Source organism: Cellulomonas uda (assembly GCF_006538705.1).
Lineage (GTDB): Bacteria > Actinomycetota > Actinomycetes > Actinomycetales > Cellulomonadaceae > Cellulomonas > Cellulomonas uda.
Genome location: NZ_BJLP01000008.1, coordinates 1 through 57273 on the forward strand (window position 1 = coordinate 1; position 57273 = coordinate 57273).

General features: G+C 75.4%; 50 protein-coding genes (1 of these 50 only partly in view). 21 read left to right on the plus strand and 29 right to left on the minus strand.

What is annotated here, in order from left to right:
• Positions 1 to 425 precede the first annotated feature (425 nt).
• Positions 426 to 2936, plus strand: coding sequence for a circularly permuted type 2 ATP-grasp protein (locus CUD01_RS03550; RefSeq protein WP_244937640.1), 2511 nt, complete (start codon positions 426 to 428; stop codon positions 2934 to 2936).
• On the plus strand, positions 2933 to 3853 hold the full coding sequence (locus CUD01_RS03555; RefSeq protein ID WP_094181347.1) for a transglutaminase family protein: 921 nt from the start codon (positions 2933 to 2935) through the stop codon (positions 3851 to 3853). Before CUD01_RS03550 ends, CUD01_RS03555 begins: the two co-directional genes overlap by 4 nt.
• Here the strand turns inward: CUD01_RS03555 and CUD01_RS03560 are convergent, their stop codons facing one another.
• The 3 genes from CUD01_RS03560 to CUD01_RS03570 form a co-directional block, all read right to left on the minus strand.
• Positions 3854 to 4732, minus strand: coding sequence for a hypothetical protein (locus CUD01_RS03560; protein ID WP_141318781.1), 879 nt, complete (start codon positions 4730 to 4732; stop codon positions 3854 to 3856).
• A gap of 210 nt (positions 4733 to 4942) precedes the next feature.
• Positions 4943 to 5473, minus strand: a complete 531-nt coding sequence (locus CUD01_RS03565; protein WP_094181349.1) for a DinB family protein — start codon at positions 5471 to 5473, stop codon at positions 4943 to 4945.
• A gap of 106 nt (positions 5474 to 5579) precedes the next feature.
• Entirely contained in the window at positions 5580 to 6341 is a 762-nt protein-coding gene (locus tag CUD01_RS03570) for a deoxyribonuclease IV (RefSeq protein ID WP_141318784.1), read from the minus strand.
• Positions 6342 to 6510: 169 nt separating this feature from the next.
• On the opposite strand from CUD01_RS03570, the gene CUD01_RS03575 reads away from it, so the two are divergent.
• Both CUD01_RS03575 and CUD01_RS03580 read left to right on the plus strand, forming a co-directional pair.
• Entirely contained in the window at positions 6511 to 7200 is a 690-nt protein-coding gene (locus CUD01_RS03575) for a TetR/AcrR family transcriptional regulator (RefSeq protein WP_232514491.1), read from the plus strand.
• Positions 7201 to 7205: 5 nt separating this feature from the next.
• On the plus strand, positions 7206 to 8366 hold the full coding sequence (locus tag CUD01_RS03580) for an RsmD family RNA methyltransferase (RefSeq protein ID WP_141318786.1): 1161 nt from the start codon (positions 7206 to 7208) through the stop codon (positions 8364 to 8366).
• Between the two features lie 4 nt (positions 8367 to 8370).
• On the opposite strand, the gene CUD01_RS03585 is transcribed toward CUD01_RS03580, so the two are convergent.
• Both CUD01_RS03585 and CUD01_RS03590 read right to left on the minus strand, forming a co-directional pair.
• On the minus strand, positions 8371 to 9417 hold the full coding sequence (locus CUD01_RS03585) for a 1-acyl-sn-glycerol-3-phosphate acyltransferase (RefSeq protein ID WP_141318788.1): 1047 nt from the start codon (positions 9415 to 9417) through the stop codon (positions 8371 to 8373).
• Positions 9414 to 10232, minus strand: a complete 819-nt coding sequence (locus CUD01_RS03590; RefSeq protein WP_094181352.1) for a patatin-like phospholipase family protein — start codon at positions 10230 to 10232, stop codon at positions 9414 to 9416. Before CUD01_RS03590 ends, CUD01_RS03585 begins: the two co-directional genes overlap by 4 nt.
• Before the next feature lie 156 nt (positions 10233 to 10388).
• On the opposite strand from CUD01_RS03590, the gene CUD01_RS03595 reads away from it, so the two are divergent.
• Entirely contained in the window at positions 10389 to 12389 is a 2001-nt protein-coding gene (locus CUD01_RS03595; protein ID WP_141318790.1) for an NHL domain-containing thioredoxin family protein, read from the plus strand.
• A 21-nt stretch (positions 12390 to 12410) separates the two neighbouring features.
• On the opposite strand, the gene CUD01_RS03600 is transcribed toward CUD01_RS03595, so the two are convergent.
• From CUD01_RS03600 to CUD01_RS03615, 4 genes are all read right to left on the minus strand, one after another.
• Positions 12411 to 13820, minus strand: coding sequence for a GGDEF domain-containing protein (locus CUD01_RS03600; protein WP_244937642.1), 1410 nt, complete (start codon positions 13818 to 13820; stop codon positions 12411 to 12413).
• Between the two features lie 110 nt (positions 13821 to 13930).
• Positions 13931 to 14611 (minus strand): biliverdin-producing heme oxygenase, encoded by a 681-nt coding sequence (locus CUD01_RS03605; protein ID WP_141318792.1) that lies wholly within the window; start codon positions 14609 to 14611, stop codon positions 13931 to 13933.
• Between the two features lie 186 nt (positions 14612 to 14797).
• The gene (locus CUD01_RS03610; RefSeq protein WP_094181354.1) at positions 14798 to 15019 is read right to left on the minus strand and encodes a DUF6458 family protein; all 222 of its coding nucleotides are present in this window, start codon (positions 15017 to 15019) and stop codon (positions 14798 to 14800) included.
• A 102-nt stretch (positions 15020 to 15121) separates the two neighbouring features.
• Positions 15122 to 17212: a S9 family peptidase gene (locus CUD01_RS03615; protein ID WP_141318794.1), complete on the minus strand. Its 2091-nt coding sequence runs from the start codon at positions 17210 to 17212 to the stop codon at positions 15122 to 15124.
• Positions 17213 to 17595: 383 nt separating this feature from the next.
• Here CUD01_RS03615 and CUD01_RS03620 point away from each other — a divergent pair, with 383 nt between their 5' ends.
• The gene (locus CUD01_RS03620) at positions 17596 to 18522 is read left to right on the plus strand and encodes a type IV toxin-antitoxin system AbiEi family antitoxin domain-containing protein (protein ID WP_141318796.1); all 927 of its coding nucleotides are present in this window, start codon (positions 17596 to 17598) and stop codon (positions 18520 to 18522) included.
• Between the two features lie 712 nt (positions 18523 to 19234).
• Here the strand turns inward: CUD01_RS03620 and CUD01_RS03625 are convergent.
• Positions 19235 to 21304, minus strand: coding sequence for a bifunctional copper resistance protein CopD/cytochrome c oxidase assembly protein (locus CUD01_RS03625; protein ID WP_141318798.1), 2070 nt, complete (start codon positions 21302 to 21304; stop codon positions 19235 to 19237).
• 389 nt (positions 21305 to 21693) lie between these two features.
• On the opposite strand from CUD01_RS03625, the gene CUD01_RS03630 reads away from it, so the two are divergent.
• The 3 genes from CUD01_RS03630 to CUD01_RS03640 all read left to right on the plus strand — a co-directional run bounded on the left by CUD01_RS03630 (position 21694) and on the right by CUD01_RS03640 (position 23651).
• On the plus strand, positions 21694 to 22239 hold the full coding sequence (locus CUD01_RS03630; protein ID WP_141318800.1) for a QcrA and Rieske domain-containing protein: 546 nt from the start codon (positions 21694 to 21696) through the stop codon (positions 22237 to 22239).
• A gap of 16 nt (positions 22240 to 22255) precedes the next feature.
• Positions 22256 to 22654, plus strand: coding sequence for a hypothetical protein (locus CUD01_RS03635; RefSeq protein WP_141318802.1), 399 nt, complete (start codon positions 22256 to 22258; stop codon positions 22652 to 22654).
• 97 nt (positions 22655 to 22751) lie between these two features.
• Positions 22752 to 23651: a hypothetical protein gene (locus CUD01_RS03640; RefSeq protein WP_141318804.1), complete on the plus strand. Its 900-nt coding sequence runs from the start codon at positions 22752 to 22754 to the stop codon at positions 23649 to 23651.
• Positions 23652 to 23657: 6 nt separating this feature from the next.
• Here CUD01_RS03640 and CUD01_RS03645 read toward each other — a convergent pair whose 3' ends face one another.
• The 5 genes from CUD01_RS03645 to CUD01_RS03665 all read right to left on the minus strand — a co-directional run bounded on the left by CUD01_RS03645 (position 23658) and on the right by CUD01_RS03665 (position 30185).
• Positions 23658 to 25229: a dihydrolipoamide acetyltransferase family protein gene (locus tag CUD01_RS03645; RefSeq protein ID WP_141318806.1), complete on the minus strand. Its 1572-nt coding sequence runs from the start codon at positions 25227 to 25229 to the stop codon at positions 23658 to 23660.
• A 17-nt stretch (positions 25230 to 25246) separates the two neighbouring features.
• Positions 25247 to 26395 (minus strand): alpha-ketoacid dehydrogenase subunit beta, encoded by a 1149-nt coding sequence (locus CUD01_RS03650; RefSeq protein WP_243861007.1) that lies wholly within the window; start codon positions 26393 to 26395, stop codon positions 25247 to 25249.
• Positions 26392 to 27534: a pyruvate dehydrogenase (acetyl-transferring) E1 component subunit alpha gene (pdhA, locus tag CUD01_RS03655; RefSeq protein ID WP_208405358.1), complete on the minus strand. Its 1143-nt coding sequence runs from the start codon at positions 27532 to 27534 to the stop codon at positions 26392 to 26394. Before pdhA ends, CUD01_RS03650 begins: the two co-directional genes overlap by 4 nt.
• Positions 27535 to 27913: 379 nt before the next feature.
• Positions 27914 to 28981: a histidinol-phosphate transaminase gene (gene hisC, locus CUD01_RS03660; protein ID WP_141318809.1), complete on the minus strand. Its 1068-nt coding sequence runs from the start codon at positions 28979 to 28981 to the stop codon at positions 27914 to 27916.
• Between the two features lie 67 nt (positions 28982 to 29048).
• Positions 29049 to 30185 carry an endo-1,4-beta-xylanase gene (locus tag CUD01_RS03665; RefSeq protein ID WP_141318811.1) on the minus strand — a complete coding sequence of 379 codons (1137 nt, stop codon included), beginning with the start codon at positions 30183 to 30185 and terminating at the stop codon, positions 29049 to 29051.
• Between the two features lie 112 nt (positions 30186 to 30297).
• Here CUD01_RS03665 and CUD01_RS03670 point away from each other — a divergent pair, with 112 nt between their 5' ends.
• On the plus strand, positions 30298 to 30681 hold the full coding sequence (locus CUD01_RS03670) for a phage holin family protein (RefSeq protein ID WP_094181363.1): 384 nt from the start codon (positions 30298 to 30300) through the stop codon (positions 30679 to 30681).
• 21 nt (positions 30682 to 30702) lie between these two features.
• Here the strand turns inward: CUD01_RS03670 and CUD01_RS03675 are convergent, their stop codons facing one another.
• The 5 genes from CUD01_RS03675 to CUD01_RS16730 are packed head-to-tail and all read right to left on the minus strand — an operon-like array spanning position 30703 to position 35048.
• Entirely contained in the window at positions 30703 to 31281 is a 579-nt protein-coding gene (locus tag CUD01_RS03675; protein WP_141318813.1) for a hypothetical protein, read from the minus strand.
• Positions 31278 to 32624 carry a DUF58 domain-containing protein gene (locus CUD01_RS03680; RefSeq protein WP_141318815.1) on the minus strand — a complete coding sequence of 449 codons (1347 nt, stop codon included), beginning with the start codon at positions 32622 to 32624 and terminating at the stop codon, positions 31278 to 31280. Before CUD01_RS03680 ends, CUD01_RS03675 begins: the two co-directional genes overlap by 4 nt.
• The gene (locus CUD01_RS03685) at positions 32621 to 33607 is read right to left on the minus strand and encodes an AAA family ATPase (RefSeq protein ID WP_141318817.1); all 987 of its coding nucleotides are present in this window, start codon (positions 33605 to 33607) and stop codon (positions 32621 to 32623) included. Before CUD01_RS03685 ends, CUD01_RS03680 begins: the two co-directional genes overlap by 4 nt.
• Positions 33604 to 34245 (minus strand): hypothetical protein, encoded by a 642-nt coding sequence (locus CUD01_RS03690; RefSeq protein WP_141318819.1) that lies wholly within the window; start codon positions 34243 to 34245, stop codon positions 33604 to 33606. Before CUD01_RS03690 ends, CUD01_RS03685 begins: the two co-directional genes overlap by 4 nt.
• Positions 34242 to 35048 carry a DUF4129 domain-containing protein gene (locus CUD01_RS16730; protein ID WP_141318821.1) on the minus strand — a complete coding sequence of 269 codons (807 nt, stop codon included), beginning with the start codon at positions 35046 to 35048 and terminating at the stop codon, positions 34242 to 34244. Before CUD01_RS16730 ends, CUD01_RS03690 begins: the two co-directional genes overlap by 4 nt.
• A 240-nt stretch (positions 35049 to 35288) precedes the next feature.
• On the opposite strand from CUD01_RS16730, the gene purB reads away from it, so the two are divergent.
• On the plus strand, positions 35289 to 36737 hold the full coding sequence (gene purB / locus CUD01_RS03700) for an adenylosuccinate lyase (protein ID WP_141318823.1): 1449 nt from the start codon (positions 35289 to 35291) through the stop codon (positions 36735 to 36737).
• Positions 36738 to 36991: 254 nt separating this feature from the next.
• Complete coding sequence (locus tag CUD01_RS03705; RefSeq protein WP_094181369.1) at positions 36992 to 37861, plus strand: UCP033725 family protein; 870 nt, start codon at positions 36992 to 36994, stop codon at positions 37859 to 37861.
• 359 nt (positions 37862 to 38220) lie between these two features.
• Here CUD01_RS03705 and CUD01_RS03710 read toward each other — a convergent pair whose 3' ends face one another.
• Positions 38221 to 39477, minus strand: coding sequence for a glutamyl-tRNA reductase (locus tag CUD01_RS03710; protein WP_141318825.1), 1257 nt, complete (start codon positions 39475 to 39477; stop codon positions 38221 to 38223).
• 57 nt (positions 39478 to 39534) lie between these two features.
• On the opposite strand from CUD01_RS03710, the gene hemE reads away from it, so the two are divergent.
• From hemE to hemL, 6 genes are all read left to right on the plus strand, one after another.
• Positions 39535 to 40593, plus strand: coding sequence for a uroporphyrinogen decarboxylase (hemE, locus tag CUD01_RS03715; protein ID WP_094181371.1), 1059 nt, complete (start codon positions 39535 to 39537; stop codon positions 40591 to 40593).
• Positions 40590 to 42065 (plus strand): protoporphyrinogen/coproporphyrinogen oxidase, encoded by a 1476-nt coding sequence (locus tag CUD01_RS03720; protein ID WP_141318827.1) that lies wholly within the window; start codon positions 40590 to 40592, stop codon positions 42063 to 42065. The genes hemE and CUD01_RS03720 overlap by 4 nt, the downstream gene beginning before the upstream one ends.
• Before the next feature lie 234 nt (positions 42066 to 42299).
• Positions 42300 to 43400 carry a hydroxymethylbilane synthase gene (hemC, locus tag CUD01_RS03725; protein WP_141318829.1) on the plus strand — a complete coding sequence of 367 codons (1101 nt, stop codon included), beginning with the start codon at positions 42300 to 42302 and terminating at the stop codon, positions 43398 to 43400.
• On the plus strand, positions 43397 to 44419 hold the full coding sequence (locus tag CUD01_RS03730) for a uroporphyrinogen-III synthase (protein WP_141318831.1): 1023 nt from the start codon (positions 43397 to 43399) through the stop codon (positions 44417 to 44419). Before hemC ends, CUD01_RS03730 begins: the two co-directional genes overlap by 4 nt.
• Positions 44420 to 44559: 140 nt before the next feature.
• Complete coding sequence (gene hemB, locus CUD01_RS03735; RefSeq protein ID WP_243861072.1) at positions 44560 to 45516, plus strand: porphobilinogen synthase; 957 nt, start codon at positions 44560 to 44562, stop codon at positions 45514 to 45516.
• On the plus strand, positions 45513 to 46835 hold the full coding sequence (gene hemL / locus CUD01_RS03740) for a glutamate-1-semialdehyde 2,1-aminomutase (RefSeq protein ID WP_141318835.1): 1323 nt from the start codon (positions 45513 to 45515) through the stop codon (positions 46833 to 46835). The genes hemB and hemL overlap by 4 nt, the downstream gene beginning before the upstream one ends.
• 95 nt (positions 46836 to 46930) lie before the next feature.
• Here hemL and CUD01_RS03745 read toward each other — a convergent pair whose 3' ends face one another.
• The 8 genes from CUD01_RS03745 to CUD01_RS03780 form a co-directional block, all read right to left on the minus strand.
• Positions 46931 to 48094: a hypothetical protein gene (locus CUD01_RS03745; protein WP_141318837.1), complete on the minus strand. Its 1164-nt coding sequence runs from the start codon at positions 48092 to 48094 to the stop codon at positions 46931 to 46933.
• Between the two features lie 191 nt (positions 48095 to 48285).
• A complete protein-coding gene (locus CUD01_RS03750) occupies positions 48286 to 49212 on the minus strand; it encodes a sulfite exporter TauE/SafE family protein (protein ID WP_141318839.1) in 927 nt (308 codons plus the stop codon).
• 149 nt (positions 49213 to 49361) lie between these two features.
• Positions 49362 to 49820, minus strand: coding sequence for an RrF2 family transcriptional regulator (locus CUD01_RS03755; RefSeq protein ID WP_094181378.1), 459 nt, complete (start codon positions 49818 to 49820; stop codon positions 49362 to 49364).
• 65 nt (positions 49821 to 49885) lie between these two features.
• On the minus strand, positions 49886 to 50317 hold the full coding sequence (locus CUD01_RS03760; RefSeq protein ID WP_141318879.1) for an RrF2 family transcriptional regulator: 432 nt from the start codon (positions 50315 to 50317) through the stop codon (positions 49886 to 49888).
• A gap of 10 nt (positions 50318 to 50327) precedes the next feature.
• Positions 50328 to 51410 carry a sulfate/molybdate ABC transporter ATP-binding protein gene (locus tag CUD01_RS03765; RefSeq protein WP_141318841.1) on the minus strand — a complete coding sequence of 361 codons (1083 nt, stop codon included), beginning with the start codon at positions 51408 to 51410 and terminating at the stop codon, positions 50328 to 50330.
• On the minus strand, positions 51407 to 52315 hold the full coding sequence (locus CUD01_RS03770) for a sulfate ABC transporter permease (protein ID WP_307722663.1): 909 nt from the start codon (positions 52313 to 52315) through the stop codon (positions 51407 to 51409). The genes CUD01_RS03765 and CUD01_RS03770 overlap by 4 nt, the downstream gene beginning before the upstream one ends.
• Positions 52308 to 53156, minus strand: a complete 849-nt coding sequence (cysT, locus tag CUD01_RS03775) for a sulfate ABC transporter permease subunit CysT (protein ID WP_141318843.1) — start codon at positions 53154 to 53156, stop codon at positions 52308 to 52310. The genes CUD01_RS03770 and cysT overlap by 8 nt, the downstream gene beginning before the upstream one ends.
• Complete coding sequence (locus CUD01_RS03780) at positions 53156 to 54226, minus strand: sulfate ABC transporter substrate-binding protein (RefSeq protein WP_141318845.1); 1071 nt, start codon at positions 54224 to 54226, stop codon at positions 53156 to 53158. Before CUD01_RS03780 ends, cysT begins: the two co-directional genes overlap by 1 nt.
• A 194-nt stretch (positions 54227 to 54420) precedes the next feature.
• Between CUD01_RS03780 and CUD01_RS03785 the strand changes: the two genes are divergently transcribed.
• The 3 genes from CUD01_RS03785 to CUD01_RS03795 form a co-directional block, all read left to right on the plus strand.
• Positions 54421 to 54702, plus strand: a complete 282-nt coding sequence (locus CUD01_RS03785; RefSeq protein ID WP_094181379.1) for a metal-sensitive transcriptional regulator — start codon at positions 54421 to 54423, stop codon at positions 54700 to 54702.
• 62 nt (positions 54703 to 54764) lie between these two features.
• Positions 54765 to 54995, plus strand: coding sequence for a heavy-metal-associated domain-containing protein (locus CUD01_RS03790; protein ID WP_094181380.1), 231 nt, complete (start codon positions 54765 to 54767; stop codon positions 54993 to 54995).
• 114 nt (positions 54996 to 55109) lie between these two features.
• Positions 55110 to 57273, plus strand: partial view of a heavy metal translocating P-type ATPase gene (locus CUD01_RS03795; RefSeq protein WP_141318847.1) — the 5' portion only. The gene runs 494 nt beyond the window's last position; 2164 of the gene's 2658 nt are visible here — the first part of the coding sequence; its start codon is at positions 55110 to 55112; the stop codon falls past the right edge of the window.

Sequence of the window (57273 nt, forward strand, 5' to 3'; positions counted from 1 at the left end):
CCGGTCGGTGCGGGTCGGTCGGTGCGGGCCGGTCGGCCGGTGGGGCCGGCGCAACCCGCCCCGCCCTCGCGAGACCGTCGTTACTCCGGGTAGGCCCGTTCATAGCCGGAGCAACCACGGGCTCGGCAGACCCCACCCCCGCGAGACCGTCGTTGCTCCGGGTCAGGTCGCTCATACCCGGAGCAACCGCGGGGTCGGCGGGTGGGGGTCGGCGGGTGGGGGTTGGCCGGGGGGTGGGTGGGGTGCTGCGGTGGCGTCGGGGCTGTGGCGGGGCCGGATGTGATGAGGGGCCGGCCCGTCCCCCGACGGCCGGCCCCACGGGGCAACCCTGCGTAATCCAGACTGAAACAGTCAAGCAATCAGCCCGCGGCGTTCACGATGCGAGACGACGGCCGGTCTGCCTGGGCGTACGTCAGACTCGACGGGTGATCGACGCGCTCTCCTCCGCCGGTCCCCCCGGCGCGCCGGCGTGGCACTGGCTGCCCGAGCAGGCCGACGCGCCCTCGACGGCGGACCTGGAGCGGGCGCGCACCGAGGCCGAGGCGCTGCTCGCAGACCACGGCGTCACGTACGGCGCGGCCGACGAGCACGAGCCGTGGCGTCTCGACCCGGCACCCGTCGTGCTCGACGAGGACGACTGGGCCGGCCTCGAGGCCGGCATCACGCAGCGCGCCGAGCTGCTCGACGCCGTGCTGCAGGACCTGTACGGCGCACGGCGCCTGCTGACGGACACGGTCCTGCCGCCCACGGCCGTCGTCGCGCACCCCGGGTTCCTGCGCGCGGTCGACGGCCTGCGCCTGCCGGGCGGTCGCGAGCTCGTGCTCGCCTCGACGGACCTCGCACGCGACGACGACGGCACGTGGCTGTCGCTGGCCGACCGCACGCAGGCGCCCTCCGGCGCGGGGTACACGATGGAGGGACGGCGCGTCGTCGCGCAGGTGCTCGCCGGCGTCTACCGCGCGACCCCGATCGCCCGGCTCGGACCGTTCTTCCGCGCGCTGCGTCAGACGCTCCACGACGTCGCGCCGCCGTCCGCGAGCGCGCCACGCATCGCGCTGCTCACGCCCGGACCGGGCTCGCAGACGGCGTTCGACCAGGCCTACCTCGCCTCGATGCTCGGCCTGCCGCTGGTCGAGGCGTCCGACCTGGTGGTTCGCGACGGGCGGCTGTGGGTGCGCGCGCTGGGCGGCACGGAGCCCGTGGACGTGCTGCTGCGCCGCGTCGACGCCGCGTGGTGCGACCCGCTCGACCTGCGCTCCGGCTCGCGGCTCGGCGTCCCCGGCCTGGTCCGCGCGGTGCGCGGCGGTGCGTTGTCGGTGGTGAACCCGCTGGGCTCGGGCGTGCTGGAGAACCCCGCGGTGCTGGCGGCGCTGCCGCGGCTCGCGCGCACGGTGCTCGACCAGGACCTGCTGCTGCCGTCCGCGCCCACGTGGTGGTGCGGCGAGGCGTCGTCGTTGTCGCACGTGCTCGCGCACCTCGACGAGCTCGTCGTGCTGCCGCTGTCCCGCGAGCAGGACGCGGTGCTCGGCTGGACGCTCGACGCCGCGGCGCGTGAGCAGCTCGCGGCGCGGATCGCCGCGGAGCCGTGGCAGTGGGCGGGGCAGGCGCGCGTGGGCGGCGGCGCGGTCGTCGAGCCCGTGGCGTCCGACGAGGTCGCGCGGCCGGACGGTCCGGGCGTCGGGGTGCTGCGCACGTTCGCGGTCGCGCACCGCGGCTCGTACACGGTCATGGCGGGCGGGCTCGCGCGGGTGGCCCACGGACCGGTGGTGTCCTCACGCACGGGCGCGGTCGCGAAGGACGTGTGGGTGCTCTCCGGCTCGGTGGGCGATGCGGCACCGGACGCGGCCGAGGGCGTCACCGAGGTCGACGCCGCGCGGCGCACGCGACTGGGCGTGTCCTCCCGCACCGCCGAGAACCTGTTCTGGCTGGGCCGCTACGCCGAGCGCGCCGAGGACCAGGCGCGCGACCTGCGGGTCGTCGTCGACCGGTGGGACGACTTCCACGGCCGGCCGCGCTCGGCGGGCGGCCGCGCGCTCGCCGTGCTCGTCGCCGCGCTGCGCGACCCGGACGCGCCCGCCGACGGCCCCGCACCGACCCTGCGGGAGCTCACGCTCGAGCGCGGCCTCGACGGCTCGATCGCCGCGTCGGTGCGCGGCCTGGGCCAGGCGGCTGCCGCGGTGCGCGACCAGCTCTCCACGGACACGTTCGGCCCGCTCGCGCGCATCGAGCGCGCGCTGCGCGCGGAACGCGCGCGCCAGCGGGTGCCCGAGGGTGGGCTCGACCTGGGTGTCGACGACGCGCGCGCCGCCACCGCGGGCCTGCGCCCGGTGCTCGACCGGACGCTCGAGGGGCTGCTCGCGGTCGCGGGCACGGTCGCCGAGGGCCTCGTGCGCGACGTCGGCTGGCACCTGCTCGACGCGGGCCGTCGGCTCGAGCGCGCGCAGCACGTGGTCGCATCGCTGCGCCGCACGCTCGTCGGGCCCCTCACCCGCACCGTGGAGGCGCACCTGGTCGACTCGGTGGTGCTCGCGCACGACTCCTCGATCACGTTCCGCCGCCGCTACGGGGACCACACGGGCGTCCCCGCGGTGCTCGACCTGCTGCTGCTCGACGAGAGCAACCCGCGCTCGTTGGCGTTCCAGCTCGACCGCCTCGAGCGCGACCTCGCGGGCATCCCGATGCGCGCGCGGCCGACCGACGAGCGCGACCGGCTCCTCGCGCAGGTGCGGGACCTGGTCGCCGAGCTCGACCCGGCGGCCGCTGCCACGACCGACGACGACGGGCGCCGCACGCGTCTCGCCGAGCTCCTCGACTCGATGCACTGGCGCCTGCTCGCGCTCGCCGACGAGATCGAGGCGGTGCACTTCGCGCGGCCCGTCGCGGCGCGCGCCCTCGACGACCCGTGGGACGCGGGCGACGAGGAGGAGGTGCCGTGAGCCGCACGTACGACCTCGTGCACCGCACGACCTACACCTACCCGCAGGAGGTCACGGACTCCTACGGCCGGACCGTCATGACGCCCCGGGACCTGCCCGGTCAGACCGTCCTGACCAGCCACGTCGAGGTGGACCCCGCCCCCGCGGACACGGCGGTCCAGCACGACTACTTCGGCAACCGCACCACGTTCTACGCGGTCACGCAGCCGCACACGACGCTCGTCGTGACCGCCCGTTCGACCATCGAGATCACGCGCGGCCGCCCCGACGCCGGCGCGCTCCCGCAGGTCGCGTGGGACGACGCGGCCGAGGCCGTGGCGACCGGCTCGGCCGCCGCCGCGTTCTCCTCCGACGTGCTCGTGCAGGTCCGTGAGATGGTGCTCCCGTCGACGCACGTCACGTTCGTCGACGAGGTGCGGGCGTGGGCCGAGCCGTCGTTCGTGCCCGGTCGGCCGCTCGCGCACGTCCTCGTCGACCTGTGCCACCGGATCCGCCACGAGCTCACGTACCGCACCGGGTCGACGACCGTGCACACGACGCAGCGGCAGCTCCTCGCGCAGGGTGCGGGCGTGTGCCAGGACTTCGCGCACCTGATGATCGCGGCGCTGCGGCTGCACGGGGTGCCCGCGCGGTACGTCAGCGGGTACATCGAGACGCTCCCGCCGCCGGGGCGCGAGAAGCTGCGCGGCGCGGACGCGTCGCACGCGTGGGTCTCGGTGTGGGTCCCGGGGGCCGGGTGGGTCGACGCGGACCCGACGAACGACCAGCTCGTCGACGACCGCTACGTGGTGCTGGGCTGGGGCCGCGACTATCACGACGTCCCGCCGCTGCGGGGCGTGATCTTCACCGAGGGTCGCGGCTCGAAGCTGTCCGTGCAGGTCGACCTGGTGCCGGCGGGGTCGCCCGCGTTCGAGTGATCAGCGCGGGGGGACCGCGCGGCGGGTGACCTCGTCGGACCGCACGACGAAGCCCCCCTCGTCGACGACCGTCCCGCCCGCGGCACGCCACAGCGCCGCCGTGACGCGCGCGATCGTCGGTGCGACGCGCCGGCGTGCGATCGCGGACAGCGACGAGTCGGGGTCCTCGCCGTCCGCGGGCTGCCAGCGCACGTGGTACGCCCACGGCCCGTACTCGCGCCAGTCGAGGGTCGCGAGCACCGCGGGCACGTCGTCGGACCGCGCCGAGCGCAGCGTCACCGTGCCGTCGTAGTCGAAGACGGCCGTGACCGCGCACTCCTGCGGTCCGCCGCCCACCTGCGTCGGGACCTCCGTGGGCGAGACGCGCGCCCCGACCATCGCCGGACGCACGAGCGGCAGGACGTCGCGCGGCGCGAGCGGGACCGGCGACCACAGGGTCAGCCCGGGGGCGCCCTGCGGGTCGGGGACGACGACGTCGGTGCGCGACGCGGGCACGAGCAGACCGCCGGCGTGCCGCGCGGCGGCCGTGCACCACGCGCTCAGCTGGGGCGAGGCGGGCCCCTCGACGCCGTAGAGGTCGAGCGCCTCGCCGGCGCGCAGACCGGTCGCACGCACCTCGTCGGACGTGAGGGGACGCGGCCCGACGAGCACCGCGCCGCCCACGGCGAGCCGGCCGGGCACCGCGCTCGGGGCGTCCTGCACGACGATCCCGCGGAACCGCGCACCCGTCATCGGCCGGGCGACGGGGGCGGCGGTCGCGGGCTCGCGCTCCCATGCGGCGTCCGCGAACCACGCGCGCGCGAGCGCGAGGAGGTCGGTGCCCTGGGGCAGGGCGAGAACGTGCTGGTCGGAGAGCTCGACGGGCAGCGTGACGTTCATGGGAGCGGACGCTAGGGCACGGATGCTGCGCTTGTGTTTCGTCCGTGTCACTTGGTGCGAGTGACACGTTTCGCCCGGTCGTCCACCGGCCGTCCACCCTCCGGAGCGTCTCGTCCACCGGTCGGCGCGCGCTCGTCCACAGCCCGTACGCGCGGATACCCACGGGTGTGGGTAAGCCTGTGGATAACGCGCGCCCGGCGACGACGCGCGTCAGGCGCGGACGTCGTGCAGGTGGTGCACCACGTCGTGCAGGAAGTACTGCCCGAGCGTCCCGACCGTGAAGAACGAGCCGTTCGACCGGCGGCCCGTCCGCTCCCAGGCGTCGTGCGGCACCTCGTCGAACGCCGCCGCCGTCGCCTCGCCCGCCTCGACCAGCTCGTCGGCCACGACCGACGGGTCCTGCAGGTCGTACCGGTCCGCGAGGGCCGTGGCGTCCTGGTCCCAGTTCTCGAACAGCGGGTCGTCGTGCTCGAGCATGAGCGCGAGGCGCTCACCGAAGATGCGGAACACGTCCCGCACGTGCGCGCCGTACTCGAGCACCGACCACACCGCAGGCGCCGGGCGCTCCCGCGCGTCCGTGCGGCTGAGCGCGGAGACGTAGCGCGGCAGCAGGTCCCGCACGGTCGGCCCGATGTGCCGCGGGTCGACGTCCGCGGCGGTGAACCCGCACTCGCCGCACCGCTCGTACAGCACCCAGGTCCAGTCCTTCTCGTCGGGCACGATCGTGTCGGGTTCGCTCATGCCCCCGCACGCTAGCAATGCGACCTCTCGACGACGAGAGGGTCGACCGCCGTTCTCGCACCCTTCTCTGCCACGGTGCCGGTCCGCCCCCGGTCGGTCGCGCGGGTCAGCCGGCGAGGGCGGCCTTGAGGAACGCGATGTCCTCGGCCTGGCCCTCGGCCGGGGTCTCGACGACGGCGTCGCAGCCCGCCTCGCGCACCACGTGCGCGATGAGCTCCGGCGGGATGGTGCCGTGCGCGAAGCTCGCGTGCCGGTCCCGGTTGGACCCCGCCTCGTCGCGCGAGCTGTTCGCGTGCACCAGGTCGATCCGGCCGGTGATCGCGGTGACCTGCTCGACCACGGTCTCCAGGTCCAGGCCAGAGGCCCACGCGTGGCACGTGTCGAGGCAGAAGCCCACGTCGTACTGCCCGATCGCGTCCCACAGCCGCGCGATGGCGTCGAGCGTGCGCGCGCACGCGTTCTCGCCGCCCGCGGTGTTCTCGACGAGCACGCGCACCGGGAACGTGGCGCGCTCGAACGTCTTGCGCCAGTTCTCGACGCCCACGGCGAGGTCGTCCCCCGCGCCGACGTGCCCGCCGTGCACGATCAGCCCGCGCGCGCCCAGCGTCGCGGCCGCAGCGCTGTGCTGCGCGATCATGGTGCGGCTCGGGATGCGGATGCGGTTGTTGGTCGACGCGACGTTGACCAGGTACGGCGCGTGCACGTACACCCCGAGACCGCTCGCGACGATCGCGTCGGCGTCCTCGCGCGGGACGGGCTTCTTCCAGCCCTGCGGGTCCGCGAGGAACACCTGCACCGCCTGCGCGCCGGTCTCGGTGGCGGCCGCCACCGGGTCGTCACCGCGCGTGTGCGCACCGATCAGCACCACGTCGTCACCCTCGTCCTCGTCTCGTCGTGCCGGCCCGTGCCGCGCCACGTCGCTCGACCCCCGACGCTAGACGCGACCCCCGACACGCATCCACCCCAGGACGCCGTGGCTACGCGCTCGCGCACAGGGCGCGTGAAGCGGATCTGACATGTTGTGTCATGCTGTCAGCATGCCCAAGATCATCGGCGGGTCCCTGCACGAGCACCGCGAGCAGACCCGGCAGAAGCTGTTCGCAGCGCTGTCGACCCTGATGGCCGAGCGTGGCTTCGACGCCATCACCCTCGCCGAGATCGCCCAGGCCGCCGGCGTCGGCCGCACCGCCGTCTACAACCACTTCCCCGACAAGGAGGCACTGCTCGTCGGGTTCATCACGAACGAGACCGAGGAGTACGCCGCGACGCTGCAGCGCGCGCTCGACGACCTGGACGACCCGGTCGAGCGGCTGCGCACCTACGTCAGCCAGCAGATCCAGCTCAAGCGCATCTACCACCTGGCGCCCGGACCCGAGCTGCGCAGCGTCCTGTCCCGCCAGACGCAGGCGCGCGTGCGCGAGCACGTCGTCGTCGTCGAGCGGATCCTGCGCGAGATCCTCTCCGACGGCATCGCGTCCGGCGTCTTCCCGGACCAGGACCTCGACACCACGGTCCCGCTGGTCAACGCGTGCCTGTCCGGCCGGGGCGTGCCCGACGACGGGCCCGAGCGCGAGCGCGCGATCGTGCAGACCGAGTCGTTCGTGCTGCGGGCGGTCGGCGTGCAGGTCCTGCCGGGCACCCCCGTGGCCGACGAGGCCGCGACCGCCTCCGACGACGACGTCACCACCTCGTCCGACGAGCGCGTGCCCGCCGCGCTCACGGCCTGACCCGCGTGCCGCAGCAGGGCCGCCGCCCGCACGCCTCCGCAGGCCGCGCGGGCTCGTCGGGCCGCCGCCGTCCCGCGCCCGCGCGCGTCGCGAGCCCTCCGTCGCCGCGCCGCACGCGCGTCGAGCTGACGTTCCTCGGCGGGCTGGGCGACGTCTTGGCCGACGAGGTGCGCGAGGTCCTCGCCGTCGACCCGCGCCCCGTGCCGGGGCGGGACGACGCCCTCGTCGTCGACCTCCCCGGGGACCGGCTCGCCCAGGTGCGCCGCCTGCGCACCGCCGTCGCGGCGTTCGTCGTCCTGCACCACGACGTGCCGCGCCCCAAGTCCCTGCTGTCGGGCGAGCACCTGCAGAGGATCGTCGACGCGGCGTACGCGTCGCTGCGCGTCGCGGGGTCGTCGACGTTCCGGTTCGAGGCCGCGGGCGCGGACTCGGCGGTGTTCGCGCGGCTCGGTGACGAGCTCGCGCGCGCGACGGGCCTCAAGCACGACGCGACCGACGGCGAGCTCGTCGTCAAGGTCCGGCGCGGTGCGCGGCGCGACGAGCGGACCGACCCGGGCTGGGACGTGCTCGTGCGCGTCGGCCCGCGCCCGCTGTCCGCCCGGTCCTGGCGCGTGGCGGACTTCCCGGGCGCCGCGAACGCGACCATCGCCGCCGCGATGGTGCGGCTCGCGGGCGTGCGGGACGAGGACCGCGTGCTCAACCTCATGTGCGGCTCGGGGACGCTCCTCGTCGAGCGCCTGCTCGCGGGGGGAGCCGCGGGGGCCGTCGGCATCGACCTCGACGAGCACGCGCTGGCCGCCTCGCGTGAGAACCTCGAGGCCGCGGGGCTGACCCGCCAGGTCACGCTCGTGCGGGCCGACGCGCTCGACCCGTCGGTGTGGCCCACCGGCCCCGCGACCGAGCCCGCCGACCTGGTGCTCGCCGACCCGCCGTGGGGCACGCTGCACGGCTCGCACGCCGACGCACGGGCGGTGCACGCGGGCCTGCTGCGCGCCGCGCACGCCGCCTCCGCACCCGGCGCGCGGCTCGTCGTGCTCACGCACGAGGTCAAGGTCATGGAGGCCGCCGTGCGCGAGGCGGCGGCCCTGTGGCGCGCGCACCCCCCGGTGCGCGTCTACGCCAAGGGCCACCACCCCCGCATCTGGCTCCTCGACCGCGCGGGCTGACGCCTCAGGACTGGCGGTCGGCGATCCACTCGTCGATGCGGCGCCAGTGGTCGAACAGCCAGGCCTCCTGGTCGGTGGTCGTGCGCGGGATTTCGTCCGGCTGCACCGACCAGCCCTTCATGACGATCTCCTTGTCCATCGGCAGCTCGCGCCAGATGTCCGCGACGGTGACGAGCCGGTCGAGGCCGGTGTGCGCGACGAACACGACGCCCGCCTGCGGGGCCGCGTCGAGCGCCGACAGCAGGCCGCCGGCGTGCGGGGCCATGACGTGCGCCATCTGCTCGGCCTGCGCGGCGAGCTCGGTGCGGCCCGCGCGGCGCAGCGCCTCGATGCGGCCGAGCCTTCGACGGGGGGTCACGTTGCCGCCCTCGGGGAAGATCAGCAGCGCGTCGTCGTGGTCCAGCCCGCGCGCGAGGTCCCCGACGAGGTCGGACATGCCCGGTCCGGCCGCGGGGCGCGCGCTGCGGGGCGTGACGAACTGCGTGGGCAGGCGGTTGAGCAGCACGTCGATCGCGGGGTCCCACTGCAAGGTGTCCTTCAGGACGATGCGGGGCTCGCGGTCGAACCGGGTGAGCAGGGCGTGCACGAGGATGAACGAGTCCCCCGGCCCGGCGTGGCGGCTCGCGACGACGACCGGCCGCCCCTCGAGCAGGTGCCCGAGGTCCGCGTCCTCGACGACGATGCGCAGCCGCAACGTCCAGCGCACCTGCCAGAACAGCACGTCGAGCATCCGCGCGGCGAACACGTAGTGCGCGCGCTGGAACGCGGGCGCCCGCAGCTGCCACCCGAACCCGCTGCCCACCCAGAGGGCGAACGCGACGACAAGCGCCACCGCGTCCCAGTACAGGTAGAACACCGCCATCCACACGGCCCGCACGATGCGCAGCCGGCCGGGCAGGAGCCACGTCATCACCGCTCCGACGAACGCCGCGAGCAGGACGCCCACGGGCAGGACGACGAGCGCGAGCAGCACGACGAGCGGGGCGAGCACCACGCGGCGCACCCAGCGGGGCGGGAGCCGCCAGATCGGCGCACCGCCCTGGTCGCTCATCGCCCGTCCAGGTAGGCGCCGCTCGCCGCGTAGGCCGCGTCCATCCGCGCACGGACCGTGTCCATCCGCTTGTACGACGAGAGCTTGTCGTCGCCCTTCGTCGGACCGCCGCTCGGCAGCACGTGCACCGTGACGCCCTCCGGGGCCTCGTCGACCTCGCGGGAGAACCGGTGCCGCCGCGCGATCTCGAAGCTGACGCGCGCGACGTCCGACGGTCGGTCCGGGTTGGTCAGGGGCTCCTCGATCCGCCCGACCTGCAGCACGTACACCGCGGTCGCACCCCGCCGCCACGCCTCCGACAGGGGGATCGAGTTCACGAGCCCGCCGTCGACGTAATGCTCGCCGTCGATCTCGGTGGCCGGCAGGATCCCCGGCACCGACGCGGACGCCATCACGGCGGGCAGCACCGGGCCCGAGTCGAACCACTTCTCGGCCGCCCGCTCGATGCACGCCGCCGCGACCGCGAGCGGCACCGTGAGGTCCTCGAACCGCGTGTCCGCGCCGATCATGCCCGCGACCAGCTCACGCAGCGGGCTCGGGTCGTTCAGGTGCGTGCGGGAGCGCGCGAGGCGCGCGAGCTGCTTGGGCCACGAGTCCCCGTAGACCGCCGCGGCCGCGGGTGACGCCCACGCCTCCGCGAGCCGCTCGACCACCGCCGGCGTCGGGTCCGCCGCCACCGCGGAGCCGTTGATCGCGCCGATCGACGTCCCGACGACGACCTGGGGCACGATCCCGCGCTCGAACAGCGCCCGCAGCATCCCGACCTGCACCGCGCCGCGCACGCCACCGCCGCCGAGCACGAACCCCACGCTCATGCAGCCGATCGTGGCAGACCACCCCCGCCCCCGCGATCCCTCCCCACGGGTGGTCCGCGACCCCGCGCTTCCTCCGGGTATGCGACTGCTGAGCCGGAGCAACCGCGGGGTCGGGGCGGGGACGGACGACGAGACCGTGGTCGCTCCGGGATCGACATGTCAGAGCCGGAGGAACGACGGGGTCGGCGGGGTCGGCGGGGGGGCAGCCGTGGGAGCGGTGAGAATGGGGGGGTGACTGAGGTGAAGGCGGGGCGGCTGCCCCGGGTGCGTGCGTCGGAGCTCGTCGGCCGCGGGTGGCTCAACACCGGTGGGCGGGACGTGACGCTCGCGGACCTGCGCGGCAAGGTGGTCGTCCTCGACTTCTGGACGTTCTGCTGCATCAACTGCCTGCACGTTCTCGACGAGATGCGCGAGCTCGAGGCCGAGTTCTCCGACGTGCTCGTCGTGATCGGCGTGCACTCGCCGAAGTTCGTGCACGAGGCGGACCCGGTCGCGCTCGCGGCGGCGGTCGAGCGGTACGAGGTGCACCACCCCGTCCTGGACGACCCGCAGCTGCACACCTGGCAGGCGTACGCCGCGCGGGCCTGGCCGACGCTCGTCGTGATCGACCCGGAGGGGTACGTCGTCGCGCAGATGGCGGGCGAGGGGCACCGGCACAACCTCGAGGTGCTGGTCCGCGAGCTCGTCGCGGAGCACAACGCGAAGGGCACGCTGCACCGCGGGTCCGGACCGTACGTCCCGCCCCAGGCCACGCCGGGGACGCTGCGGTTCCCCGCGAAGGCGGTCGCGCTGCCGAACGGGCACCTGCTCGTGGCCGACGCGGGCCACCACTCGCTGGCCGAGCTCGAGGCCGACGGCGAGACGCTCGTGCGGCGCATCGGCGCGGGCGAGCGCGGGCTCGTCGACGGCGGCCCCGACGAGGCGCGGTTCAGCGAGCCGAACGGCCTGTGCCTCGTGCCCGACGAGCTGCGGCCGTGGCTCGGGTACGACGTGCTGGTCGCGGACACCGTCAACCATGCGCTGCGCGGCGTGCGGCTCGACGACGGCACGGTGACGACCGTCGCGGGGACCGGTGAGCAGCTGATGGTCGGTGCGTCGGACAACGTGTCGGCGGAGCTCGGCGGCGGCACCGGGGCGGGCTTCGCCGGGCCCGCGCGAGCCGTGCGGCTCTCGTCGCCGTGGGACGTCGCGTGGTCGCAGGAGTGGGGCGCGTTCGTCGTCGCGATGGCCGGCAACCACACGCTGTGGGCGTTCGACGACAAGGAGGGCTCGATCGCGCACGTCGGCGGCACCATGAACGAGGGCCTGCTCGACGGCCCGCTGCCGGAGGCGTGGTTCGCGCAGCCGTCGGGCCTCGCCGTAGGCCCGGACCGGCGGATCTGGCTCGCGGACTCCGAGACCTCCGCGCTGCGCGTCGTCACGCCCACGCACGCGACGATCGGCGACGGCACCGTGCGCACGGTCGTCGGCGAAGGCCTGTTCGACTTCGGCCACCGCGACGGGCGGGCCGACGAGGCACGGCTCCAGCACCCGCTCGGCGTCGCCGTGCTGCCCGACGGGTCGGTGGCCGTGGCCGACACGTACAACGGCGCGGTCCGCCGCTACGTCCCGTCGCGCACCGACGACGAGCCGGGCGAGGTCACGACGATCGCCACGGGCCTGGCCGAGCCGAGCGGCCTCGTCGTGCTGGGCGAGGGTGCCGACGCGGTGCTGCTCGTCGTCGAGTCCGCGGCCCACCGGGTCACGCGGGTCCCGCTGACCGGCGTGGTCGACGCGACCGTCGACGGCGGCTCGCACCGCACGCAGCGGCCCGTCACGGACCTCGCGCCGCGGGTGCGCCTCGACGTGGTCTTCACGCCCGCGACGGGGCAGAAGTACGACGACCGGTTCGGCCCCTCGACGCGCCTGCAGGTCTCGTCGACCCCACCGACGCTGCTGCTCGAAGGTGCGGGCGACGACGTGCCGTTCGAGCGCACCCTGGTGCTCGACCCGGCGGTCGGTGAGGGGGTCCTGCACGTCACGGCCCACGCCGCGTCGTGCGACGACGACCCCGCGGTGGAGTACCCGGCGTGCCACCTCAACGCGCAGGACTGGGGCGTCCCGGTCCGTGTCACGGCCGACGGCGACGCGGCCCTGACGCTCCCGCTGCACGGCTGACGCACGGGACCGGCCCGTCCGTCAGGAGGCGCCCTCGATGGCGACCGCCGTCAGGGCGTGCAGCGCGGTCGTGACCACCGGACCCTGCGCGGCGTTGGGGGACGAGCCGATCTCGACGAGCCACGACCCGTGCACCACCTGCGTGACGAGCTGCTCGCTCTCCCCGTCGGCGGGGCTCCCACCCCGCGCGATCGCGGACGCGGCCCCGTCCCGCTGCATGAGCACGGCCCACGCCGACCCGCCGAGCGTCTCGGTGGTCGCCGCGGCCATCGCGCACAGGCGCGGCACCACACCGGACTGCGCCGCGGTGATCGCGGCGGCACCCGCGACGACGACCCGCTCGGCCGTGACCGACGGGTCCGCGATCGGCACCGCCGACGCACGTGCCCGGGCCCGCGCGCGCTTCACGCGGTACTGCGCGATGTCCGCCCGCCGGAACAGGTTGCGCGCCGAGATCTCCCCCGTGATCGCGGTCGACGCGAGGCCGTAGGAGATCGCGGCGCCGTGCGGCAGCGGGAAGTCCGACGTGGTGCTGGACATGACCTCCGCGACCTCGGCCCGGTGGTGGCCCACCGTGACCAGGCAGAACTCGTCGCCGCCGAGGCGGGCGGCCGTCGAGCCCGGCAGACGGTCCGCGGCGCGGCGCAGCACGTCCGCGACCGAGCGCAGCAGGTCGTCACCCGTGTCGTGTCCCAGCTCGTCGTTCACGCGCTTGAGGCCGTCCACGTCGCACATGACGATGCAGACCTCCTCGCCCGACTCGAGCGCGGCCTCCGCGGCCGTGTCGGCGACGCGGCGGTTCGACAGCCCGGTCAGCGGGTCGTCGGCGACGAGGTGGCGGATCTGCTCCTCGAGGTCGACACGCGCGATCGCACCCGCCGCCAGCGCCGCGACGACCTCGGCACGGGCGAGGTCGTCGATCGTGAACAGCCCGTTCTCCGGCCCGCGCATCGCGAACAGCTCGCCCCACACGGCACCGTTCACGACGATCGGCGCGGCCAGCGAGCTCGCGGCGCCGACCTGCTGCAGCATCTCGATCTCGACCGGGTCACCCGCGTCCGGGTCGCCCGGCTGCGTGGGTGCCCCGGTGACGTCCTGCGCGTGCGCGATCCACGACTCCCGCTCCCGGATGAGCCGGCGCAGCGCGGGACGGTCCTCCGCGCGGTACGAGCCGCGCAGCCGCCAGACCTGGCGCGGGTCCGTGGCCGGCTCGGTGTGCAGGACGTGCAGCGTCTCCTGCTCGATGCGGCACGTGGCCGCCAGCCGGGCCTGGAGCACCTCGGCCGCGACGGCCGCCGCGGTCTGCACGACCTCGTCGAGCGAGCGCGCGTGCTCGAGCCTGCGGGCGGCCATGGCGAAGCCGCGGACACCGCTGAGAGCCGCCGCGGCTCGTCGGTCCGCGCGCGCTCCGGCCGTCACCCGTGGCGTCACGGGGACATCATCGCGTGCCGGGACGCCTCGCGGACACCTCGCGGCACCCGAATCACTCGTTCCGCACAAATCGCCCGCGTCGGACCGCCCGACGAGGCCGCGGCAGAGGGTCAGGCGGCGACGAACCTCTCGCCGAGACCCGCGAAGACCGCCTGGTTCAGCCGGAAGGCCACCCGCGCCTCCGCGACGGTCGCGGCGCGCCGCTCGTCGTCGAGGGGCAGCGCGTCGAGGCGCTCGCGGTACACGTCCTTGAACGGCTTGAGCCGGTGGATCGCGGGGAAGTCGTAGAACGAGACGCCCTGGTCCGGCACGCCGTAGTGGCGTTGCACCATGCGCTTGACCACCTGGCCGCCCGAGAGGTCGCCGAGGTAGCGCGTGTAGGCGTGCGCCGCGTACAGCGTGAGGTCCGACGAGCACGCGGTGAGCCGCTGAGCGTAGGCCTGGGTCGCGGGCAGCAGCTCGACCCGCGCCGCCCAGTCCGGGCCGATCAGGTGCGCGAGGTCCGACTCGATCGCGGGCAGTCGCGTCAGCTCGTCGAACACGAGGCCGTGGTCGCCGCCCGCCGCGCGCAGCGTGGCGCCCGCGTTCTCGAGCGCCGCGTAGATCGCGAACTGCTGGACCGCGAGCGCGGTGTACGCGTCCTGCCCGAGCCGGCCGCCCATGAGCGCCTCGATGAACGCCATGCCCTCGGCCTTGCCGTGCACCTCGCGGGTGCCCTCACGGAGCGCGTGGGACAGCGGCTGGTAGAGCGGGAGGTCGGTGCTGCCGGCGGGTACGGAGGTCGTCGTCACGGGCGTCTCTCTCGGTCGTGGTCGCACGGTGATGACGTGCTGTCAGGAACAGTACGGCACGAAGTAAGGATTGCCTATGCTCACTCGACGACCGTCCAGATGCCGGGACGTGAGCCGCGCCCCGGGACGACGAAGGCGCCGCGCAGCCCGTCGGCCACGCGGCGCCCGTCGTCGGACCAGCACTGGTCACACCGTCGGCGGCGGCACCTCCCGGTGCTCCACCACGGCCGTGTGCGACGTCCTGGTGCGCTGCGAGTTCAGCACCAGCGCGAGGATGAGCATGAGCGCGCCCGCACCCATGCAGATGTACCCGATCACCGTCAGGTTGACGCCGTCGATCGCGTCCCTCACCCCGAAGGCCAGGATCGCGCCGATCACGAGCAGCCCGATGCCGCCACCGATACCCATGCGTGACTCCCTTCGTCGACGGCCGTCAGGCCGCGCCCAGATCTCGGAGTCTCGCCCGCGCCGGCACGAACCGCTCGCCGAACGTCCCTTTCGTCCCGGTTCTCAGCCCAGGACGTCCGGGTACGCCACCGCGTCGTCACCCGTCCGAGCGAGCACGTGCTCGGCCAGGAAGGCCTCGACCGTCGCGTACCAGACCACCGCGTGCTGCGGCTGCAGCACCCAGTGGTTCTCGTCCGGGAAGTACAGGAACCGGTGCGGCGAGCGCCCCTCGTCGTCGGCCGGCAGACCCGACTTCGCGAGCAGCTCGTACCACAGCCGCAGCCCCTCGCCGATGGGCACCCGGTAGTCCCGGTCCCCGTGGATGACGAGCATCGGCGTGCGGATGCGCTCGACGAACCGGTGCGGCGACGCCTCCGACGCCATCTGCTCCGTCATCTCCCGCTGCCAGTAGAACGCCGCGTCCGTCGTCGGGCCGAACTGGTCCAGCGCCCACAGGCTCGCGTGCGTCACGATCGCCCGGAACCGGTCCGTGTGCCCCGCGACCCAGTTCGCCATGTACCCGCCGAACGAGCCGCCCATCGCCGCCGTGCGCGTCTCGTCGACCGCCTCGTGCTGCTCCGCGACGTCCGTGACCGCCATGAGGTCGGTGAACGGCGCCTCGCCCCACGCACCCCATCCCGCCTGCACGAAGTCCTGCCCGTACCCCGTCGACAGCGCCGGGTCCGGCAGCAGCACCGCGTACCCCCGGGCGACCAGCAGCCACGGGTTCCAGCGCCACGACCACGCGTTCCACGAGCCGAGCGGCCCGCCGTGGATCCACAGCAGCAGCGGCGCCGGGCTCGCGGCGTCCGCACCCTCGGGCAGCGCGAGCCACGCCCGCACCCGACGCCCGTCCGCGACCGTGGCCGTGACCTCCTCGAGACGCCCCGGCAGCTCGGGCGTCGGCGCCGGCGACCGCAGCGCCACGGCCTGCGTCGGGACGCTCGTCAGGTCGATCCGCACCGGGTGCGCGGGCGCGAGGTACGACGAGCGCAGCGCGTACGCCGTGCGCCCGTCGGGAGCCACCCGCACGTCCGTGAACGCCGCGTCGTCGCTGGTCACGCGCGTGACCGTGTCCGGCGCACCGGCGTCGCCCAGGTCCACCCGGAACACCGGCGCGCGGCCCTCGTCGTCCGCGACGACCAGCAGCCCCGACGAGTCCGGGAGCCACACCGGGCTCCCCGGCCACCGGTCCCAGTCCGCCGCGACCACCCGCGACTCGCCACCCGCGAGCGGCACCAGCCGCAGCCCGACGCGCGGCGCCAGGTGCGGCGTCGAGATCGTCTCGTACCCGAACACGACCCACCGGCCGTCGGGCGACACCACCGGCGAGAACGCGTCGAACGCGTCGTCCTCGACGAGCGTGCGGCGCTCACCGGACGCCACGTCGACCACGACGAGCACGCTGCGTTGGTCACCGCGCGCCCGCGGCCGGTTCCAGCCCGTGACGAGCGTCGTGCCGTCCGGGGAGATCGCCGCGTGCTGCTCGACCAGCGCCGCACCCGCCTGCGGGGTGCGGTCGGCGAGCGTCAGGCGGGGCTCGTCCTGACCCGCCAGCGGCGCGTCGTCGGCGCCCGTGACCAGCGCGGAGACGTCCGCGGTGAACAGGTGCGGGAAGCCGGGGCCCAGGTCGTGGTCCCAGAACCGCACGGGGTACCCGTCGTGCAGGATCGCGCCGACCTTCTTCTCCTTGCGGTCCTTGCGCAGCCTCTCGTCCTGCTCCTCGTCGGCGGCGCGCGTCAGCACGTCACCCGTGAGCAGCACGACGTCAGCCGCATCCGCCGTCGTCGGGCCGCCGAGCCCGCCCTTGCGCGCCGCGACCACCCGCGCCTCCGCACCGTCCCGCGGCAGCAGCCACAGCGCCGGCGGGTTCTCGTCGTCCCCGTCCTTCGCCGCCGGGTCCGGGCGGGCGCTCGTGAACAGCAGGTCACCGGCGGCCGTGAACGCCGCCCCGCCCTCCGACTTCGCCGACCGGGTCAGCCTGCGCGCGGGCCTCTCGCCCGCCGGGTCGACCTCCCACAGCGCGGTCACGTACGCGGTCTTCTTCGCGTCGAGCGTCGAGACGCCGACGACGAGCCGCTCCCCGTCGGGTGACAGCGCGAGCCCACCGACCCGCGGGATCCCGACGTACTCCTCCAGCTCAGCGATCCTCATCCCCCCGTCCTACCACCCCACCCCCACACCACCCCCCACCCCATCCCGCCCCCGACGCCTCGGCCGACCCCACCGCGCCGGATCCGGGAACTACCCCGGTCTCGACGGCCCGCTCCCCGCGACCCCGCGCTTACTCCGCCCCAGCCCCGCCACACCCGGAACAACCCCGGGCTCGGCCGGACCGTCCTCCGCGACCCCGCGGTTGCGCAGGGTCTGGGCGGCGCGAGCCGGAGGGATGGCGGGATCGGCCGCACGATCGGCCGGTGTCGCGGCCGTGACGCCTTCGTCGCCACCCGACCCCAGCCCCCTCAACGGTGCAGGTCCGTCCACAGGTCGCGCGCAGCGCCGACCGTCCCGGCCGCGCGACGCGGTGTCCTGTGACCGTGCGGACCATCACACTCCCCGACGACGCCCGGGCGCTCGCGCTCCGGCAGGAGGGGCTGCTCAGCAGCCGCCAGTGCGACGACCTCGGGCTGCGCCGGGACACCCGGAGCCGCCTCGTCGCGGACGGGCGGTGGGCCCGGGTGACACGCGGCGTCTACGACGTGAGCCCGGCGAGCCCGACCACACCCGACGGACGCCGACGACGAGCCGCATGGCTGGCGATGCTCGCCTACGGTCCGGACGCGGTGGCGGTCGGCGCGAGTGCGCTCGCGCTGCACGGCGTGCGGGGTCTGCCCGCGACGATCCGCCCGGAGGCGGCGCTGCCGGAGGGGTCCGCCCGACGCGCACGCGACGGCGCCCGTGCCCGGTGCTTCGACCCGGTCGCCACGGTCCCCGTCGGCGACCGACGGATCGCCGGCCTGGCCGACGCCCTCGTCAGGACGCTCCCGGAGCTCCCGCGCCGGAACGGGCTCGCGGTGGTGGACGACGTCCTGCACCGCCGCCTGCTCGAGCCCGACGAGGTCGCGTCGCTGCTCGGCCGGATGGGGCGCCGCCGCGGTGTGCAGCGGGTGCGGACCTGGTGGCCGTACGTCGACGGACGGGCCGAGTCGCCGTTCGAGAGCTTTGCACGTCTCGAGTGCATCGACGAGGGTCTTGCGCCCGACGAGCTGCAGCTCGAGATCCGCCCACCCGACGACGCGGGAGTGGTGCGCGGCGACCTGGCGTGGCGGCTGCGTGGGGGGCGGTGGCTCGTCGTCGAGCTCGACGGGGAGGAGTTCCACACGTCACCGGACGCCGTGCTCGCCGACCGCACGCGCCAGAACCGCATCGCGTCGGTCGGGTGGGTGGACCTGCTGCGCTTCGCGTGGCCGGACCTCGGCACGCTGCGCATCCCGAACCACGTCCGCCGCGCCCTCACCCGCTGACCATCCGGACGAGCAGACCTCGCTGACCCGGACCGCCCCGACCACCCCGAGGCCTGCGCCCCACGTCCGACCGACGAGACCGTCGTAGCTCCGGGTATGGCGCAGCAGAGCCGGCGCAAGCACGGGGTCGGCAGACCGGTCGACGACGAGACCGTCGTTGCTCCGGCTACCGCGAGCCAGAGCCGGAGCAACCGCAGGGTCGACAGGAGCGGGGTCGACGGGAGCATGGGGGTCGGCAGACGCGCGGGCGACGAGACCGTCGTTGCGCCAGGTATGGCGCAGCACAGCCGGGGCAAGCACGGGGTCGGCAGTCCGGTCGACGCCGAGACCGTCGTTGCTCCGGCTACCGCGGGCCAGAGCCGGAGCAACCGCGGGGTCGGCGGGAGCGCGAAGTCGATGGGAGCGCGAGGTCGACGGGAGAACGGGGTCGACGGGAGGACGGGGTCGACGGGAGAACGGGGTCGACGGGAGAACGGGGTCGACGGGAGGACGGGGTCGACGGGAGGACGGTCGGCAGACGCGCGGGCGACGAGACCGTCGTTGCGCCAGGTATGGGGCAGCAGAGCCGGAGCAACGACGGGGTCGGCAGTCCGGTCGACGACGAGACCGTCGTTGCTCCGGGTATGGCGCGGCAGAGCCGGAGCAACCGCGGGGTCGGGGGTGGGGTGGGTCGGGGCGGGGGTCAGGGGGTGGTGGGTCAGGGGGTGGTGGGTCAGGGGGTGGTGGGGTTGCGGGCCTCGAGGGACTGGAGCATCGCGTTGTACGCGTCGAGCTCGGGGTCCTCGTCGCGCGTGCGGCGGTCGCGCCGGCGTGCGCGGCGGTCGTCGTCCCGGGACCAGGCCAGAGCCACGCCGATGGCGAGCGCGAGCGTGGGGAGCTCACCGATGCCCCAGGTGATCGCACCGCCGGTCTGCTGGTCGGCGATCGCGGACGCGCCCCAGGGGCGGCCGAGCAGGCCGAACCAGTCCGCGACGAGCAGCGACTCGCTCGAGACGAGCGAGACGCCGAAGAAGGCGTGGAACGCCATGGTGGCGAACAGCGTGAGCAGCCGCTGCGGGTAGCCCAGGCGCCGGGGGCCGGGGTCGATCCCGACGAGCGAGTTGACGAACAGGTACCCGGCGAGAGAGAAGTGCACGACCATGAACAGGTGCCCGACGCTGCTGCGCAGCGACCACTCGAACAGCCCGGTGTAGTAGAAGAGCAGCATCGACACGACGAAGTTCACCGCGGCGACGACGGGGTGCGCGAAGAACGAGCCGAGGCGGCTGTGCACCAGCACGAGCAGCCACTCGCGGGGTCCGCGGGACACGTCGCCGGCGAGGGCCGCGGAGCGTACGGGTAGGGCGCGCAGCGCGAGCGTGACGGGTGCGGAGAGCGCGATGAACACGGGCACGACCATCGCGAGCACCATGTGCTGGATCATGTGGGCGCTGAACAGCACGTGCCCGTAGGTCGCGGGTCCGCTGTTCGTCGTCCAGCCGAACAGCAGCAGGCCGACGGTCCACGAGGCGGTGCGCGCCCACGGCCACGCGTCGCCGCGTCGCCGCAGCCGCCGGACCCAGCGCAGGTACACGACGATCCCTGCGACGGTCGCGAACGCGAGCAGCAGGTCCCAGCGCCACTCGGTGAACCACCGCGCGAACGTGGGCTCGGGCGGGAGCGGGTGCCCGGTGACCTGGTAGGCGGGCGTGGGCGCGGCGGGGGGCTCCTCGGGCACGGGCGGCGGGCTCGACGCGAGCGCGACCGCGACACCGGACACGGCGCCCATGACGACGAGCTCGACGAGCACGAGCCGCCAGAACAGGCCCGTCGCACCGAGCCGGGAGGCAGATGCGCCGGCCGACGAGGCCGCGGTGCGGTCGGCGAGCGCGCTCACGGTCCGACGACGGTGCAGCAGCCCCAGCCCGGCGAGCGCGGCGAGCAGGGCGACCTTCACCACGAGCAGCACGCCGTACCGGCTGTCGAGCCCGGCGAGCGACCCGATGCGCAGCCACGCGCTCACGAGCCCGGACACGGCCACGGCGGCCACGCACCACCCGGCGATCACGGAGTACCGGGCGACGGCCGGGGCGAGGTCGCGCCCGACGACACGCACGAGCACGGCCAGCGCGGCGAGCGCCCCGATCCACACGGCGGCGCCGACGAGGTGCACGAACAGCGCGGAGGTCGCGAGGTCGTGCCCCGCGGCGCCGGCGGCGTGCCCGAGCTGCGCGAGCTGCCAGAGCGCGACGACGCCGAGCAGCAGGGTCCAGGCGGCGCCCGTGGGGGTGCGCACGACCATGGCGAGCGCGGTGGTGACGGCGGCCAGCACGACGACGGTGCCGAGCGTGCGGCCCAGCTCGATCTGCGTGGCGAACAGCCACAGCTCGTCGCCGAACTGCGGGTCGGTGAGCGAGGTCCCGGCGACGTTCGCGTAGGACAGGACGAGCTGCGCGGTCGCGGCGAGCGTCCACCCGCCCGCCGCCCACGCGGCGACGAGCAGGCTGTGCGGGTAGGCGGCGGGCGTCGCGCGGGCGGGGCGGCGGGCGCCGGCGGCGCGCTCCTCGCGCCGGGGCAGGACGCAGACCGCGAGGGCGAGCGCGCCGATCGTCGTCGCCGCGAGGACCTCGCCGAGCGTCTCCGCGACGGGCAGCCCCCACCGGACGACGGGTCCGGGGTCGAGCACGAGCGCGGGCAGCGCGGCACCCGAGAACGCGATCCCGACGACGGCCGCGGCGACGGCCACGACGACGAGCACGGTGGTCCGCCACGGCCCGGGCCCGGCGGCACGCCCGACGGACATCACGCGCCCCTGCGACCGACGACCGCACCACCGACGACGGCGCGACCGACGACCGCACCACCGACGACGGCGCGACCGACGACCGTCCGACCGACGACGGCGCGACCGGCCACCGCCCGACCGCTCACGCTCCGACGTCTCACGCACTGCACGCCCTCAGGATCCCCCACCCGCGCCGGGGGACCGCCCGCGGAGCACTCCGGTGTGGCGGGGAACACATCCATGGGCAGCGATTGTTGCTCACCGGCAGGTGACGCACAGCCATCCGCCCTAGCGTCTCCACCAGCGGCTGCCGACCGGCGGTCGTCGTCACTGCGCACCCGGTCACGAGCCCGCGCAGAGCACGGCAGGAAGTCCCGAGCCACGCACGCGAGCGTCCGGAGGCGCAGATGACCCGCACGACGACCCGACCCGCACCCGCAGAACAGGGTGCCGAGCAGGACGCACCGCATCAGGACGCGCCGCACGACGAGCACGCGAACGGCTGTACCGGCTGCCTCGACCGACGCCAGGTCCTGCGCGGCGCGGGCGGCGTGACCCTGGCCGCGGCGGGTGTCGTGGTGCTCGCCGCGTGCGGCGGCACGGCGGACGCCGGCGGCGCGACGACCCCGGGAGCCGGCGGAGGCACGGGGTCGGGCGCGGACGGTGCGCTCGCGCAGGTCGCGGACGTGCCCGTCGGGGGCGCGCTCCTCGTCGAGGCCGGCGGGCAGAAGCTGCTGCTCGTGCAGGAGACGGCGGGCACGGTCACGGCGCTGAGCGCGATCTGCACGCACCAGGGGTGCACGGTGCAGCCTGCGGAGGGTGAGCTGGACTGCCCGTGCCACGGCTCGACGTTCCAGCTGGACGGCACGCCTGTCTCGGGTCCGGCGAAGGATCCGCTGCCGGCGGTCGCGGTGCACGTCAAGGACGGTGCGGTCTTCTCCGGGACGGCGTGAGGTGGCCGGCGGACCGGTGGCCGCGACGCGCCCGGTGGCCTGGCCCTGGCGGCTGCTGACCGCGCTCGCGGTGGCCGCCTCGGGCGCGGTGCACCTGTACCTGGTGGGCTCGCAGGGGTACGGCGGCGGGACGGGCAACTGGCTCGAGACGGCGTTCTGGCTGCAGGGCGTCGGCGGGCTCGTGCTCGCGGTGCTGGTGCTGGTGTGGCGCTCGCCGCTGCCGCTGCTGGGCGCGGTGGCGTACGGGCTGTCGACGCTCGTCGGGTTCCTGCTCGCGGTGTACCTGCCGGACGGCCTGGTCGGGGTGCAGTCGGTGTGGGGGGGCTGGGCCGAGACGGTGTCGGCGGTCACGGAGGTGCTCGCGGTGGTCGCAGGTGCCGCCGCGCTGCTGGCCGAGCGGCGTCGGCCCGTCTGACCCGTCCGCCGCGGGTGCGAGCCCGTCAGTCCGGGCCGTCTCAGGTGCCGGGCCCGGTTTGACCGTTCGGTCCCCTCTCGTCGAGGGTCTCGACGTCATGACCTCCACCTCGACCCGCGCGGCCGCCGCGCCCCGGCTCCTCGCGTCGCTCGTCGGGCTCGTCACGCTCGGCTCGGGCTCCCTCCTGGCCGCGTGCTCGTCGTCCCCGGACGGGGCGGACGCGACCCGCCCGGCGCCGACCGTCACCACGACGGGCCCCGCCGGCGCGGGCACCCCGCCGGGCCCGGAGGCGACGGATGCGAACCCCGCGGACCCGGCGCCGGCCGCACCCGCGTCGTGCACCGCGATCGAGCTGGTCGAGGGCACCGCCGTGACGAGCGACGCGCTCGCGACGTGCCTGGCCGACCACATGCGCTGGGCCGGCAGCGGGCACGAGGAGATCCGCCTGGCGGGCACCACCACGCTCGTCGACTGGGTGCTGACGCCGGAGGGCCTGCACGGGGTGCTGGACCGCGACCCGGGCGGCCGTGTCGCGTTCACGCCGGACCGCGGGTGGCAGCAGGACGGGACGGGCTGGGTCGAGGGCGACCCGGGCGGCGACTCCGAGGCCGCGCTGGTCGCGCAGGGCGTCGACATCCTGCGAACGTCCCTCGAGCCGGAGTTCCTCGCCGCGATGATCCGGCTCGCACCGGGCTTCACCGTCGCGGGCCGCGAGGAGGTCGAGCTCGCCGACGGGACGACGACGACGCTGTGGGCGATCCGCGCGGACGCACCGTTCGCGTCGCTCGCGCAGAGCACCACCGACGAGCTCGTCGTGTGGACCGCGACGCCCGGCCCGACCGCGCGGATCGACATCACGTCCACCACCCCGGGGGCGGGTCAGGGCACGTCGACGACGTTCTTCACGCGGTGGGGCCAGCGCCCGGACCTCACCGAGCTCGCCGAGCTCGCCGGCCTGGACCTGGGCGCAGGCTCGTCGCCCGAGCGCCGGGACTGACGGGGCTCAGCCCCAGACGAGGCCCTGCGCCGGGTCGGCGAGCACGGACGCGACGTCCGCGAGCACCCGCGAGCCGAGCTCACCGTCGACGAGGCGGTGGTCGAAGCTCAGCGCGAGCTGCGTGACGGAGCGGACCTTGATCTTGCCCTTGTGCACCCACGGCTGCTCGCGGATCGCGCCGAACGCGAGGATCGCCGCCTCACCCGGGTTGAGGATCGGCGTCCCCGTGTCGATGCCGAACACCCCGACGTTGGTGATGGTGATCGTGCCGTCGGTCATGTCCGCGGGCGACGTGCGGCCGGCGCGGGCGGTGGACGTCAGCTCGCCGAGCGCGGCCGCGAGCTCGTGCAGGCCGAGGCGGTGCGCGTCCTTGACGTTCGGCACGACGAGACCGCGCGGCGTGGCCGCCGCGATGCCGAGGTTCACGTAGTGCTTGTAGACGATCTCGCGCGAGTCCTCGTCCCAGCTCGCGTTGATCTCCGGGTGGCGGCGGACCGCGAGCAGCAGGGCCTTCGCGGCGATCAGCAGCGGCGTGACACGCACGTCCGCGAACTCCTTGTCGCCGCGCAGCTTCTCGACGAGCTTCATGGTGCGCGTCACGTCGACCGTGTGGAACACCGTGACGTGCGGCGCCGTGAACGCCGAGGTGACCATGGCCTCCGCGGTGCGCTTGCGGACGGACTTCACCGGGACGCGCGTCTGGCGCCCGTCGGACGACACGGTGCCGGACGCGAGCCACGGCTGGTCGTCGCCCGGGTAGGTCGCGAGCGTGCGGGCCTCGGCCTGTGCGGCGTGCGCGAGCACGTCCTCACGCGTGACGATCCCGCCCGGGCCGGTGGGGGTCAGCGAGTCGAGGTCGACGCCGAGCTCGCGCGCGAGCTTGCGCACGGGGGGCTTGGCGAGCGCGTGCGTGGGGCGTGACGGCGCGGCCACGGGTGTCGCGGCGGGCGCGACGGCCGGTGTCACGGCAGATGCGGCGCCGGCGTCACCCCGCGCGCGGCGCGCCCCGGTGCCCTCGGCGAGCCCGTACCCGACGAGCACCGACTCGCGCGCCTCGGGGGCAGCGGGTCCAGAGGCAGCGGGTCCAGAGGCAGCGGGCTCGGACGCGGCTGCGCGCGCCTCGCGTGCCGCCTCGATCTCGTCCGCACCGCCCGGCTCGACGCCGCTGCGCCGCAGCCCGCCGCCGACGTGCCGGACCGCGCCGGTCGTCGGCGCGGGCTCGTCGGCCCGCGCGGACGCACGCTCGTCGGACGCACGCTCGTCGGACGCGTGCTCGTCGGACGCGCGCTCGTCGGACGCACCTCCCGGCCCGTCGGCCGGTGCCGTGCCGTCGGGGTCGGTGTCGATCTCGATGATCGGCGTGCCCACGTCCACGGTCGTGCCGGTCTCCACCAGCAGCCGCGTCACCACACCGGCCCACGGGCTCGGCAGGTCCACGAGCGACTTCGCGGTCTCGATCTCGACGATCGTCTGGTTGACCTCGACGGTGTCACCGACGGCGACGAGCCACGTGACGATCTCCGCCTCGGTGAGGCCCTCGCCCGCGTCGGGCAGGGGGAACTGCTGGTACGTCGGCACGTGAGGTCTCCTGGGGGTCAGAACGCGAGCGCGCGGTCCACGGCGTCGAGCACGCGGTCCAGGCCGGGCAGGTAGTCGTGCTCGATCTTCGCGACGGGGTACGGCGTGTGGAACCCGCCGACGCGCAGCACGGGTGCCTCGAGGTGGAAGAAGCAGTCCTCGGTGATGCGGGCCGCGACCTCGGCGCCGCTGCCGTAGGTGACGGGTGCCTCGTGCACGACGACGCAGCGGCCGGTGCGGCGCACCGACTCGGCGACGGTCGCGGTGTCGAGCGGCGACAGCGTGCGCAGGTCGACCACCTCGATGCTGGTGCCCTCGGCGGCGGCGGCCTCGGCGACCTTGACGGCGGTCGCCACGGTCGGGCCGTACGCGACGAGCGTCAGGTCGGTCCCGGTCCGCACGACGCGCGCGCGGTCCATGCCGGTCGCGGCGGCGCCGTGCGGCGCGGGGGCGGCGGCGTCGAGGTCGACGTCGCCCTTCTCCCAGTAGCGGCCCTTGGGCTCGAAGAACAGCACGGGGTCGGGCGACGCGACGGCCTGCTGGATCAGCGCGTAGGCCTCGGCGGGGCTGGACGGCGTCACCACGCGCAGGCCGGCGGTGTGCGCGAACAGCACCTCGGGCGACTCGCTGTGGTGCTCGACCGCGCCGATCCCGCCGCCGTAGGGCACGCGGATGACGACGGGCAGCTGCAGCGCGCCCTTGGACCGGTAGTGCATCTTGGCGAGCTGGGTCGTGATCTGGTCGTACGCGGGGAAGATGAACCCGTCGAACTGGATCTCGACGACCGGCCGGTAGCCGCGCATGGCGAGCCCGATCGCGGTCCCGACAATGCCCGACTCGGCGAGCGGGGTGTCGACCACGCGGTCCTCGCCGAACTCGGCCTGCAGCCCGTCGGTCACGCGGAACACGCCGCCGAGCCGCCCGATGTCCTCGCCCATGAGCAGGACCTTCGGGTCGTCGGCGAGCGCGCGCCGCAGGCCGAGCGTGAGGGCCTTGGCGAACGTCAGGCGCTGGGTCCCGGTGGGGACGGGTGCGGCCGACGAGACGGCGCGCGCGGGTGCCGCGGGGGCCGACGAGGCCGCGGGGGCCGCCGGTGCCGACGCCCCGGCGGCCGCGGCGCGGGGCTGCGCGCTGCCGGTCATCGCGTCGAAGATCGTCGTCGTCATCGGTGGCTCCCCTCGCGGGCGTCCAGGAACGAGGACTCGTACGTCTCGAACCACGTGCGGTCGGCCTCGACGCCCGCGTGCGGCGTCGCGTAGACGTGCTCGAACATCGACGCGGCCGACGGGTGGCCCATGGCACGCACCGCGGTGCGCAGGTGCTCGCCGAACGCGTCGGCCTCCGCCTGCAGGCCGTCGACGAACGTGGCCGGCAGTGCGCCGCGCGCCTCGAGGTGCGTGCGCAGGCGGTCGATCGGGTCGCGTCGGCGCCAGTGCTCCTCCTGCTCGGAGCTGCGGTAGCGGGACGGGTCGTCGGACGTGGTGTGCGCGCCCATCCGGTAGGTGAACGCCTCGACGAACGTCGGGCCGTCGCCGCGGCGTGCGCGCTCGAGCGCGGCGGCGGTCACGGCGTAGCTCGCGAGCACGTCGTTCCCGTCGACCCGCACCGCGGGGATCCCGAAGCCGGGGGCGCGGGCCGCGATCGGTGCGGCGGCCTGGCGCGTGGTCGGCTCGGAGATCGCCCACTGGTTGTTCTGGCAGAACAGGACGACGGGCGCCTGGTTGACCGCGGCGAACACGAGCGCCTCGCTCACGTCGCCCTGCGAGGTCGCGCCGTCGCCGAAGTACGCGACGACCGCGGTGTCCCGCTCGTCGTCGCCGGTCCCGACGAGACCGTCGCGCTGCACGCCCATCGCGTAGCCGGTCGCGTGCAGCGCGTGCGAGCCGATGACCAGCGTGTACAGGTGGAAGCCGTGCGCGACCGGGTCCCAGCCGCCGTGGTCGACGCCGCGGAACAGGCGCAGCACCTGCGTGAGCTCGACGCCCCGCACGTGCGCGACGCCGTGCTCGCGGTAGCTCGGGAAGACGTGGTCCTGCGGCTTGAGCGCGCGGCCGGAGCCGACCTGCGCGGCCTCCTGGCCGAGCGCCTGCGCGAACAGCGCGAGCTCGCCCTGGCGCTGCAGCGCGGTGGCCTCGGTGTCGAAGCGGCGGGTCAGCACCATGTCGCGGTACATCGCGCGCAGGTCGTCGTCGGTGAGGTGCGCGACGTACGCGTCGTACTCGGGGTGGCTGACGCGCTCGCCGGACGGCGTGAGGAGCTGGACGAGCCCCTCGTCCGCGAGCGGTCCGCCCTCGACGGCGGGCAGGACGCCGGGGGCCGACGCCCGTGCGGGCGAGGAAAGGGCCGCGGCCCGGCCGTCCGTGGTGGGGACGGGGGCCGCGGCCGACCCGCCGGGGATGGCGGCGGGGGACGAGGGGGCCGCAGGGGCGGCTGCCGAGGCGTACGGGAGGCCGGACGAGCTCACGCGGTTCTCCTTCGCGTGCGGCGGCGGTCAGCCGCTCCGGGACGTCGTGGGGAGGGGCGGATCGCCCAACCTACGTCACCGTAGCCTACGCATCCGTAGGTTCCAGGCAACCCCTGCGACAACGATCCGTCGCCCGACTTGTCGCGACCCCACAGCGGCCGCCGCACCACCCGGTGCACACCAGGTGCACCGCCCGTCGCACCACCCGGCGCCAGCCCGCTCAGCGCGCGAGCCACTCCGCGGTCGCCCCGAGCAGCAGGTCCGTGGCCTCGCGCTCACCGACGCTCACGCGCACCCCGTCGCCCGCGAACGGCCGCACGACGACGCCCGCGCGCGAGCACCGCTCGGCGAGCGCGCTCGCCTGGTCGCCGACCGGCAGCCACACGAAGTTCGCCTGCGAGTCCGGCACCGTCCAGCCCTGCGCGCGCAGCCCGTCGAGCATGCGCGCCCGCTCCTTGACGATCGACTCGACGCGCGCCAGCAGCTCGTCGCGCGCCCGCAGCGACGCGAGCGCCGCGAGCTGAGCGACGTGCGAGACGCCGAACGGCGTGGACGCCGCACGGATCCCCGCGGCGGGCCGGGGCCGCGCGACCGCGTACCCCACGCGCAGGCCCGCGAGCCCGTACGCCTTGGAGAACGTGCGCAGCAGCACCACGTTGCGCCGCGCCTCGAACACCGCGAGGCCGTCGGCGCCCTGCGGGTCGCGCACGAACTCGACGTACGCCTCGTCGAGCACGACGAGCACGTGCTCGGGCACCGCGTCCAGGAACGTCTCGAGCTCGTCGGCGCGCACCGCCGGGCCCGTCGGGTTGTTGGGCGTGCACACCAGCACGACGCGCGTGCGGTCCGTGACCGCGGCCGCGAGCGCGGGCAGGTCGAGCCGCCCGTCGTCGGCCACCGGGACCGGGACGGCCACCGCGCCCGCGAGCGTCACCGCGATGGGGTACGCCTCGAACGAACGCCACGGCAGGACGACCTCGTCGCCCGCCTCGCAGAACGCGGTGAGCACGTGCCCGAGCACCGCGACCGACCCGCAGCCCATGACGACCGACTCCGCCGGGACACCCAGCTGCTGCGCGACGGCCTCGGTGAGCTCGGTCGCGTACATGTCCGGGTAGCGGTTGACGTCGACCGCCGCGTCCGCGATCGCCGCCATGACGGACGGCAGCGGTGGGAACGGGTTCTCGTTCGACGAGAGCTTGAACGCCGCGGCACCGACCGGGGACCGCGCCCCGGGGACGTAGGCGGGCAGCTCGGCGAGGGCACGGCGCAGCACGGGGCGACTCACGGCGCCCAGGATGCCACCGACCGGTGCCTCGCCCGTCGGACGTCCGCGGTCGGCCCGCGTCGGCGCGTCAGCCGGTGCGGCCGGGCCGGCCCTTGCCGACCGCCTCGACCAGGGCGTCGAACGCGGGCTTCGGCTCGTAGTCCGCGTCCCACAGCAGCGCGTCGCCGAACCCCTCGAACCACATCGGGATCCACGAGTACCGGTCGGTCACGCCCCACACCGTCAGGCCCAGGCAGCCCTCGACCGCGAGGCACGCGGTCGCGACGCTCGCGTAGTCCTCGGCCTGCTGCGCGAGGGCCTCGTCGCTCGCGGGGGTCTCGACGCGGATGTCGAGCTCGGTGATCCGCACGGTCAGCCCCAGGTCGACGAACCGCTGGATGTTCTCCTGCAGGTCGTCGGGCAGCTTCCCGGCCGTGAGGTGCCCCTGGATGCCGAGGCAGTCGATCGGCACGTCGCGGGCGAGCAGGTCCTCGACGAGCGCGTACACGCCGTCGGACTTCGCGTTGACGCCCTCGATGTCGTAGTCGTTGTAGCAGAGCTGCGCGTCGGGGTCGGCCTCGTGCGCGACCTCGAACGCGTCGGCGATGTAGTCGTCGCCGAGCGTCTGCTGGAACGGCGAGTCGGAGCGGCGCGAGCCGTCCTCGTCGACCGCCTCGTTGACGACGTCCCACGCGAACACCTGCCCGCGGAAGTGCTCGGCCTGGGTGCGGACGTGGTGCTCCATCGCCTCCTGCATGGCGTCCTCGTCGAGCGCCTTGACCCATGCGGGGAGCTGCGAGTGCCACACGAGCGTGTGGCCGTACAGCTTCTTGCCCGTGCTGCGCGCGTACTCGGCGAGGCGGTCCCCCTCGGCGAAGTCCCACTCGTCGTCGGCGGCCTCCGTGGCCTCCCACTTCATGACGTTCTCGGCGACGACGAGCGAGGCGTGCTTGTCGACGATCTCGCGGTACTCGGGCTCGTCGAGCCGCTCGGGCGCGACCGCGAAGCCGATGTCGAGCGCGCTCCCGCCGGCGATCTCCGCGAGCACGGGCTCGAGCGGGGCCTGCGCGGGCGCGGTGGTCGCGTCGGGGCCGGGCTCGCTCGTGCCGCTGCACGCCGCGAGCAGGACGGCGAGCAGCAGCGGCAGCAGGACGGCGGCGCGGGAGCGGGCGCGGCGCACGGCGGCGCGCGAGCGGCCCGGGCGCGCGGGGACGGCAGGCGACATCGACTCTCCGATCGAACTTTCGGCGTCGTCGCCGAAACTGCGCCGGATGCTAGCGCGCGAACCCGTGCGCCGTCACGGCCCCGACCCGCGACGCACCTGGCACGATCGACCCATGGCCTTCCTGCTGCGCGTCCTCATCAACGGCGTCGCGATCTGGCTCGCGACCGTGATCCTGTCCGGGCTCGAGATCGTCGGCGCGGACTCCACGGGTCAGAAGATCGGCATCATCGCGCTCATCGCGCTCATCTTCGGGGTCGTCAACGCGGTCGTGAAGCCGATCGTGCAGGTGCTGTCGATCCCGCTCTACATCCTCACGCTCGGGCTGTTCACGCTCGTCGTCAACGCGCTCATGCTGCTGCTCACCGAGTGGGTCACCGAGTTCACCGACTGGGGCCTGCGCATCGACGGGTTCTGGTGGGCCGTCGGCGGCGCGCTGGTGGTCTCGGTCGTCTCGTTCGCCCTGTCGCTCGCCATCCCGGAGAGCCGCCGACGCTGACCCGCCGGCGCTGACCCGCGGTCAGTCGCGCACGCGCGTGCGCGGCAGGACCACCGCCGCCACCAGCGCCGCCGCGAGCAGCGCGACCAGCCGCCACGCGTCGCTCGTCACGTCCCGGCCCGCGACGACGAGCGCGACCACCACGAGCACCTGCGCGGGCAGCTGGACCCGCGCGACCCCCGCGAGCCCGTCCAGCACCACGTCGAGCTCGACGCGCATCCGCCACGTCACGCGCGTCGTCGTCGCGCACGCCCACACCGCGAGGTGCACCAGCAGCACGAGCAGCATCGTCTGCACCACCGACGCGGGCGGTCCGACCAGCACGAACGCGCCCGCCGCGAGCACCGCGAGCCCCACCCGCGCGCCGCCCGGCACGGCCGCGACCAGCGCACCGCCCAGCGCGCTCAGCCCCACCGCGAGCAACGACACCGGCCCGACCACGGACCACGCGACCAGCAGCATCGCCGCGACGACCACCGCGCACCCGGCCTGCAGCACCGAGCCGGGCACCGGCCGGACGAGCACCGGCTCCGCCTCGGGCGGCTCCTGACCCTGGAAGAGCGCCCCGAACGCGCCCGGACGCCTCGTCGTGGACCTCATCGCGCCCCCGCCCCCGCCCGTCGCTGCGCGCGCCGCGCGAGGCCCGCGAGCGCGACCTGCGGCTCGTCGCGCCACGTCACGATCTCCACGTCCGCGTCCTCGAGCGCCGCGAGCCGGTCCGTGCGCGCGAGCCGCACGAACCGCAGCGCGAGCAGCTCACGGCGGTCCAGCAGGTGCTCGCGCACGGTCGGCAGCACGTCCACCGCCACCACCCGGTGCCCCGCGGCCCGCCACTGCGCGGCCGCGTGGGCCGCCTGGTCGTCGAGGAACGTCGAGAACACCAGCACGAGCGCCCCCGAGGGGAGCTGCGGTGCGCGCGTGCGGCGCACCGGGTCGCCCTCGGGCCGCGTGAGCGCGAGCGCGTTGCGGATCCGGTCCAGCTGACGGCGGCCTCCGCCCGGCGGCAACGGCCGGCGCAGCGCACCCAGGTCGTCGAGGCCCACCCGGTCGCCCTGGTCGAGGTACGCCTGCGCGAGCGAGGAGGCGGCCGTGCGCGCCAGGTCGAGCGACGTCGGGTCGGCGCCGCGCGGGCGCATCCACCCGCCCCACGTGCGCGGGTCGGGGCCGACCTCGTCGCGCGAGTCGACCACGAGCATGACCACGGCCTCCGCGAGCGCGTGCTCGCGCCGCACGTACAGCTCGCGCAGCTGGGGCGAGCGGCGCGCCGTGACCCGCCAGTCGATGCGCCGCAGCCGGTCACCGGGCGTGTAGGGGTGCACATCGCGCAGCCCACCGCCCTCGCCGGGGCGCCGCGACTCGTGCCCGCCGGACAGGCCGCGCAGGCGCGGCGGCAGGGGCAGCGCCGCGAGCGGACGCACGCCCGGCAGCACGAGCGCCTCACCCCCCGCCGGGTCCGCCGCCTCCGAGACGCTCGCGGCACCCACGCCGAGCCCCAGCGCGTCGACCTCGGCGACCGTCTGCGGGCCCGTGCGCACGGTGCGCACCACGAACGGCACGTCACGCACGCCGCCGCGCACCGCGACGAGCGCACGCGCGTGCGTGCGGTTCCCGCGCCGCACCCCGAGCGCGACCGCGGCCGTGCCGTCCGGCGCCGCGACCCGCACCGACGTGCTCAGCTCGCCGGGCGTCGTCGTCGCGTCCGTGACCACCTCGACCCGCAGGTCCCCGACCGGCCGCGCCGTCCAGCACCACACCGCCCACACGACGACCGGCGCACCGATCACCGCGAGGTCCGCCCGCCCGGCCCACGCGCCCAGGAGCACGAGCACGAGCCCCACGAGCGCACCCCACGTCACCGCGCGCACCCGCATCCACGCGGGTGCGTCGGGCTGCTCGGCCACGGCGGGCGCGCCGGCCGACGACGAGGGCACCGGACCGGTCATCGCGCGGGGTCCACCCGCCTCGCCGTCGTCGGGCCCGCGACCGCGCGCAGGACCTCCTCGACCACACGCTGCGGCGCGAGGCCCGACGCCCACGCCTGCGGTGTCAGCGACAGCCGGTGCGCGAGCGTCGCGACCGCGACCGCCTTGACGTCCTCCGGCGCCACGAAGTCCCGGCCCGCGAGCACCGCGACGGCCCGCGCGACCAGCACCAGCGCCTGCGACCCGCGCGGCGACGCCCCGACCTCGACCGCCTCGTGCCGGCGCGTGGCCGCGGCGAGGTCCACGCAGTAGCGCAGCACGTCCTCGTCGACCGCGACCGCCTCGACGCCGCGCTGCATCGCGCGCAGCGTCGCCGGGTCCACCACCTGGCGCACGGGCGCGGCCTCCTGCCGCCGCTCGAGCCGCCGCGCGAGCACGTCGACCTCCGCGTCCCGGACCGGGTACCCGACCGCGAGCCGCACCATGAACCGGTCGAGCTGCGCCTCCGGGAGCGGGTACGTGCCCTCGTACTCCACCGGGTTCGACGTCGCGACCACGTGGAACGGGTCCGGCAGCGGCCGCGTCACCCCGTCCACCGTGACCTGGCGCTCCGCCATCGCCTCGAGCAGCGCCGACTGCGTCTTCGGCGCGGTGCGGTTGATCTCGTCCGCCAGCAGCAGACCCGCGAACACCGGACCGGGCCGGAACTCGAACGACGTCGTCGCCGGGTCGAACACCGACGAGCCCGTGATGTCGGAGGGCAGCAGGTCGGGCGTGCACTGCACACGCCGGAAGTCCAGGCCCAGCGCGGTCGCGAGCGAGCGCGCCGCGAGCGTCTTGCCCAGGCCGGGCACGTCCTCGAACAGCACGTGGCCGCTCGCCAGGATCGCCGCGAGCGCCACGGTCAGGGGCTCGCGCATCCCGACGACGGCCGTGGCGACCTCGTCGAGCACGGCCCGGCCGCGCTGCGCGACCTCGGGGACGGACAGCTGCGGGTCGGTCATCGGTTCCTCCCGGAATCGGGGTTCTCGTGGGTCTGCGGGGCAGGCCCGGCGGTGGCGTCGGGCTGCTCGGGCAGCAGCAGGCCGGGGGTGCGGGAGTCGGCCGGGCGCGGGCCGAGCGCCTCGAGCGCGGTGAGCGCGTCCTGCAGCTCGCGCACGGTGGGCAGCGGCGACGAGCGGCGGCGCAGCGTCCCGAGCACGCGGTCGCCGAGCAGCGCGCGCAGCGCGGGCGTGTCGTCGGCCGACGTCAGGTCCAGGCCGTGCCGGGCGAGCCGGACCGCGGCCACGTCCCGCAGCCGGCGCATGGCCCGCTCGCCCGCACGCCCGTCGCGGCCCGCCATCGACCACGCGAGGTCCTGCAGGTCACCGCGCGCACCCGCCTGCCGGCGGCGCAGCTCCGTGCCCCACTCCGGCTCGATGCCCACGGACAGCCGGCGGGCGACGACGACGAGCGCCGCGACGCCCACGGCCATGACCACCGACGACCACGTGTCCATCCCCACCGCGTAGGCCACCGCCCCGCCCAGCACCAGGCCGAGCAGCACGCCCCACCAGCGGCGCAGCGCGGCCCGGGCGGTGACGGGCGGCGGCGCGGCGGTCTCGGGCGGGTCGGCCGGCCACGGGGTCCGGGCGGTGCTCACGCGCCCGCCTCGCCGTGCGCGTGCTCGTCGTGCGCGTGCTCGTCGTCATCGTGCTCGTCGTGCGCGTGCTCGTCGTCCGCGTGCTCGTCGTCCGCGTGCTCGTCGCGGCGGTGCCCGACGCCCGCACCGATCGCCTCGAGCGCGCCGCGTGCCCGCGTCACGTCGTCGGGCGTGATCTCGTGCTCCGAGAACCGCGCGGCCAGGTACAGCCCCAGCAGCGCACGGCTCGCGTCCGCGTCCGCCTGCGTCGCGTCGAGCAGCTCGAGCGTGAACTCCGTCGCGGTCTGCGCCGCCTCGCGCACCACGCCCGAGCCCTCGGCGGCGTCCTCGAGCGCGACCCATGCCGCGATCACCGCGTCACCGGGCGGCACGCGCCGGTCCAGCGCGTCACCCGCCGCCTCGACGCCCTCCGCGAGCGCGGGCCGCACCAGGTCCGCGATGTCGCCGAGCAGCACGTCACCCGGGTCGCTGCGGTCGACGTCCGGCGGGCGGTTCGCGTTCATCCACCGACGCGCCGCCCGCGCGAGGTAGGCACCCAGCACCGCGAGCGCGACCAGCAGCAGCACGAAGAACCCGATCTTCAGCCACGTGGCCGTGTCGCCGGCCTGCTGCGCGCCGTCCAGCACCGCGTCGGGCGTCGACTCCGGCTCGGGGGTGCGGGTGGGCAGGTCGAGGCCGAGGTCGAGGCGGTAGTCGGGGCGCGTCGCGGGCCGCCACGGTCCGGCGAGCGCCGCGGCCAGCACCGCCACGGACACGAGGCCGCCGGCGACGACCGCCACCCGCGTCGCGTCCTGACGTGCCACCGGGCTCCGATCGTCGTGCAGGTCTGTCGTCTCGCACACGTGCCGTGCGCCCGCACCACCGTACTGACCGGCCCGCCCGGTGGGGAGGACCGGCCCGCGCGCTGGGCGGTTCACCCCGGTGTGGGTCGCCCGCGTGCCGCAGGCCCGCGACCGGACCTGCGACCGGCTCTGCGACCGGACCTGCGGACCGCACCGCGGACGCGACGACGAGCGTGCGCACCGGCTGGGATGATGGGCGCCATGACCTCCGCCACCCCGGCTCCCGCGCGCGTGAGCCTCGCCGACGTCACCCCCGCGATCGCGCTCGGCCCGCTCGACGGCCGCTACCGCCCCGCGGTCGCGCCGCTGGTCGACCACCTGTCGGAGGCCGCGCTCAACCGGGCTCGCGTGCACGTCGAGGTCGAGTGGCTCATCCACCTGACGACGCACCGCGTGGTGCCCGGCGCGCCCGTGCTGAACGACGCGGAGCAGGCGTACCTGCGCGGCGTGGTGACGACGTTCGGGCCCGACGAGGTCGCCGAGCTCGCCGAGATCGAGCGCGTCACGGTGCACGACGTGAAGGCGGTCGAGTACTTCCTCAAGCGGCGGCTCGAGGCCGCGCCCGGCGTGCTCGGCGAGACGGTGCTGCCGACGGTCGGCGAGCTGGTGCACTTCGCGTGCACCAGCGAGGACGTCAACAACCTGTCGTACGCGCTCATGGTGCGCGGTGCGGTGCAGGAGGTCTGGCTCCCGGCCGCGACCGCGCTGGCCGACGAGGTCGCGGCGCTCGCGCGCGAGCACGCGGAGCAGCCCCTGCTGGCCCTCACCCACGGTCAGCCCGCGACGCCCACCACGCTCGGCAAGGAGCTCGCGGTGCTCGCGCACCGCCTGCGCCGCCAGCTGCGCCGCATCGGCGCCGACGAGTTCCTCGGCAAGATCAACGGCGCGACGGGCACGTACGGGGCGCACGTGGTCGCCGTGCCGGGCGCCGACTGGCAGGAGGTCTCGCGCACGTTCGTCGAGCACCTGGGCCTGACGTGGAACCCGCTGACCACGCAGATCGAGTCGCACGACTGGCAGGCCGAGCTGTACGCCGACGTCGCGCGCTTCAACCGCGTGCTGCACAACCTGGCGACCGACGTGTGGACGTACATCTCTCGCGGGGTGTTCATCCAGATCCCCGTGGCGGGTGCGACCGGCTCGTCGACCATGCCGCACAAGGTCAACCCGATCCGGTTCGAGAACGCCGAGGCCAACCTCGAGATCTCGTCGGCCCTGCTCGACACGCTCGCCTCGACCCTGGTCACGTCGCGCCTGCAGCGGGACCTGACGGACTCGACCACGCAGCGCAACATCGGCCCCGCCTTCGGGCACAGCCTGCTGGCGATCGACAACGTCCGACGTGGCCTGCGCGCCCTGTCGGTGGACGCGGCGCTGCTCGAGCGTGAGCTCGACCAGAACTGGGAGGTGCTCGGCGAGCCCGTGCAGTCCGCGATGCGCGCGGCGTCGGTCGCGGGCGTCACCGGCATGGAGAACCCGTACGAGCGGCTCAAGGAGCTCACGCGCGGGCGCCGGCTCACGGCCGACGACATGCGCGAGTTCATCGGCGGCCTGGGGCTGCCCGCGGACGTGGCCGAGCGGCTCGCGCGGCTCACGCCGGGCACGTACACGGGGCTCGCCGCGGCGCTCGTCGCGCACCTCGACGACTGACCCGTCGCCCGGCCGGCACACGCGGCCGGGGCACGGCGGTCCGATGTGTGGCGGATTGTGGTGATCGTCACACTTTCGGGGAACGAAACGGTTGCGCGCATGGTCGGCTACCACTTCCGGGTGGCACGACCTGGACATGTGATCGGATTCCTTGCAGAATCGGGCCCGATCCGTCCGAATTACCCGTTCTGCGGCCCGGTCCGACCGGGCTCTGACGGGCACCGTCATCCCCCCAGTCGGTAGGCGAGGCCGCCATGACCCTCATGCAGAAGGCGATCACACCCGCGCTCTCTCGGGCTCACCTCGAGGACGGCTACGACCGCATGGCCGGGTACGTCGTGCGTGCCGAGGACGTCGCGTTCGCGACGACGCCCGCGCAGCTCTTCGAGGTCCACGGCCTCGGCTACCCCGGCTCGCCGTTCCGCCCGGACGCGCACTACATCGACCTGCTCCGCTTCGAGTCCGGCCCCCAGCTGCAGTACCGCGACGTCCCCGGGTACATCGTGCCGCTGTGGTGGCTGCGCCACTCGCGCGTCACCCCCGGCGCCGAGCTCGTCCGCGTGTTCGCCGACGGCTCCGCGACGCTGCTCGCCCGCTACGGCGACGTCGGGACCGGCTGGTCCGCCACGCACCTGGGCCACCGGCCCGCGCTCGCGTCGCTGTCCCGCTGCGTCGGCCCCGTCGCCAAGTGGCACAGCGCCTACCTCGAGGCCGACGTGGTCGACGGCGGGCAGACCGTGGTCCTCGCGCTCGCCAACCCGCCGCTCGCCGAGACCGGCTTCCACCAGGCGCCGTCCGGCCGCTGGTTCCGCCGCGTCCCGCGCGAGGACGTCTCCGAGCTGTTCGAGCTCGACCTCACCGCGCGCTGGAACGGGCTCGCCGTGCGCGTCGTCGACCAGTGGCAGGACGCGCAGCGGTACGTCGTCGCGCGCATCTCGCACCTCGGCGACGACCTCGACCACGCCGAGCACCTGCGGCTCGACCGCGTCGAGGCCGGCGTCTACGAGGCCGTGGTCTACGCCGCCGAGCTGACCGACATCCAGACCAACCAGGTCGTGCCCCACACCTGGTCGCCCGGGCCGTCCCGCGCGCTGCGCCGCCCGGTCACCACGCAGTCCTACTGACCCGGCCCGGCACCGAGCAGTTCCAGGAGACCGGTCGAGCCGGAGCGGTCGAGCCAGACCGGTCCCGCCAGAGCAGTCCCACCGGGCTGACCGGCTCGCGGCACCCTTCCCCGCCCGAGCCACCGCCACAGAACGGCCGTCCCCCGCGGGACGGCCGTTCGCACGTCTGCTCCTCCCGCTGACACCGCCCTTCCTCCGGCTCTGCGCCACCACACCCAGCGCAACCGCAGGGTCGACGTCCCACCACCCGCCGAGACCGCGGTTGCTCCGGGTACGAGCCGCCGAAGCCGGAGGAGACGCGGGGTCGGCGGAAAGGGGACGGGGGTCAGACGGGGACGGGGGTCAGGCGGGGACGGGGGTCAGGCGGGGACGGGGACCTGCGGGGGGCTGATCGCCGCGAGCTCGGCGAGGGCGGCCGCGTAGGCGGCCGTGTCCCCGGCGCGCGCGGCCTCGCGGGCACGAACCGTCGGGCCGTGCAGCGCGGCGCGGGTGCGTCGGCGCAGAGCCCGGGCCGTGCGCTCGTCGCGCTGGTCGTCGGCCAGCGCGGACAGGGCCGCCTCCAGCCCGCCGAGGACGCGCGACCGCTCCGCGAGCACGGCGGGGTTCCACTCGCGCACGCGGCGCTCGGCCTCGTACGCGGCCGCGGCCTTCCCGACGAGCTCGCGTGCCTCGAGCACGGCACCGTGCTCGGCGGGCGCGTGCTCGGCGACGGTGGTCAGCGACACGAGGCGGACACCGGGCAGCTCCCGCACGCCCGGGTCGACGTCGTGGCGCAGCGCGAGGTCCACGACCGTGAGCGGGTGCGACGTCGCGGAGCGGGCCTCGGCGAGCGCGTCGACCGTGAGGACGGCGCCGGCCGCACCGGAGCACGCGACCACCAGGTCGACGCAGGCGAGCTCGGCGGCCAGGTCGGCACCCGCGGGCACGGCCGTGACACCGCGTGCGGACGCGAACGTCGTCGCGCGGCCGCTCGGGGAGTAGACGCGCACGTCGCGGCAGCCGCGGGCCTTGAGCGCGGCGAGCGACGCGCCCGCGTACGAGCCGGTGCCGATGAGCACGCACCGCACCTGCGGCCACGCGACCAGGTCGCGCTCGGCGATGTCCAGCGCGACGCCGACGACGGACCGGCCGGCCGCGCCGAGCCCGGTGCGGCCCTCGACCTTGCGCGAGACGCGGGACGCCGCCTGGAACAGGCTCTCGAGCGCGCTCGTCGTCGTGCCGTCCTTGCGGGCTGTCGTGAGCGCGCGGCGCACCTGCCCGGCGATCTCGCGCTCCCCGACGACCATCGACTCGAGCCCGCTCGCGACCGCGAACAGGTGCGCGGCCGAGTCGGTGCCCGTGTGCACGGCGAGGTGCTCGGCGACGCGCGTCGGGTCGTAGCCCGAGCGGGCGGCCACGGTCGCGGCGACCGCGGCACGGGCCTCGGGTGCGTGCTCGGCGTCGGCGACGTCGAGGTACAGCTCGAAGCGGTTGCACGTCGCGAGCACGACGGCACCGGCGATCGAGGGCGACGCGCCGACGAGCTCGCGGCCCACGGCGTGCACGTCCGAGGAGAGACGCTCGAGCACCCCGAGGTCGAGATCGCGGTGCGACGCGACGAGGGAGAGCAGCACCACGCGCCCGATTCAACCACCCGTCCGACGGTGCCCGGAAATGTCAGGCACAATCGACCTGTGCTTTCTGCTGGTCATCCGCTCGTCGACGGGCGTACGTCACATTCCTCCCTCGTCCGCGCGTATTCGAAAGAGCGTCCCGAGCGCCTTCCGGTGTGGTTCATGCGCCAGGCCGGTCGCTCGCTGCCCGAGTACCGCGCGCTGCGGGTGGGCACCGCGATGCTCGACGCGTGCCTCGACCCGGCACTCGCGTCCGAGATCACGCTGCAGCCCGTGCGGCGGCACGGCGTGGACGCGGCGATCTTCTTCTCGGACATCGTGGTGCCGCTGCGGCTCGCGGGCGTCGACGTCGAGATCAAGCCGGGAGTCGGGCCGGTCATGGGTGCGCCGGTGCGCACCGCGGACGACGTCGCACGGCTCGCGGAGCTGACGCTGTCCGACGAGGCGCTCGCGCCCGTCACCGAGGGCGTGGCGCGCACGGTCGCCGAGCTCGGGAGCACGCCGCTCATCGGCTTCGCGGGGGCGCCGTTCACGCTCGCCGCGTACCTGGTCGAGGGCGGGCCGTCGCGCGACCACCTGGCGGCCCGCGGGCTCATGCACTCCGACCCGTCGACGTGGCGCGCGCTCATGACGTGGGCCGCGGACGTCACGGGCGCGTTCCTGCGGGCCCAGGTGCTCGCGGGGGCGTCCGCCGCGCAGCTGTTCGACTCGTGGGCGGGCGCGCTGTCGCTCGCTGACTACACGGGGCACGTCGCACCCTCGTCGGAGCGCGCGCTGGACGCGGTGCGGGACCTGGGCGTGCGCACCGTGCACTTCGGCACCGGGACGGGCGAGCTGCTCGCGGCGATGCGCGACGTGGGTGCGGACGTCGTCGGCGTGGACTACCGGATCCCGCTCGACGAGGCCTCGCGCCGGCTGGGCGGCACCACGCCGTTGCAGGGCAACATCGACCCCGCGCTGCTCGCGGCGCCGTGGCCGGTGCTCGAGGCGCACGTCCGTGACGTCGTCCAGCGCGGCCGGTCGGCCCCCGCGCACGTGGTGAACCTCGGGCACGGCGTGCCGCCGAGCACGGACCCGGCGGTGCTCACGCGCGTCGTCGAGCTGGTCCACTCGCTGTGACCGCCGCCGCCGAGGGTCCGGGGACCGAGCGCGCCGACGAGCGCTGGGACGCCGTGGTCGTCGGCGGTGGGGTCGCGGGTCTGGTGGCGGCGCGTGAGCTGGTGCGCGGCGGGCTGAGGCCGCTCGTCGTCGAGGGCCGCGACGCGGTCGGCGGCGCGGTGCGCGGGCACGTCGTCGCCGGTCTCGAGCTCGACGCGGGCGCGGAGTCGTTCGCGACCCGCGGGGGCACGGTCGCCGCGTACCTGGCCGAGCTGGGGATCGCGGACCGCGTGGTCGCGCCGAGCGGGCTCGGCTCGTGGGTGCACCTGCCGTCGGGCGACGGCCCGCTGCCGCAGACGGGCCTGCTCGGCATCCCGTCGCAGCCGTGGGCGCCGGACGTGCGGCGCACGCTCGGGGTGCTCGGCGCGGCGCGCGCGGCGCTCGACCTGGTCCTGCCGGCGCGCGTGGGTGCGGGGGCGACGACGCTCGGCGCGCTCGTGCGGGCGCGCATGGGGGCACGTGTGGTGGACCGGCTGGTACGGCCCGTCGTGGGCGGCGTGCACGCGGCGGAGCCCGACGAGCTCGCGGTGGACGCGGTCGCGCCCGGGCTGCCCGGCGCGCTGGAGACGTCACGGTCGCTCGCGCGCGCGGTGCGCTCGCTGCGTGCCGCGGCGCCCGCGGGCTCGGCGGTGCAGGGGCTCGACGGCGGTGTGCACGTGCTCGTCGACACACTCGCCGCGCAGGTCACGCAGGGTGGCGGCACGATCCGCACGCGGACGCGGGCGACGGGCGCACGCCCGGCCGACGACGAGCCCGGCACGGTGGTGGTGACGCTCGGCGACGGCAGCAGCGTGCGGACCGGACGGCTCGTCGTCGCGGGCCCGCAGGTCGAGCTGCTCACGCACGTGCTGGACCTCGGCGACGTCGCGCTGGACGAGGGTGCGGACGTGCGGCTCGTGACGCTCGTGCTCGACGCCCCGGCGCTCGACGCCGCGCCGCGCGGCACGGGCGTGCTCGTCGCGCGCGAGGCGGACGACGTGCGCGCGAAGGCGCTGACGCACGCGACGGCGAAGTGGCCGTGGCTGGCCGGGCGCGCGCCCGCCGGACGGCACGTCGTGCGCCTGTCGTACGGCCGGGCCGACGAGTCGGACCCGGCCGAGGGCGCGGGCCGCGCTGCCGGACGCGCCGGGCTCGGCGACACCGACGCGCTCGTCGCTCAGGCGCTCGTGGACGCGTCGGTCCTGCTGGGGGTGCCGGTGCGCGACGAGCAGGTGGTGGCGTCGGCGGTGGTGCGCTGGACGCAGGCGCTCCCGCGGCCGAGCGCGCGCCACCGCGAGGCGGTCGCGGCCGTGCGGGCTGCGCTGGACGCGCCGCGGACTGACGGCGCCCGGGTGGTGGCGTGCGGGGCGTGGCTCGCGGGCAACGGGCTCGCGTCGGTGATCCCGGACGCGGTCGCGGCGGGCCGCCGAGCACTGGGGTCGCTGCCGCACTGACGTCCCCGGACGCTGCCGTGCGGGGCGATGTCACGGTCGTCGCCTGTGGCATTGTTCTGACACTTTGTCGGGTCCACGTCACACATTTCTCCGTGGCTCCCGGTGAGGGCGTCCTGACAATTCCTGGTGAGCGCGCGAAAATGCACGACGCGCCATTTTCTGACACTCCGTCATCACGCCCGGACGAGCGCTCGGATTTCGACATCCGCGCGCACGACGGGGGACACTGCTGGCATGTCGGTGGTCCGGATCGGTACACGAGCGTCGACGCTCGCGCGCACGCAGACGGGCCACGTGGCCGACGCGCTCACCCGCCTCGGCGGCTTCGAGGTCGAGACCGTGCACGTGCGCACCGAGGGCGACCGGCTCACCGGCAGCCTCGCGACCCTCGGCGGCACGGGCGTGTTCGTCACCGCGCTGCGGGACGCGCTGCTCGACGGCCGCTGCGACGTCGCGGTGCACTCCCTCAAGGACCTGCCCACCGCGCCCGCACCGGGCCTGACCATCGCCGCGGTCCCGCTGCGCGAGGACCCGCGGGACGTGCTGTGCGCGCGCGACGGCCTGCGGCTGCACGAGCTGCCCGCGGGCGCACGCGTCGGCACCGGGTCGCCGCGCCGCGCGGCACAGCTGCTCGCCGCACGGCCCGACCTCGAGGTCGTCGACATCCGCGGCAACGTCGACACGCGCCTGGGCCGGGTCGCGGGCTCGTCGTCGGGGCCCGGCGACCTCGACGCGGTGGTGCTCGCGCGGGCCGGCCTCGCCCGGCTCGGCCGGCTCGAGGCCGTCACCGAGGCGCTCGACCCGCACGTCATGCTCCCCGCGCCCGGGCAGGGCGCGCTCGCCGTCGAGGTGCGCAGCGCCGACCTCGACGACCCGCCCACGCCCGTGCTCGCCGCACTCGCGACCGCGCTCGCCGCGCTCGACCACCGGCCCACGCGCCTCGCGGTCGCCGCCGAGCGCGCGCTGCTCGCGCGCCTCGAGGCGGGGTGCGCCGCACCGGTCGGCGCCCTCGCGCTCGTCGACGGGCCGCGCCTCGAGCTCGAGGCCGTGGTGGCCCGCACCGACGGCACCCGGCTCCTGCGGCACGGTCTGACGAGCACGGCCGTCGTCGTCCGGGAGGGTGCCGAGCCCGACGACGAGCCGCACGAGGGCCCGCAGGACGCCCCGAACGACGGCGCACACGGCGGCACGCACAGCGGCCCGCACGACGAGCCGGCCGGGGCCGCCGAGGGCGGCCACCGTGAGCAGGACGCCGCCGCCGCCGGTGCGGAGCTCGCCGACCTGCTGCTCGAGAGGGGTGCCGCGGACCTCGCCCCCGTCGGCCCGCGCTCGTGACCGCGCCCGACGACGGGCGCGCGACGCCCGCCGCACCGCTCGCCACGCCGCTCGCCGGGTGGCGCGTGCTCGTGCCGCGCCCGACCGCCGGGCAGTCCGGTGCCGCGGTGGCGCTCGCCGCCGCCGGGGCCGAGCCGGTGCTCGTCCCCCTGATCGCGATCGAGCCGCCCGCCGACACCGGACGCGTCGACGACGCGCTGCTCGCGCTCGGCGCGGGCTGGTACCGCTGGCTCGTCGTGACGAGCGGTGCCGCCGTGCCCGTGCTCGACACCCGCGCCACCGCCACCGGACGGCCGCTGGCGACGCTCGTCGCGGACGGCGCGGTGCAGGTCGCCGCGGTCGGCCCGGGCACCGCCCGGGCGCTGCGCGACGCGGGCGTCGGCACGGACCTCACGCCGCGCGGGCCGTCGACCGGTGCGAACCTCGCTGCCCAGTGGCCACCGGCCCCCGGGCAGCGCGGGTGGACGGACCCGCACGACGGGTACCTGCAGCACGGGCCCCGGCACCACGCCCCGACCGCCGGCCACCCGTCCACCGCCGACCACCCCACCGACCACCCCACCGACCACCCCGCCGACGGCACCCGGCCCGCACGCGTCCTGTTCGCCCGCGGCGACCTCGCCGCGTCGACCGTCGCCGACGGCCTGCGGGCGCGCGGGTGGCAGGTCGACGAGGTCGTCGCGTACCGCACCGTCCCGGCCCCGCCCCCGCCGGAGGACGTGCGCGACGCGTGGCGGACGGGCGCGCTGCACGCCGCGCTGCTCACCTCCGCGAGCACGGTGCGCGCGCTCGTCGAGCACCTCGGCCCGCCGCCGCCCGGCACGCTGCTCGTCGCGATCGGACCGACCACCGCCGCCGAGGTCCGCCGCCTCGGCCTGCCGCTCGCCGCGACCGCCGACGAGCAGACCATGGCCGGCCTCGTCGCCGCGCTCGTGGCCGCCGCTCACCCGTCGGACGGCCTCGTCGCCGCCCCGCCCGTCCGGGAGGATGGACGAACCGGACACCAGGAGACACCGTGACCACCGACCCCACCGAGCAGCCCACCCAGCAGCCCACCCACCAGCCCACCGAGCAGCCCACCCAGCAGCCGACCGGCCGATCCACCGGGCAGCCCTCCGGCGCCGCCGTCGCCGGGCCCGGCCGCGTCCGGCCCCGCCGGCTGCGCGCGACGCCCGCCGTCCGCCGGCTCGTGCGCGAGGTCGACGTGCTGCCGCGCCACCTGGTGCTGCCGGTGTTCGTCCGCGAGGGGCTCGACGAACCCCGCCCGATCACGTCGATGCCGGGCGTCCAGCAGCACACGCTCGACTCGCTCAAGGACGCGCTCGCCCGGGCGGCCGACGCCCGTCTGGGTGGCGTCATGCTGTTCGCGGTGCCCGAGGTGCGCGACGCGGTCGGCAGCCGGGCGACCGACCCGGACGGCATCCTCAACCGCGCGATCGCGGTCGCGGCGGCGGAGGTGGGCGACGCGCTCGTCGTGCAGGCGGACCTGTGCCTCGACGAGTTCACCGACCACGGCCACTGCGGCGTGCTGACCCCGGACGGGCGCGTCGACAACGACGCGACGCTCGTGCGGTACGCGGACATGGCGCTCGCGCAGGCCGCCGCGGGGGCGCACCTCGTCGGGCTGTCCGGGATGATGGACGGCCAGGTCGCGGTCGTGCGCGACGCGCTCGACGCCGCCGGGTACGACGAGGTCGCCGTGCTCGCCTACGCGGCGAAGTACGCGAGCGCGTTCTACGGCCCCTTCCGTGACGCGGTCGAGTCGCAGCTCGTCGGCGACCGCCGGACCTACCAGATGGACCCCGCGAACCGCCGCGAGGCGGCCCGCGAGGTGGCCATCGACGTGGCCGAGGGCGCCGACGTCGTCATGGTGAAGCCGGCGATGTCCTACCTCGACGTGCTGGCCGACGTCGCGGCGAGCAGCCCCGTACCGGTCGCGGCCTATGCCGTGTCCGGCGAGTACGCCATGATCGAGGCTGCCGCGGCGGCCGGGTGGATCGAGCGCGAACGGGCGATAGCCGAGTCCGTGCTCAGCATCCGCCGCGCGGGTGCCGATTCTGTCCTCACGTACCACGCGACGGAGCTGGCCGGATGGCTGGCGGAGGAGTACCGATGAGCCCGACGAACGCCGAGGTGTTCGCGCATGCGCAGGCCGTGATCCCGGGAGGGGTCAGCTCGCCTGTGCGTGCGTACGGGTCGGTCGGCGGCACGCCGCCGTTCGTCGCGTCGGCCCGCGGCGCGTACGTCACCGACGTCGAGGGCCGCCAGTACGTGGACCTCGTCGGGTCGTGGGGGCCGGCGCTGCTCGGCCACGCGCACCCCGAGGTCGTCGCCGCCGTGCAGGAGGCCGCCGCACGCGGCCTGAGCTTCGGGGCGCCGACGACGACCGAGGTCGAGCTCGTCGACGCCATCCGCTACCGCGTGCCGGCCGCCGAGCTGGTCCGCCTCGTCTCGACCGGCACCGAGGCGACCATGACCGCGCTGCGGCTCGCGCGCGGCTACACCGGGCGCGACCTCGTCGTGAAGTTCGCGGGCTGCTACCACGGGCACGTCGACGCGCTGCTCGCGCAGGCCGGCTCCGGCGTCGCGACGCTCGCGCTGCCCGGGTCCGCGGGCGTCTCGTCGGCCGTCGCGGCCGAGACGATCGTGCTGCCCTACAACGACGTCGACGCGGTGCGTGACGCGTTCGCCCAGCACGGGCCCCGCATCGCGGCCGTCATCACCGAGGCCGCGCCCGCCAACATGGGCGTCGTGCCGCCCGCGCCCGGCTTCAACGCCGAGCTGCGCGCGCTCACGCACGAGCACGGCGCCCTGCTGGTCCAGGACGAGGTGCTCACCGGCTTCCGCGTCGGCTACTCCGGCTGGTGGGGGCTCGAGGGCCTGCGCGAGGGGTGGTCGCCCGACCTGTTCACGTTCGGCAAGGTCGTCGGCGGCGGGCTGCCCGTCGCCGCGGTCGGCGGCCGGCGCGACGTCATGCGTCAGCTCGCGCCGCTCGGGCCCGTCTACCAGGCCGGCACGCTGTCCGGGAACCCCGTCGCGACCGCCGCGGGACTCGCGACGCTGCGGCTCGCCGACGCCGACGTCTACCGTCACCTCGACGAGACCGCCGCGCGCCTGCGCGAGTCCGTGACCAAGGCCCTCGCGAACGCCGGCGTGCCGCACGCGCTGCAGTGGGCGGGCTCGCTGTTCTCCGTCGCGTTCGGCGACGACGTCGCCGAGCACGGCGTGCGCGACTACGCCGACGTGCAGGGCTCCGAGCACTGGCGGTACGCCCCGTTCTTCCACGCGCTGCTCGACGCGGGCGTCAGCGCGCCGCCGTCCGCGTTCGAGGCGTGGTTCGTCTCGGCCGCGCACGACGACGAGGCGCTCGCGCGCATCGAGAACGCGCTGCCGGCCGCCGCGCAGGCCGCCGCCGAGGCGACGCCGCCCGCCTGACCACCCCGTCCGCCGCTGGGCGCTCGGCCCGGCGGGCGACCACCCGGCGGGCGCTTCACCCGGCCGGCGGTCCGCTCGGCCGGCGGTCCGCTCGGTCAGCCCAGGAGGCGGCCGCGAGGGGCGAGGGCGCCGTGCTCGTCGAGACGAGGTGGAGCATCGGGCGTGCCCTTGCCCTCCGGGGGTGTCTGGTCCTCCGGGGGTGCCTGGTCGTCAGGGGTGAGCAGGTCGCGGGCGAAGGGGATCGTGCGCTCGAACCAGCGGCCGTCGGCCAGGTCGTAGGCGAGCCGACCGGCCGCGGCGGCGCGCTGGTCGGCGACGACGAACGGTGCCTGCGTGAGCGTCTCGTCCGCGAACGCGCGGCCGGGGTGCGCGCTGAGCGCAAGGCCCAGCCGGGCGTGCGGCAGCTCGAGCTCCCACCAGGTCGTGCCGGTGGGTCGGTGCTCGTGCACGCGCAGGCCGGTCGCATGCCGCACGAGCGGCTCGAGCACGCGCAGGCGCCACGCGCCGTCGAGGCGGAACGCGTCGCCGGCCGGTGCGGTCAGGGTGCGCAGACCGTCGCGCGCGGGCAGCAGCCAGGCCGTCCCGCCGGCGGGCACGCCGCGCACGAACGCGCGGGCATGCCGTGCGGACAGCCGCGCGCGGGGCTGCATGGTCGACGCGAGCACGGGCAGCGCGGTGAGCGAGCGGACCCACCGATCGGCCAGGACCACGCGGCGTTCCTGCACGCGTCCGACGAACGAGCGCTCCTCGAGCCCTGCGGCGCTCGCGCTCACGCGCAGCGGCTCGCGCGGGAGCAGGCCGGCGAGCAGCTCACGGACGCGGGGACCGAGGTCGACCGTCGTCGTGCCCGGCGCACGCGGCGTGACGTCGAGCCCGGCGGGCAGCAGGTCGAGGCGCGCGGCGACGCCCCCGCACGCGGCGAGGCTCTCGAACCGCACGAGCCCGTCGCCGGTGGTCAGGAACGGGTCGGCGTGCTCGACGAGGTCGGCGAGGTCGCCGTGGGCGGTGCGGTCGTCGCGCGGGTTCCGCCCGGCGCCGGTGTGCACGCCCGGGCCCGGCGGTGCGGCGGGCTCGTCGAAGCGGGACGCGGCGACACGGGCGACGAGCAGGAGGGCGGCGGCGACGACGTCGGCGCGCTGCGCGGAGCCGTCGACGAAGGTGCGGCGCTCGCCGGTCGCGAGCCCGAGGTGCGCGCCGGTGCGGTCGACACGGAGGCCGGAACGCCCCGCGTACCGGAAGGCGACCTCCACCGCTTCCACACGGGTGTTCTCGGCACCCCGAAGGTCACAGTTGAGTCACGGCCCGGGTAGTTCCCCCGGTGAGCGCGCCGGTCAGGGCGAGACGGGTGGAGAAACGCTCGCCAGGTGAGCGGAACTCCACCCATACCGCGCTGCGGCGCACGGCCGCGGGCCGCGACGAGCGCGGGCGCGGGGGCGGGGGACGGGGAGGGTCAGGCCTCGACGAGCTCGGGGGCCGGGGTGGGCTCGGTCGCGGCGGCGCGCTCGGCCGCGCGCTCGGCGCGGTAGGCGCGCACGGACCACGCGACCGCGGCGGCCCAGACCACGCCGATCGCACCGAGCACCCACGCCTGCGCGGGGGTACCGCCGAGGCCGACGAGGTCGGAGCGCAGGATCGTGCGGGTGTTGGTCAGGACGATCATGCCGCCGACGGCCGACCCGAGCAGCCGCGGCGGGATGATCCGCACGAGCCAGGCGGCGATGGGCGCGGCGATCAGCCCGCCGACGAGCAGCGCGAGCACCCAGCGCACGTCGATGCCCTGCGAGCCGAGCGAGAACAGGAAGCCGAGCGAGGCGGCGAGCGCCACGAGGAACTCGGACGTGTCGATCGAGCCGATGACCTTGCGCGGCTCCATGCGCCCGGACGCGAGCAGCGCGGGCGTGCCGACCGGTCCCCAGCCGCCGCCGCCGGTGGCGTCGACGAAGCCCGCGAACAGGCCGAGCGGTGCGAGGAACCGCTTGCGCACGGGCTGGCCGAGCCGGTCCTTGCGCAGCCCCTTGAACGTGAAGCGCACCAGGATGTAGGTGCCGAGCGCGAGCAGGATGCCCGACATCACGGGGGCGGCCTGGTCGGTCGCGACCCGGGACAGGACGGTCGCGCCGAGGAACGCGCCGATCGCGCCGGGGATGCCGACGCGCCGCACGACCTTCCAGTCGACGTTGCCGAACTTCCAGTGCGAGACGCCCGACGCGAGCGTGGTGCCGATCTCGGCGAGGTGCACGGTGGCGGACGCCGCGGCGGGGTTGGTGCCGATCGCGAGCAGGAGCGTGCTGGAGGTGACGCCGTACGCCATGCCGAGCGAGCCGTCGACGAGCTGCGCCGCGAGGCCGACGACGGCCAGGAGCAGGAGCTGCGGCATGAGCGGGGTCCTTCGGGGCGATGGGCGACGAGGCGGGTGGAACCGACATCTCGATAATCCCGACCCGGGAACTCGATATTCAAGACCCGTCCATCATGCAAGACGCGCGCCGTCGCACGCCCGCGGCACGCCCGCGCACGCGTCTCAGGTCAGGGGTTCTCCCACGCGTCGGCGCGGCCGAGCATCTCCCGCACCGGCGCCGGGAGGTCGCCCGCGACGAGCGCCGCGATCGTCACCTCGTCGAGCACGTCCCGCACCGCGACCCGCAGCGCGACCCACACGTCCAGCAGCGCCGCCGCCGACCCCTCGTACGTCAGCGACGGCGGACGCTCGTCGCGCACCGTGACGAGCGGCCCCTCGGCGGCGCGCATGACGTCCGCGAGCGTGATCTGGTCGGCGGGCCGCGCGAGCCGGTACCCGCCCGAGCGCCCGCGGACGCTCACCACCACGCCGCCGCGGCGCAGGTCGCCCAGGATCCGCTCGAGGAAGCTCGTCGGCAGCCCCTGACCCGCCGCGAGGGTCTCGACCGCGACCGGGTGCCCCTGCGGGCTCGCCGCCAGCTCCGCGCACGCGCGCACCGCATAGTCCGCCTTCGCCGAGACCCGCATGGGCCCATTGTGCCGTCCGCGGGTCCCGGGCCCGCACGCCGCCGCGCCCGGCCCCACCTGCGCGGTCAGCCCGCGGCGCCCTCGCGGACGTCGAGCACCGGGCCCGCGAGCAGGTCCGCGAGCGTCACGTGGTCGAGCACGCCATGCAGCGTCTCGTCGATCGCGCCCCACAGGGTGGGCAGGTGCTGCGCGACGCCGCGGTACTCGAGGCGGTCGGGCGGGGCTGCGCGCACGGTGACGAACGGCCCCTCCAACGCCGCGACGACGGGTCCGACGAGCACCTCGTCGGCCGGCCGCGCGAGGTGGAACCCGCCCCGCGCACCGCGCTTGGAGACGACGTACCCGAGCTTGCGCAGCTCGGTGAGGATCTGCTCGGCGTACTCACGCGGCAGGTCCTGCTCGGTCGACAGCGCCTCGGCCGTCACCAGGTCCGGCGCGCGCTCGGCGAGCAGCAGGAGCGCGCGGACGGCGTAGTCGACCTTCGCGGAGATGTGCACGGGCATCGCGTCAGGCCGGCACCCGGTCGGGACACCCGGCGGCGGGGCCGGCGACGGGGCCGGAGGCGTCCGCGGGCAGCCCGGCGGCGGGGAACGGGGTGTCGACGAGCGGGCGCAGCCACACGGTGCGGCCCTCGACGAGCCCGAGCTCGGTGACCTGCGCGCGCGTCAGCTGCACCCACGGCGTCGAGCCGTCGTCGGCCCGCGTCTCGGCGCGCACCTCGTACCCGACACGCAGCAGCCTGGTGACCTCGACCCGCACGGCCCCGGCGCGGTCGTCGGTGAGGACCTCGATGTCGTGCGGTCGCACGAGCGCGCCGCCGAGCCGGGTCACCGGGCCGAGGAACGACATGACGAACGGGTTCGCCGGGTGGTCGTAGAGCTCGCCGGGTGTGCCGACCTGCTCGATGCGACCGTCGTTGATGACGACGATCTCGTCGGCGACCTCGAGCGCCTCCTCCTGGTCGTGCGTGACGAACAGGGTGGTCACGTGCACCTCGTCGTGCAGGCGCCGCAGCCAGTCGCGCAGCTCCTTGCGGACCTGCGCGTCGAGCGCGCCGAACGGCTCGTCGAGCAGCAGCACCTCGGGCTGCACGGCGAGCGCGCGGGCCAGTGCCATGCGCTGGCGCTGGCCGCCCGAGAGCTGGGACGGCAGCCGGTCGGCGAGGTGCTCGAGGTGCACGAGCTCGAGCAGCTCGGCGACGCGGTCGCGCACCTCGGCCTTGGGGCGCTTGCGGATCTCGAGCCCGAACGCGACGTTGCGCGCCGTCGTCAGGTGCGTGAACGCCGCGTAGTGCTGGAACACGAAGCCGACGGACCGGCGCTGCGGCGGCAGGAACGTCGCGTCGCGCCCGCCGATCTCCACGCTCCCGGAGTCCGGGTGGTCGAGGCCGGCGATGATCCGCAGGAGCGTGGACTTGCCGCCGCCCGACGGGCCGAGCAGTGCGGTCAGCCCACCGGGCCGCACCTCGAGGTCGACGTCCTCGAGCGCGACGAAGTCGCCGAACCGGCGGTGCACGCCGCGCACGACGATGCCGGACGGGCCGCCCGCGAGCGCGTCGGGGCGGTGCGCGGGGGTGGTCGTGCGGCTCATGCCTTGTCCTCCTCGGGCCGCAGCGCGGCGATGACGACGATCAGCACGACGGCGACCGTCATGAGCACGAACGCGGCGGCGAACGCCTGCCGCTGCGCGTCGGCCCCGAACTCCTGGTACGAGTCGTTGACGTAGAGCGTGAGCGTCTGGGACTCGCCCGCGACGGACCCGGACACGACGCGCACCGCGCCGAACTCGCCGAGCGAGCGCGCGAGGCTCAGCGCGACGCCGTACGCGAGCGCCCACCGGATCGTCGGGAGCGTGATGCGCCAGAACCGCTGCCACGCGTTCGCGCCGAGGGACTGCGCGGCCTGCTCCTGCTCGATGCCGGCCTCCTCGAGGGTCGGCACGACCTCGCGGAGCACGAGGGGCAGCGAGACGAGCACGGTCGCGAGCACCATCCCCGGCACCGAGAAGATCACGCGGATCCCGGCGTCCTCGAGCGCTCCGCCGAACCAGCCGTACGTGCCGTAGACGAGGATCAGCGCGACGCCGACGACGATCGGCGAGATCGACACCGGCAGGTCGATGACAGCCGACAGGAACCGCCGGCCCCAGAACCGGTAGCGCACGAGCAGGTAGCCCATCCCGACGCCGAACACGGTGTTGAGCGCGACGGCGACGCCCGCGACGACGGCGGTGAGCCGCAGCGCGGCGAGGAAGTCCTCGGACGTCAGCACGTCCAGCACGGGCGCGACGCCGTCGGCGAACGTGTGCTGCACGACGGACGCGACGGGCAGCGCGACGAGCGCGAGCACGTAGCCGACCGCGACGAGCCGCAGCAGCCAGGCGGTGCGCGTGGTGCGGCGCCGGGCGCGGCGCACGCGCGGGTCGACCGGGGGCCGGGCGGCGGGACGCGAGGCCGCTGCCGGGGCGGACGGGTCCGGCGTCAGGACGTCAGCCACGGCGGGCCGTCCGGCGCTGGAGGACGTCGAGCACCACGAGCACGACGACGGCGACGACGAGCAGGAGCGTGGCGACCGCGGCCGCCGAGACCGTCTCCTGCGACTCGATCATCTTGAGGATGTAGGACGACGACACCTGGGTCTTGCCGATCAGGTTGGCGGAGATGAGGATGACCGACCCGAACTCGCCGAGCGCACGCGCGAAGCTCAGGGCGGCGCCCGAGACCACGGCCGGCGTGACGGTCGGCAGGATCACGCGCCGGAAGATCGTGAACCCGCTCGCCCCGAGCGACGCGGCGGCCTGCTCGACCTCACGGTCGGCGTCGATGAGGACGGGCTGCACGGACCGCACGACGAACGGCAGCGTGACGAACAGCAGCGCGAGCACGACGCCCGCCCGCGTACCGACGAGGTTGATCCCGAACGGCCCGCTCGGGCCGTACAGCGTGATCAGGACGAGGCCGGCGACGATCGTCGGCAGCGCGAACGGGATGTCGATGACGACCTCGAGGACCCGCTTGCCGGGGAACCGATCGCGCACGAGCACCCACGCGATCAGCGTGCCGACGACCGCGTTGACGAGCGTGACGAACGCGGCGGCGCCCACCGTGAACCGGATCGCGGCGAGCGCCTCGGGGTCCGTGACGGCGTCCCAGAACCCGCCGAGGCCGTCGTCGAACGCGGTCGAGACGATCGCGGCGACGGGCAGCAGCACCAGCAGGCTGAGCCACAGGACGCCGACGCCGAGCCCGAGCGCCGCGCCGCCCGTGAGCTCGCCGGGGCGACGCCCCCGCCCGGAGGCGGGGCGCGTCGCCCGGTCGACCTGTGCGACGAGGGACATCAGCCGCGCAGCTCCGCGACGAGGCCGGTCTCCTTGTCGAACAGCGTGTCGTTCACGACGCTCCAGCCGCCCAGGTCCTCGACGGTCCAGATCGTGGCGTCCGGGAACGGGTTCGCCGGGTCGTTCGCGCCCTCGACGTCCACGGTGGGCTCCACGCCCGACGGCGAGCGGAAGCCGTGCTCGATGAGGACGGCCTGACCCTCGTCGGACCTGACGAACTCGAGGAAGTCCTTGGCGGCCTGCGAGGCGCTCGTCGTGACGGCGGCGGGGTTCTCGATGAGGAACGTGGTCTCGGGGACGACGTAGTCGAGCTCGACGCCCGCGGCGCGCGCCGCGATCGCCTCGTTCTCGTAGGAGATCAGCACGTCTCCCGTGCCCTTGACGAACGCGTCGGTCGCGGTGCGGCCCGAGTCGTTCCAGCTCACGACGTTGCCGATGAACTTGCCGAGGAACTCCTCGGCTGCCGCCTCGTCCTCGTCCGCGCCCAGGCCGTGCGTGTACGCGCCGAGCAGGTTCCACTTGGCGGAGCCCGACGTGCCCGGGTCGGCCGTGACGATGCCGACACCCGGCTGCACGATGTCGTCCCAGCCGGTGATGTTCTTCGGGTTGCCCTTGCGGACCGCGAGGACGACGACCGAGTCGGACACGATGCCCTTGTTCTCGTCGGCGTCCCAGTCCTGAGCCACCAGGCCCGCGTCGACGATGGCGTCGACGTCCGGCGTGAGCGACAGCGCGACGAGGTCGGCGTCCTGGCCGGCGATCACGGCGCGCGACTGCGCGCCGGACGCGCCGAACGATCCCTTGACCTTCACGCCCTTGCCCTCGTCGGTCTGCGCGAACTGCTCGGCGAGGTCGTCGTAGGCGGACTGGATGACGGCGAAGCCGACGAGGTCGATCGTGGCGCTCGCCGCACCACCCGTGCCGTCACCCGTGCCGTCGCCGGTGCCGTCGCCGGCCGCGGCGTCGCCGGACGAGCTGCACCCCGCCAGGGCCAGGAGCGACGCGGCGACGAGCGCCGCGGCCAGGCGGGACGACGGGCGGGCGAGGTGCCTGCGGTGGGGGGACGTCATGGTGGGTGTGCTCCCTGGTCATGAGACTCGGGACCCGGCCTATTCCGAGTTGCCCGATCAGAACGCTCGGAATTCTGGCCAGGTCTCCGATATCCCGTCCAGACCAGTCCACATTCCGGGCAGGTCGGGACCTTCGGATCGCGTCAGGAATACCCCACGGGGGTATGGTGGTTGGCGTCGACGAGGAGGCACGCATGCACGGCTACACCACTGACAAGGACGACTACCTCAAGCGCCTGCGCCGCATCGAGGGGCAGGTCCGGGGCATCGCCCGCATGGTCGACGAGGACGTCTACTGCATCGACGTGCTCACGCAGATCGCGGCCGTGACCAAGGCGCTGCAGGCCGTGAGCATCGGGCTCGTCGAGGACCACCTCGGCCACTGCGTCGTCGACGCCGCCCGGCGCGACCCCGACGAGGGGCAGGCCAAGGTCAAGGAGGCGGCCGACGCGATCGCCCGCCTCGTGCGCAGCTGAGACACCGGCTGCACCCCCGCACCACCCCCACCGCACGCTCCACCGCACCGAGGAGAGAACCCATGACCACCACCACGTTCGGCGTCGACGGCATGACCTGCGCGCACTGCGTCCAGCACGTCACCACCGAGCTCCAGGCCATCCCCGGCGTGAGCGACGTCGCGGTCGACCTCGTCGTCGGCGGCTCGTCGCAGGTCACCGTGACGTCCGAGGCTCCGCTGCCCGACGAGGCTGTGGCCGCGGCCGTCGACGAGGCCGGCTACGCGCTGACCCCGCGGCGCTCGCTGCTGTGAGCCCCGCGCCGCGACGGCGCTGACCGCCGCACGACCCGACCTCACGAACAGACCGCACGACCCGACCGCACGAACAGACCGCAGGAACCGACCGCACGAACCCGGAGGCGGAGCATGAGCACCGACCAGCAGCCCGGCACCCGCGGGGCACCGACCCTCGTGGTCGACCTCGCCGTGGAGGGCATGACGTGCGCGTCGTGCGTCGCACGCGTCGAGAAGCGTCTCCAGCGCCTGCCCGGGGTCACCGCGAGCGTGAACCTGCCGCTCGAGTCCGCGCACGTCGAGGGCGTCGACCCGTCCGTCACACCCGACGACCTCGTGGCCGCCGTGCGCGCCGCGGGCTACGACGCGCGCGTGACGTCGCCGGTCGGCTCGCCGGCGGTGACGGGTCACCCGGCGCACGGGCACACGCCCGACCAGCACGCGCCCGGCCAGCACGCGCCCGGCGAGCACTCGTCCGGCGAGCACTCGTCCGGCGAGCACATGTCCGGCGAGCACGCGTCCGGCGAGCACGACGGGCGCGGGTCGACGAGCGACGCGATGCTCGCCGAGCACGCGCTGTCGGCGCACGCGATGGCGCCGGGTCACGACATGTCCGCCGACGAGGACACGTCGGCACCCACCGACGCGCGCGGCGCGGACCTGCGGCGACGGCTCGTCGTCGCGGCGGTGCTGACCGTCCCGGTCGTCGTGCTGTCGATGGTCCCCGTGACGCAGTTCCGCGGCTGGCAGTGGGTGGTGGCGGCGCTCGCGCTGCCCGTGGCGACGTGGGCCGCCTGGCCGTTCCACCGCGCCGCGGCCCGCGCGGCCCGGCACGGCGCGTCGACCATGGACACGCTCGTGAGCATCGGGATCATCGCGGCCACGTCCTGGTCGCTGTGGGCGCTGCTGCTCGGCGGCACGGGCGAGCTGGGCATCACGATGACGCCGACGCTGTGGCCGCGTGCGGCCTCGGGCATGGACATGGGCGAGGTGCCCGAGCTGTACTTCGAGGTCGCGGCGGTCGTGACGACGTTCCTGCTCGCGGGTCGGTTCGCCGAGCACCGCTCGCGCCGCCGCGCGGGTGACGCGCTGCGCGCGCTGCTCGACCTGGGCGCGAAGGACGTCGCGCTCGTCGTGACCGGCCCGGACGGGCGCCGCACCGAGCAGCGCGTGCCGGTGGACCGGCTGCGCGTGGGCGACGAGTTCGCGGTGCGGCCGGGCGAGAAGGTCGCGACCGACGGCGTCGTCGTGTCCGGGACGTCCGCGCTGGACACGTCGCTGCTCACCGGCGAGCCCGTGCCGGTCGAGGTCGGGCCGGGCGACGAGGTCACGGGCGCGACGGTGAACTCCTCGGGCGCGCTGGTCGTGCGGGCGACGCGCGTGGGTGCGGACACGCGGCTCGCGCAGATCGGCCGGCTCGTCGCGCAGGCGCAGACCGGCAAGGCGCCGGTGCAGCGCCTGGCGGACCGGATCTCGGCCGTGTTCGTGCCCGTCGTGCTGGTGCTCGCGCTCGGCACGCTCGTGGTGTGGCTGGCGACGGGTGCGGGCGCCCAGGCGGCGTTCACCGCCGCGGTCGCGGTGCTGATCATCGCGTGCCCGTGCGCGCTGGGCCTCGCGACGCCGACCGCGCTGCTGGTGGGCACGGGCCGCGGGGCGCAGCTCGGCATCCTCATCAAGGGTCCCCAGGTGCTCGAGCGCACGCGTCGGGTCGACACCGTGGTGCTCGACAAGACCGGGACCGTGACGCAGGGTCGGATGGCCCTCACGGACGTCCTGCTCCCCGCGGGTCACGACGAGCGCGCGGCCGACGAGGCGCTGCGGCTCGCCGCGGCGGTCGAGCGGCAGGCCGAGCACCCGATCGGCCAGGCGGTCGTGGCGGCGTGGGACGCCCGCGGGACGTCGCCGGCACCCGCTGGCGCGGACGCGCAGGGCATGGGCGCGCAGGCGCAGGGGCTGGGGGCGGAGCAAGGGCTGGACGCTCAGCCGCAGGGCGTCGGCGCGGACGGTGTACAGATCGGGTCGGACGAGGTGTACGACTTCGCCGCGGTCGCCGGTCGGGGCGTCGTGGGCGTGGTCCGCACCGCCCACGCGGGCGTCGGGCTCGGGCGTCGCGTGCTCGTCGGACGCCCGGCGTGGCTCGCCGAGCAGGGCGTCGACACCGCGGAGCTGACCGCGGGCTTCGACGCCGCCGAGGCCGACGGCGCCACCGCCGTCATGGTGGCGTGGGACGGCCGCGCCCGCGCGACGCTCGTCGTCCGCGACCCGCTCAAGGACACCTCACGCGACGCGGTCGACG

What these genes read in the sequence shown, in the direction of transcription:
- CUD01_RS03750 (WP_141318839.1), bottom strand. Translation starts at nt 49,212, where the DNA reads ATGCCGCAGCTCCTGCTCCTGGCCGTCGTCGGCCTCGCGGCGCAGCTC.
- CUD01_RS03680 (WP_141318815.1), bottom strand. Translation starts at nt 32,624, where the DNA reads ATGACCGGTCCGGTGCCCTCGTCGTCGGCCGGCGCGCCCGCCGTGGCC.
- CUD01_RS03615 (WP_141318794.1), bottom strand. Translation starts at nt 17,212, where the DNA reads ATGAGGATCGCTGAGCTGGAGGAGTACGTCGGGATCCCGCGGGTCGGT.
- CUD01_RS03630 (WP_141318800.1), top strand. Translation starts at nt 21,694, where the DNA reads ATGACCCGCACGACGACCCGACCCGCACCCGCAGAACAGGGTGCCGAG.
- CUD01_RS03565 (WP_094181349.1), bottom strand. Translation starts at nt 5,473, where the DNA reads ATGAGCGAACCCGACACGATCGTGCCCGACGAGAAGGACTGGACCTGG.
- CUD01_RS03610 (WP_094181354.1), bottom strand. Translation starts at nt 15,019, where the DNA reads ATGGGTATCGGTGGCGGCATCGGGCTGCTCGTGATCGGCGCGATCCTG.
- hemC (WP_141318829.1), top strand. Translation starts at nt 42,300, where the DNA reads ATGTCGGTGGTCCGGATCGGTACACGAGCGTCGACGCTCGCGCGCACG.
- CUD01_RS03640 (WP_141318804.1), top strand. Translation starts at nt 22,752, where the DNA reads ATGACCTCCACCTCGACCCGCGCGGCCGCCGCGCCCCGGCTCCTCGCG.
- CUD01_RS03685 (WP_141318817.1), bottom strand. Translation starts at nt 33,607, where the DNA reads ATGACCGACCCGCAGCTGTCCGTCCCCGAGGTCGCGCAGCGCGGCCGG.
- CUD01_RS03755 (WP_094181378.1), bottom strand. Translation starts at nt 49,820, where the DNA reads ATGCGGGTCTCGGCGAAGGCGGACTATGCGGTGCGCGCGTGCGCGGAG.
- hemL (WP_141318835.1), top strand. Translation starts at nt 45,513, where the DNA reads ATGAGCCCGACGAACGCCGAGGTGTTCGCGCATGCGCAGGCCGTGATC.
- CUD01_RS03675 (WP_141318813.1), bottom strand. Translation starts at nt 31,281, where the DNA reads ATGAGGTCCACGACGAGGCGTCCGGGCGCGTTCGGGGCGCTCTTCCAG.
- CUD01_RS03670 (WP_094181363.1), top strand. Translation starts at nt 30,298, where the DNA reads ATGGCCTTCCTGCTGCGCGTCCTCATCAACGGCGTCGCGATCTGGCTC.
- CUD01_RS03650 (WP_243861007.1), bottom strand. Translation starts at nt 26,395, where the DNA reads ATGACGACGACGATCTTCGACGCGATGACCGGCAGCGCGCAGCCCCGC.
- CUD01_RS03765 (WP_141318841.1), bottom strand. Translation starts at nt 51,410, where the DNA reads ATGAGCCGCACGACCACCCCCGCGCACCGCCCCGACGCGCTCGCGGGC.
- CUD01_RS03665 (WP_141318811.1), bottom strand. Translation starts at nt 30,185, where the DNA reads ATGTCGCCTGCCGTCCCCGCGCGCCCGGGCCGCTCGCGCGCCGCCGTG.
- CUD01_RS03590 (WP_094181352.1), bottom strand. Translation starts at nt 10,232, where the DNA reads ATGAGCGTGGGGTTCGTGCTCGGCGGCGGTGGCGTGCGCGGCGCGGTG.
- cysT (WP_141318843.1), bottom strand. Translation starts at nt 53,156, where the DNA reads ATGTCCCTCGTCGCACAGGTCGACCGGGCGACGCGCCCCGCCTCCGGG.
- CUD01_RS03575 (WP_232514491.1), top strand. Translation starts at nt 6,511, where the DNA reads ATGCCCAAGATCATCGGCGGGTCCCTGCACGAGCACCGCGAGCAGACC.
- purB (WP_141318823.1), top strand. Translation starts at nt 35,289, where the DNA reads ATGACCTCCGCCACCCCGGCTCCCGCGCGCGTGAGCCTCGCCGACGTC.
- CUD01_RS03785 (WP_094181379.1), top strand. Translation starts at nt 54,421, where the DNA reads ATGCACGGCTACACCACTGACAAGGACGACTACCTCAAGCGCCTGCGC.
- CUD01_RS03625 (WP_141318798.1), bottom strand. Translation starts at nt 21,304, where the DNA reads ATGTCCGTCGGGCGTGCCGCCGGGCCCGGGCCGTGGCGGACCACCGTG.
- CUD01_RS03585 (WP_141318788.1), bottom strand. Translation starts at nt 9,417, where the DNA reads ATGAGCGACCAGGGCGGTGCGCCGATCTGGCGGCTCCCGCCCCGCTGG.
- CUD01_RS03560 (WP_141318781.1), bottom strand. Translation starts at nt 4,732, where the DNA reads ATGAACGTCACGCTGCCCGTCGAGCTCTCCGACCAGCACGTTCTCGCC.
- CUD01_RS03705 (WP_094181369.1), top strand. Translation starts at nt 36,992, where the DNA reads ATGACCCTCATGCAGAAGGCGATCACACCCGCGCTCTCTCGGGCTCAC.
- CUD01_RS03595 (WP_141318790.1), top strand. Translation starts at nt 10,389, where the DNA reads ATGTCAGAGCCGGAGGAACGACGGGGTCGGCGGGGTCGGCGGGGGGGC.
- CUD01_RS03790 (WP_094181380.1), top strand. Translation starts at nt 54,765, where the DNA reads ATGACCACCACCACGTTCGGCGTCGACGGCATGACCTGCGCGCACTGC.
- CUD01_RS03780 (WP_141318845.1), bottom strand. Translation starts at nt 54,226, where the DNA reads ATGACGTCCCCCCACCGCAGGCACCTCGCCCGCCCGTCGTCCCGCCTG.